Source organism: Methanobrevibacter sp. V14, assembly GCF_963082475.1.
Taxonomy (GTDB): domain Archaea; phylum Methanobacteriota; class Methanobacteria; order Methanobacteriales; family Methanobacteriaceae; genus Methanocatella.
Window position 1 is genome coordinate 114,424 of the sequence record NZ_CAUJAM010000008.1, and the last position, 57,671, is coordinate 172,094.

At 31.6% G+C, this 57,671-nt stretch carries 50 protein-coding genes, 7 tRNA genes and 1 other RNA gene (2 of these 58 only partly in view); 36 read left to right on the top strand and 22 right to left on the bottom strand.

All coding sequences use genetic code 11. The annotated features are described in order from the left end of the window. A protein-coding gene (map, locus tag Q9968_RS06420) for a type II methionyl aminopeptidase (RefSeq protein WP_305514625.1) crosses the window boundary here: on the bottom strand, nt 1–208 show its 5' portion. The gene continues 710 nt to the left of window position 1, outside the view; the window shows 208 of its 918 coding nt (coding positions 1–208); it begins with the start codon at nt 206–208; the stop codon falls past the left edge of the window. Between the two features lie 97 nt (nt 209–305). Here map and Q9968_RS06425 point away from each other — a divergent pair, with 97 nt between their 5' ends. The 9 genes from Q9968_RS06425 (at nt 306) to Q9968_RS06465 (ending at nt 3,908) form a co-directional block, all read left to right on the top strand. Continuing rightward, complete coding sequence (locus Q9968_RS06425; RefSeq protein ID WP_305514627.1) at nt 306–713, top strand: hypothetical protein; 408 nt, start codon at nt 306–308, stop codon at nt 711–713. Between the two features lie 8 nt (nt 714–721). After that, complete coding sequence (locus tag Q9968_RS06430) at nt 722–1,201, top strand: hypothetical protein (RefSeq protein WP_305514628.1); 480 nt, start codon at nt 722–724, stop codon at nt 1,199–1,201. Between the two features lie 122 nt (nt 1,202–1,323). Further along, a tRNA-Met gene (locus Q9968_RS06435) sits at nt 1,324–1,398 on the top strand. Nucleotides 1,399–1,421: 23 nt separating this feature from the next. After that, nucleotides 1,422–1,704, top strand: an RNA gene (rnpB, locus tag Q9968_RS06440) — RNase P RNA component. Between the two features lie 54 nt (nt 1,705–1,758). After that, the gene (locus Q9968_RS06445; protein ID WP_305514630.1) at nt 1,759–1,977 is read left to right on the top strand and encodes a hypothetical protein; all 219 of its coding nucleotides are present in this window, start codon (nt 1,759–1,761) and stop codon (nt 1,975–1,977) included. Next, nucleotides 1,968–2,171 (top strand): hypothetical protein, encoded by a 204-nt coding sequence (locus Q9968_RS06450; protein WP_305514636.1) that lies wholly within the window; start codon nt 1,968–1,970, stop codon nt 2,169–2,171. Before Q9968_RS06445 ends, Q9968_RS06450 begins: the two co-directional genes overlap by 10 nt. A gap of 231 nt (nt 2,172–2,402) precedes the next feature. Next, the gene (locus tag Q9968_RS06455) at nt 2,403–2,708 is read left to right on the top strand and encodes a nucleotidyltransferase domain-containing protein (protein ID WP_305514638.1); all 306 of its coding nucleotides are present in this window, start codon (nt 2,403–2,405) and stop codon (nt 2,706–2,708) included. Next, on the top strand, nt 2,701–3,075 hold the full coding sequence (locus Q9968_RS06460) for a HEPN domain-containing protein (RefSeq protein WP_305514640.1): 375 nt from the start codon (nt 2,701–2,703) through the stop codon (nt 3,073–3,075). Before Q9968_RS06455 ends, Q9968_RS06460 begins: the two co-directional genes overlap by 8 nt. Before the next feature lie 494 nt (nt 3,076–3,569). Next, complete coding sequence (locus tag Q9968_RS06465; RefSeq protein ID WP_305514642.1) at nt 3,570–3,908, top strand: hypothetical protein; 339 nt, start codon at nt 3,570–3,572, stop codon at nt 3,906–3,908. On the opposite strand, the gene Q9968_RS06470 is transcribed toward Q9968_RS06465, so the two are convergent. Next, complete coding sequence (locus tag Q9968_RS06470) at nt 3,905–4,738, bottom strand: DUF1002 domain-containing protein (protein WP_305514645.1); 834 nt, start codon at nt 4,736–4,738, stop codon at nt 3,905–3,907. The two genes, Q9968_RS06465 and Q9968_RS06470, sit on opposite strands and share 4 nt — an antisense overlap. Before the next feature lie 190 nt (nt 4,739–4,928). Between Q9968_RS06470 and Q9968_RS06475 the strand changes: the two genes are divergently transcribed. The 3 genes from Q9968_RS06475 to Q9968_RS06485 all read left to right on the top strand — a co-directional run bounded on the left by Q9968_RS06475 (nt 4,929) and on the right by Q9968_RS06485 (nt 17,762). Next, the gene (locus tag Q9968_RS06475; protein WP_305514647.1) at nt 4,929–9,794 is read left to right on the top strand and encodes a cobaltochelatase subunit CobN; all 4,866 of its coding nucleotides are present in this window, start codon (nt 4,929–4,931) and stop codon (nt 9,792–9,794) included. Between the two features lie 121 nt (nt 9,795–9,915). Continuing rightward, nucleotides 9,916–14,052 carry a right-handed parallel beta-helix repeat-containing protein gene (locus Q9968_RS06480; protein ID WP_305514648.1) on the top strand — a complete coding sequence of 1,379 codons (4,137 nt, stop codon included), beginning with the start codon at nt 9,916–9,918 and terminating at the stop codon, nt 14,050–14,052. A 344-nt stretch (nt 14,053–14,396) separates the two neighbouring features. After that, nucleotides 14,397–17,762, top strand: coding sequence for a hypothetical protein (locus Q9968_RS06485; protein WP_305514650.1), 3,366 nt, complete (start codon nt 14,397–14,399; stop codon nt 17,760–17,762). Nucleotides 17,763–18,109: 347 nt separating this feature from the next. Here Q9968_RS06485 and dnaJ read toward each other — a convergent pair whose 3' ends face one another. The 3 genes from dnaJ to Q9968_RS06500 form a co-directional block, all read right to left on the bottom strand. After that, complete coding sequence (dnaJ, locus tag Q9968_RS06490) at nt 18,110–19,252, bottom strand: molecular chaperone DnaJ (protein ID WP_305514652.1); 1,143 nt, start codon at nt 19,250–19,252, stop codon at nt 18,110–18,112. 137 nt (nt 19,253–19,389) lie between these two features. After that, on the bottom strand, nt 19,390–21,264 hold the full coding sequence (gene dnaK, locus Q9968_RS06495; RefSeq protein WP_305514653.1) for a molecular chaperone DnaK: 1,875 nt from the start codon (nt 21,262–21,264) through the stop codon (nt 19,390–19,392). 42 nt (nt 21,265–21,306) lie between these two features. Then, nucleotides 21,307–21,858 (bottom strand): nucleotide exchange factor GrpE, encoded by a 552-nt coding sequence (locus Q9968_RS06500; RefSeq protein ID WP_305514655.1) that lies wholly within the window; start codon nt 21,856–21,858, stop codon nt 21,307–21,309. A 245-nt stretch (nt 21,859–22,103) separates the two neighbouring features. Between Q9968_RS06500 and Q9968_RS06505 the strand changes: the two genes are divergently transcribed. Continuing rightward, nucleotides 22,104–22,679: an ArsR family transcriptional regulator gene (locus tag Q9968_RS06505; RefSeq protein ID WP_305514657.1), complete on the top strand. Its 576-nt coding sequence runs from the start codon at nt 22,104–22,106 to the stop codon at nt 22,677–22,679. Nucleotides 22,680–22,707: 28 nt separating this feature from the next. On the opposite strand, the gene hypF is transcribed toward Q9968_RS06505, so the two are convergent. Then, nucleotides 22,708–24,948, bottom strand: coding sequence for a carbamoyltransferase HypF (gene hypF / locus Q9968_RS06510; RefSeq protein ID WP_305514659.1), 2,241 nt, complete (start codon nt 24,946–24,948; stop codon nt 22,708–22,710). Nucleotides 24,949–25,003: 55 nt separating this feature from the next. On the opposite strand from hypF, the gene larB reads away from it, so the two are divergent. Together larB and Q9968_RS06520 are read left to right on the top strand one after the other, a co-directional pair. After that, the gene (gene larB, locus Q9968_RS06515) at nt 25,004–25,765 is read left to right on the top strand and encodes a nickel pincer cofactor biosynthesis protein LarB (RefSeq protein ID WP_305514661.1); all 762 of its coding nucleotides are present in this window, start codon (nt 25,004–25,006) and stop codon (nt 25,763–25,765) included. Further along, nucleotides 25,766–26,323, top strand: coding sequence for a GNAT family N-acetyltransferase (locus tag Q9968_RS06520; RefSeq protein ID WP_305514663.1), 558 nt, complete (start codon nt 25,766–25,768; stop codon nt 26,321–26,323). It begins immediately after the preceding gene. On the opposite strand, the gene Q9968_RS06525 is transcribed toward Q9968_RS06520, so the two are convergent. The 9 genes from Q9968_RS06525 to Q9968_RS06565 form a co-directional block, all read right to left on the bottom strand. Beyond that, on the bottom strand, nt 26,324–26,830 hold the full coding sequence (locus Q9968_RS06525; RefSeq protein WP_305514665.1) for a hypothetical protein: 507 nt from the start codon (nt 26,828–26,830) through the stop codon (nt 26,324–26,326). 14 nt (nt 26,831–26,844) lie between these two features. Next, a complete protein-coding gene (locus tag Q9968_RS06530) occupies nt 26,845–27,699 on the bottom strand; it encodes an ABC transporter ATP-binding protein (protein ID WP_305514667.1) in 855 nt (284 codons plus the stop codon). A gap of 9 nt (nt 27,700–27,708) precedes the next feature. After that, nucleotides 27,709–28,473 carry an ABC transporter permease gene (locus tag Q9968_RS06535; RefSeq protein WP_305514669.1) on the bottom strand — a complete coding sequence of 255 codons (765 nt, stop codon included), beginning with the start codon at nt 28,471–28,473 and terminating at the stop codon, nt 27,709–27,711. Nucleotides 28,474–28,536: 63 nt separating this feature from the next. Further along, on the bottom strand, nt 28,537–28,827 hold the full coding sequence (gene hisE / locus Q9968_RS06540; RefSeq protein WP_305514671.1) for a phosphoribosyl-ATP diphosphatase: 291 nt from the start codon (nt 28,825–28,827) through the stop codon (nt 28,537–28,539). Continuing rightward, on the bottom strand, nt 28,820–29,632 hold the full coding sequence (locus tag Q9968_RS06545) for a CBS domain-containing protein (protein WP_305514673.1): 813 nt from the start codon (nt 29,630–29,632) through the stop codon (nt 28,820–28,822). The genes hisE and Q9968_RS06545 overlap by 8 nt, the downstream gene beginning before the upstream one ends. A gap of 15 nt (nt 29,633–29,647) precedes the next feature. Then, nucleotides 29,648–31,000 (bottom strand): Asp-tRNA(Asn)/Glu-tRNA(Gln) amidotransferase subunit GatB, encoded by a 1,353-nt coding sequence (gatB, locus tag Q9968_RS06550; protein WP_305514675.1) that lies wholly within the window; start codon nt 30,998–31,000, stop codon nt 29,648–29,650. 150 nt (nt 31,001–31,150) lie between these two features. After that, nucleotides 31,151–31,918 (bottom strand): phosphocholine cytidylyltransferase family protein, encoded by a 768-nt coding sequence (locus Q9968_RS06555; RefSeq protein WP_305514677.1) that lies wholly within the window; start codon nt 31,916–31,918, stop codon nt 31,151–31,153. An 11-nt stretch (nt 31,919–31,929) separates the two neighbouring features. Continuing rightward, complete coding sequence (locus tag Q9968_RS06560; RefSeq protein ID WP_305514679.1) at nt 31,930–32,901, bottom strand: NAD(P)H-dependent glycerol-3-phosphate dehydrogenase; 972 nt, start codon at nt 32,899–32,901, stop codon at nt 31,930–31,932. Between the two features lie 36 nt (nt 32,902–32,937). Further along, nucleotides 32,938–33,918 carry a radical SAM protein gene (locus Q9968_RS06565; RefSeq protein ID WP_305514681.1) on the bottom strand — a complete coding sequence of 327 codons (981 nt, stop codon included), beginning with the start codon at nt 33,916–33,918 and terminating at the stop codon, nt 32,938–32,940. 190 nt (nt 33,919–34,108) lie between these two features. On the opposite strand from Q9968_RS06565, the gene Q9968_RS06570 reads away from it, so the two are divergent. From Q9968_RS06570 to Q9968_RS06605, 8 genes are all read left to right on the top strand, one after another. Further along, nucleotides 34,109–34,181: transfer RNA gene (locus Q9968_RS06570), tRNA-Asn, on the top strand. Nucleotides 34,182–34,186: 5 nt separating this feature from the next. Next, nucleotides 34,187–34,260, top strand: a tRNA-Ile gene (locus tag Q9968_RS06575). Nucleotides 34,261–34,290: 30 nt separating this feature from the next. Next, nucleotides 34,291–34,365, top strand: a tRNA-Glu gene (locus tag Q9968_RS06580). A gap of 55 nt (nt 34,366–34,420) precedes the next feature. Continuing rightward, nucleotides 34,421–34,503 (top strand) — tRNA-Leu (locus Q9968_RS06585). Nucleotides 34,504–34,536: 33 nt separating this feature from the next. Continuing rightward, nucleotides 34,537–34,612: transfer RNA gene (locus Q9968_RS06590), tRNA-His, on the top strand. Between the two features lie 100 nt (nt 34,613–34,712). Then, the gene (gene hjc, locus Q9968_RS06595) at nt 34,713–35,123 is read left to right on the top strand and encodes a Holliday junction resolvase Hjc (RefSeq protein WP_305514683.1); all 411 of its coding nucleotides are present in this window, start codon (nt 34,713–34,715) and stop codon (nt 35,121–35,123) included. Between the two features lie 51 nt (nt 35,124–35,174). After that, nucleotides 35,175–35,323: transfer RNA gene (locus Q9968_RS06600), tRNA-Trp, on the top strand. Nucleotides 35,324–35,380: 57 nt separating this feature from the next. Continuing rightward, the gene (locus tag Q9968_RS06605; protein ID WP_305514685.1) at nt 35,381–35,989 is read left to right on the top strand and encodes an MBL fold metallo-hydrolase; all 609 of its coding nucleotides are present in this window, start codon (nt 35,381–35,383) and stop codon (nt 35,987–35,989) included. Here the strand turns inward: Q9968_RS06605 and Q9968_RS06610 are convergent. Both Q9968_RS06610 and Q9968_RS06615 read right to left on the bottom strand, forming a co-directional pair. Further along, the gene (locus tag Q9968_RS06610; protein WP_305514687.1) at nt 35,978–36,628 is read right to left on the bottom strand and encodes a TrkA family potassium uptake protein; all 651 of its coding nucleotides are present in this window, start codon (nt 36,626–36,628) and stop codon (nt 35,978–35,980) included. The genes Q9968_RS06605 and Q9968_RS06610 overlap by 12 nt on opposite strands. 56 nt (nt 36,629–36,684) lie before the next feature. Then, nucleotides 36,685–38,118 (bottom strand): TrkH family potassium uptake protein, encoded by a 1,434-nt coding sequence (locus tag Q9968_RS06615; protein ID WP_305514689.1) that lies wholly within the window; start codon nt 38,116–38,118, stop codon nt 36,685–36,687. A 79-nt stretch (nt 38,119–38,197) separates the two neighbouring features. Here Q9968_RS06615 and Q9968_RS06620 point away from each other — a divergent pair, with 79 nt between their 5' ends. Together Q9968_RS06620 and fhcD are read left to right on the top strand one after the other, a co-directional pair. After that, nucleotides 38,198–39,262, top strand: a complete 1,065-nt coding sequence (locus tag Q9968_RS06620; protein WP_305514691.1) for a UPF0104 family protein — start codon at nt 38,198–38,200, stop codon at nt 39,260–39,262. A 342-nt stretch (nt 39,263–39,604) separates the two neighbouring features. Then, nucleotides 39,605–40,495, top strand: coding sequence for a formylmethanofuran--tetrahydromethanopterin N-formyltransferase (gene fhcD / locus Q9968_RS06625; RefSeq protein ID WP_305514693.1), 891 nt, complete (start codon nt 39,605–39,607; stop codon nt 40,493–40,495). Nucleotides 40,496–40,520: 25 nt separating this feature from the next. Here fhcD and Q9968_RS06630 read toward each other — a convergent pair whose 3' ends face one another. Continuing rightward, complete coding sequence (locus Q9968_RS06630; RefSeq protein WP_342765948.1) at nt 40,521–41,657, bottom strand: NAD-binding protein; 1,137 nt, start codon at nt 41,655–41,657, stop codon at nt 40,521–40,523. A 273-nt stretch (nt 41,658–41,930) separates the two neighbouring features. Between Q9968_RS06630 and Q9968_RS06635 the strand changes: the two genes are divergently transcribed. From Q9968_RS06635 to sfsA, 3 genes are all read left to right on the top strand, one after another. Then, the gene (locus tag Q9968_RS06635; RefSeq protein WP_305514695.1) at nt 41,931–43,094 is read left to right on the top strand and encodes an ATP-binding protein; all 1,164 of its coding nucleotides are present in this window, start codon (nt 41,931–41,933) and stop codon (nt 43,092–43,094) included. Between the two features lie 312 nt (nt 43,095–43,406). Continuing rightward, nucleotides 43,407–44,948 carry an NAD(P)H-hydrate dehydratase gene (locus Q9968_RS06640; protein WP_305514697.1) on the top strand — a complete coding sequence of 514 codons (1,542 nt, stop codon included), beginning with the start codon at nt 43,407–43,409 and terminating at the stop codon, nt 44,946–44,948. Continuing rightward, complete coding sequence (sfsA, locus tag Q9968_RS06645) at nt 44,935–45,648, top strand: DNA/RNA nuclease SfsA (RefSeq protein ID WP_305514699.1); 714 nt, start codon at nt 44,935–44,937, stop codon at nt 45,646–45,648. Before Q9968_RS06640 ends, sfsA begins: the two co-directional genes overlap by 14 nt. Here the strand turns inward: sfsA and Q9968_RS06650 are convergent. Continuing rightward, nucleotides 45,598–46,269 (bottom strand): NAD-dependent deacylase, encoded by a 672-nt coding sequence (locus Q9968_RS06650; RefSeq protein ID WP_305514701.1) that lies wholly within the window; start codon nt 46,267–46,269, stop codon nt 45,598–45,600. The two genes, sfsA and Q9968_RS06650, sit on opposite strands and share 51 nt — an antisense overlap. A 117-nt stretch (nt 46,270–46,386) precedes the next feature. On the opposite strand from Q9968_RS06650, the gene Q9968_RS06655 reads away from it, so the two are divergent. Continuing rightward, nucleotides 46,387–48,036 carry a helicase C-terminal domain-containing protein gene (locus tag Q9968_RS06655; protein WP_305514703.1) on the top strand — a complete coding sequence of 550 codons (1,650 nt, stop codon included), beginning with the start codon at nt 46,387–46,389 and terminating at the stop codon, nt 48,034–48,036. Between the two features lie 8 nt (nt 48,037–48,044). Here Q9968_RS06655 and Q9968_RS06660 read toward each other — a convergent pair whose 3' ends face one another. Next, nucleotides 48,045–49,223: an argininosuccinate synthase gene (locus Q9968_RS06660; RefSeq protein ID WP_305514705.1), complete on the bottom strand. Its 1,179-nt coding sequence runs from the start codon at nt 49,221–49,223 to the stop codon at nt 48,045–48,047. A gap of 242 nt (nt 49,224–49,465) precedes the next feature. Further along, nucleotides 49,466–51,388: an IGHMBP2 family helicase gene (locus Q9968_RS06665; RefSeq protein ID WP_305514707.1), complete on the bottom strand. Its 1,923-nt coding sequence runs from the start codon at nt 51,386–51,388 to the stop codon at nt 49,466–49,468. An 85-nt stretch (nt 51,389–51,473) separates the two neighbouring features. Here Q9968_RS06665 and Q9968_RS06670 point away from each other — a divergent pair, with 85 nt between their 5' ends. Further along, complete coding sequence (locus Q9968_RS06670; RefSeq protein ID WP_305514709.1) at nt 51,474–52,175, top strand: succinylglutamate desuccinylase/aspartoacylase family protein; 702 nt, start codon at nt 51,474–51,476, stop codon at nt 52,173–52,175. Between the two features lie 120 nt (nt 52,176–52,295). Continuing rightward, on the top strand, nt 52,296–52,997 hold the full coding sequence (locus tag Q9968_RS06675; RefSeq protein ID WP_305514711.1) for a metal-dependent hydrolase: 702 nt from the start codon (nt 52,296–52,298) through the stop codon (nt 52,995–52,997). Here Q9968_RS06675 and Q9968_RS06680 read toward each other — a convergent pair. Beyond that, entirely contained in the window at nt 52,994–53,956 is a 963-nt protein-coding gene (locus Q9968_RS06680) for an arsenic resistance protein (RefSeq protein ID WP_305514713.1), read from the bottom strand. The genes Q9968_RS06675 and Q9968_RS06680 overlap by 4 nt on opposite strands. A gap of 224 nt (nt 53,957–54,180) precedes the next feature. Here Q9968_RS06680 and Q9968_RS06685 point away from each other — a divergent pair, with 224 nt between their 5' ends. The 5 genes in view from Q9968_RS06685 to Q9968_RS06705 are tightly spaced (at most 29 nt apart) and all read left to right on the top strand, a layout consistent with a single transcriptional unit that may run on beyond the window. Next, the gene (locus Q9968_RS06685) at nt 54,181–54,450 is read left to right on the top strand and encodes a thioredoxin family protein (protein ID WP_305514714.1); all 270 of its coding nucleotides are present in this window, start codon (nt 54,181–54,183) and stop codon (nt 54,448–54,450) included. Between the two features lie 25 nt (nt 54,451–54,475). Continuing rightward, nucleotides 54,476–55,552: a cobalt-precorrin-5B (C(1))-methyltransferase CbiD gene (gene cbiD, locus Q9968_RS06690; protein WP_305514716.1), complete on the top strand. Its 1,077-nt coding sequence runs from the start codon at nt 54,476–54,478 to the stop codon at nt 55,550–55,552. Between the two features lie 29 nt (nt 55,553–55,581). Further along, nucleotides 55,582–56,664, top strand: a complete 1,083-nt coding sequence (locus tag Q9968_RS06695; protein ID WP_305514718.1) for a glycosyltransferase family 4 protein — start codon at nt 55,582–55,584, stop codon at nt 56,662–56,664. Next, entirely contained in the window at nt 56,664–57,530 is an 867-nt protein-coding gene (locus Q9968_RS06700) for a shikimate kinase (protein WP_305514720.1), read from the top strand. Before Q9968_RS06695 ends, Q9968_RS06700 begins: the two co-directional genes overlap by 1 nt. Beyond that, nucleotides 57,527–57,671, top strand: partial view of a succinylglutamate desuccinylase/aspartoacylase family protein gene (locus Q9968_RS06705; RefSeq protein WP_305514722.1) — the beginning only. It continues 1,043 nt past the right edge of the window; only the first 145 of its 1,188 coding nucleotides appear in the window; its start codon is at nt 57,527–57,529; the stop codon falls past the right edge of the window. Before Q9968_RS06700 ends, Q9968_RS06705 begins: the two co-directional genes overlap by 4 nt.

The following is a 57,671-nucleotide window of genomic DNA, read 5'->3' on the forward strand; positions in this document are numbered from 1 at the left end:
TTTTATCTCCTGCAGGAGATGTATAATGTGCAGCAACTTCATTTAGAGATACATTACATGGAAAAGCAATTTTCGCACCTGCTTTTAAAATTTCACTTTCTACATATTCAACCAAATCAATAACTAGAGTGCCATCTTTAATCATTTTAGAGGCTTCGCCACGAATTTTAGAAGCTAGTTTTCCAGATTCAATATAGGATTCTATCATAAATTTTTACCTTCTGTTTAATCAATTAAATATTTAATTGATAAAGTTTATATAATATTTTGTATTACAATTTATATATAAATTGGAGGTTTAAAAAATGGATATTCCTACAATTCCAGACCAAATTTTTTTATTAATAATTTTGGTTATTGTTGCTATTGTATTAATTATCATCGTTTTCCAATGGAAAAGTATTTCACAATCTAAAAATTCAATTTTAATGCTTGAAAAAGAAATTGAACTTAAAAAAATGTCCATGGTGGAAAAAGATATTGAATCTAAAAGATTAATGGATAATCCTATTCCATTACCGCAAGAGCAACAGGACAGTCTTTCAGCTATTAGACAATCAACCACTGAAGCTAGAAGTCGTGTTGGTTATCTTCATTCTGAAATTAATGAAAGATTAGCTAGACTCGAAGCTGAAACTGAACAAAGAAAATTGGAAAAAATGCTTAAAGAAATCGAGCAAAAAGAAGCTAAACTTAAAAAAATGAATAAATAGGTGTAAATATGGATGTTACTGAAGCGATTGCGGTTATAATTTTAATACTTGCTATTGCAATTTTAGTTTACTATTATTTATTAAATAATCCTTCTGCCTTGAATAAATTGAGGGATTATGTGCCATCAAGTGCAGATGCACATATGGAGGAAGTTTTAGGAGGCAATCCTGCTGATTTATCTGAAAATGCAGTTTCTCCAGATAAAGAAGAATCCATGACTAAAAGAATCAAAGTCAAATTAAGTGACATTGACATGTCCGGATTAAACACTGATGGATTTTCTAATAAACTTGATGCATTTCTTGATGCTAAAAGTGATGAATTAATTAAAGATTGGTCTTTAGCAACTACTGATGATTTAGTGGATTTGGAGAAGAAATTCAATGAAACTGCTGATAGTGTAGATGATTTGGATAAGGATTATAAGGAATTTAAAAAATCATCTGAGGAATTCAAAAAATCACTGAAGAAAAGTTGGATGATTTAGATAAAAGAATTGAATCATTAGAAAATAATTAATATATTTTCTTTGATTTTTCCATTTTTACGAAAGCTTTATATAATACCTATTACATAATTAATTATAGTTATTAGACTATTTCTGTATATAGCAGGGTGGGGTAGTCTGGTGAACCCGCGGGGCTCATAACCCCGAGATCCCTAGTTCAAATCTAGGCCCTGCTACTTTTTAATCAAAATTTTTTCTGGCAAGTTAAAGACAGCTACTGGTTTTTCGTAAACTAAGGAAACTCCGCACATCAAACAAAATCTATGGCGTTGAAAAACGTATACTGAGAAGTATGACTCTGGAGCAGAAACGACACGACTTTTAATGGTTGACTATGATATTGCTTGAGGACATTAAAAGAAGCGGTGAAACGGCCATTCCATAGGATGCAAGAACAAAGTTGCCGATAATCGTTTGTGTAGGCAAGGTAGTTCGCTAAGATGAATGCTGTAAAAACAGAATGTGGGTTACTATTAACATGCCATGTAATTATGTGGGTTACCAAACATTTATGATGGTAATCTGCATATTATTAAATGACAACCAAAACCAAATTTTCTGAAGAAGATATTAGATTAAATAGGATGGTTAAACGAAGAGGTTTAACTAAAAATGCTATAAAGAATTATGACACTGTTTTTAATGAAATATTTAATTTATTTGAAGTAAATCCATCTGATATTGTTCGTATTGGTAAAAGGGAACAGAAACCATTTTTAGTAAGGAAACTGGGTAATATAAAATATTGGAGCTAGAAGATAGGTCTGTTACTGAATATCAATTCAAATACCATGATTATTTAGAAAGTAAAAATTTATCCAACACTACATTAAAACTTAAATTGGATACTTTTAGAGCTTTATTGGGAGAGTATGATATAGAAAAACCAAAACCTATTGATATTGTTATTCAAAGAGATAGAATTCGTGATGAATATATAATTTCATAGAGAGAAGTAGATGGCAATGTCATTTTGTAAAAGTATTAGGGATAAAGATATCATTTCCTTTTTCGTGACAACTGGTTTAAGAAGTAGTGATGAGTATTGATAAAATTATTCATGTTTGTATTAATTATCTTGTGGTAGTTGTAATAATTGTAGATAATATCATTATTTTGCAAATATTTATTATGGGAAGTTTGATATTAAATATTATATTACTTATCTTAGGTGATTATTATGAATGATAGAATTGAAATAGCTAAAGAATTTGCAAATACTATCAAATCAGATTATGTTAAATCAATTATGTTGTTTGGTTCTGTTGCTCGTGGTGATGATACTGAGGAGTCAGATATAGATATTTTAATCATATCCAATCATCATATGGAGATTGATGATAAAATAGCAGATGCTGTTGCATGGATTATGTATGATAAAGGAGAACTTATTTCAGCTCATGTAATGAGCGAAGAACACTTTAATAAAACTAAATCTTATTCATTTTTAACTAATGTTTTAAGAGAAGGTGTTGTAATTGGATGAAGAAATTATTGCGTTTATTACTAAAGCTGAAACTAAATTAAAACATAGCAAAGCTTTATTTGAAATTGAAGGTTATGCTGATTCTGTTTCATTATCTTATTACTGTATGTTTTTATGTGCTAAGGCATTGTTACTTAAAAAGAATTGTAAAATTCCAAAATCTCATCAGGGTTTAATTCAATTATTTAGTTTAAAATATGTTAAAGAAGATGATTTTAAGTATAATGTTTACAAATATCTGGCTAATGCCCAATCAGATAGGGAAAATGCTGATTATGATGCTATTGATGATATTGGTCAAAAGTTAGCTAAAAAAAGAATAGTTGAAGCTGAAGAATTTTTAAAAGAAACAAATAGATTTATATGAGTATGTTTTTTGTTGAAATTCGTGGTAGTTTTGCTCTATTTTTAGTTAGTAACCCACATAATTTTATGTAGCTTATTCTTAACATGCCATGTAATTATGTGGGTTACCAAATGGTGGTAATTTGCATATTATTAATCATGACGACTAAAACCAAATTTTCAAAAGATGATGTTCGGTTAAGAAAGTTAGTTAAACTAAGAGGTTTATCTTCAAATGCTATAAAAAATTATACTCGGTTTTAGAAATATGTGAATATGAGATATTGCTTCGATAGATGTTGTTTGTATTGCTAAAAGAAAGCAGCATCCTTATATTGATAAATAATCTGGCGTGTTTAAGTAATTTACTATTTAAACCAATATTTTTTAAATTAAATGAATTTTCACTGAAATGTAATTTCAACTTTAAAAATAATCATGTAGGAGTCCTATAAAATCTTACATACTCATAAAATTTAATAATGTTAGAAATATATTATAAGTAATGGCGATATTATGGCTGAGGAACTTTCATATGAAGATATAAAAGAATACGGACATTTATTCACAATTGCACCTTCATTTGTATTGGAAATGATGGCACGTAAAAATTCAAACATTGTATTAAAATTTAAATCAACTATCCGATCATTTTTAGAGTCATTAAGTGATGAAGAAATGATAAAATTAGATCTTATATTAACTTCTGATGTTGATGTCCTACAAGATTTAATGAATGAAGCATATGCTAAATCTGGGAAAAAGCAATATAAGATATTGGCCAATCCAAAATATAAAAATTTCATTATCTTGAATCTTGGAGAAATAGAAAAATTAAAAAGAGATTCGGATTAATTGAATAATCCAAATAATCCGCCTGCTGTACTATCAGTAGTGTTGTTTAAGACATTTGATACTTCAGTTTGATAGGTGTTTACATCCCCTTGAACGTTTTGTATTTGTTCAATACTTTCTGCAAGGTTTTCAATATCACTGTTTGTAATGTTGATGTTGTTTATAACAGTGTAATTATTGATAATGTTTACAATAGTTTGGTGGTCGGTAATATTGTTTTCCACCACTTCTTCTTTTACATCATCAACCAATTTGGATAACTCATCAGCATTAACATCCGAGTTTTCAACGATTTCTGCCTGGGTATAAATCTCATTATTGGCTGCTTCTTTTATATTGTCAGGAATTTTAGTATCAGTTGCCGCTTCATAGGAATTCATAATTCCTGCAAGAGCAGATTCTCCAGTTGCAGTTACTGGACTGGTTACATATACGTGTCCTGCTCTAATTCCTGCTGATTTAAGTGCAGAAAGATACATATTGCCTGTTATTGTAGTAATTTTTGATTTGTCTACACTAACTTCTAAATCATCATTTTCGTTTAAATCCACCAGTGCTGAAGAATATATTTGGTTAGATGAATAAGTTTTACCTGTAATGTCACGTGAAATCTTATTTACATTATTTGCAGTGATTATTTTGGAATCAACACCGTGTAAATCCACACCGGACTGTTTTACAAAGAAAGTATCAACAATATTTTTATAGCCGGCATTGTGGTGGGTTGTTTCCCCATAGGTTATTACTGCTTGCGTATCGCTTGTTGAAAATCCTGCTGGAATGAGCATTCCAACAATGATTATAGCTAGTAAAATCATTATTTTGCGCATTAATGTCACCTCATATAATGTTAGTGTTTCTTATTAGGTCAATGTAATATTTAAATGTATCTTATTTGTGTACAATTCGTTTTATTTTTCCATATATTGTTTTGATTTTAGTTAGTTTTATATATTTTCAAATTAAACTTAAGATTATAGTAAATTTTTTTTGCTATGTTTCTAATTGGGCATAAAGGGGGTGAAAACGATTATAGATAATAGATTGTTATTCGCATTAATTATTTCAATATTGCTTGTATTTTCTGTAGGCAGTGTTTTTGCAGGAGATAATGAAACAATATCTGATGTGGTGAGTACTCCATGTGAGTTAGAAGAAACAACATTGTATTCGAATGTTGGCGATGTCCAGGCTTCTCAATCAGGTGCGGAAATATTGGGGGCAAGTAATACAATTAATGTTCACGTTTATGATTCTTATAATGAAACTGGCAAAACATGGACGGAGGATGGTATTAAGTTAGGTGGAGCAACGGTTAAATTATTTGATTCTTCAAATAACTTGATTTCTACTAAAACTACAAATAAAGATGGTATTGTATCATTTACTGGATTAGGTTCATTAAAGTATAATTTAGAATTTTCTTATTCAACTTATAAATCTTTTAAGATATTTAATGTTGATTTTACTAAGTATAGTGGAACTCTTGATATGGATGATGTAATGTTTGTTCCCGACATATTGTTATTGGTAGATTATTCCTCTCATAATGAGAAAGTGGACCTGTTGATGAATATGTCCAGGCGTATTGCATATATTAGTACTACTAATTTTGATGAATCAAGGGCATGGTTAGCTGGATATGCTAATTATATTCATATTGATATGTTTGCTGAAAATTCCGCATATAATAAATTTACAGCATCCTATCTTAAACAGTTATTAGCTAATTCTCCTGCGAATAAAAATTATAGGGTTGCTTATACATTTGGTGTTTATTCACAAGAAATCCTAAATGCAACTGGTTTGCATATAATTGGAGCAAGTGAATCTAATAATACTTATGATACTATTGAAAATACATATATTGGGTCATATTTCCAATCAGAGGATATAAAGGATTCTGAAGTTTTAATAAGTAATATGGATAATTATTTCAAGTATGTTCGTCATTTAATCGAACCATCAAAATATTCTAATCCTACTTTAAATGATAATGGACTTCCTTTAATGAGTCCGGAATGCGGTTTTTATCATCCTGATTTAGGAAGGTATACACTTGTACCGGAACCAAGCTTAATTAATAAGTGGATTACAACAAATCCTGGTTATACTAAAACTTCAGATGGTAGTTTGAATTGGATGAAAGAAAACTATGAAAACTGGGTTGAAACTACTTTGGATCCAAAAGAGTTATTCAGTAAATTCGAAAAAGATTTTAAGAATAATATATCTTATAATCAAAAATTTATAGCTATTGTCACTTACTATTGTGGTGGAGATGTTGTTGATGCTCTAATTAGAGGTTATCAGGAAAGCGGTAGGCCTGCTTTTAATTTATTTAAAACAAGTACAAATCCTTCTGCTTCTTCAATTCTAAATAGAATTGTAAAGTGTTCTAAAATTGGCATCTCATCAGTAACTTCATTATATAGTTGGTCTTTAAGTTATGCAAATGGTTCAGCGGAATCAGATTTATCCGAAATCGATTTATCAGTTTTAAAAGGTGTTAATGAAATATCTGAATACAGTTATAACTCTGAATTGGGTCCTCAAGTTGAATGGACTTATGCCGTTACCTATCCAAGTTTTGAAGGGGTTTTTGGTCCTGTAATCTTATCATATGTAGATGGCGCTGGAAAAACTCATGTTATTCAATCCGGTGTAGATAAAATGGTAAAATTAAGCTGTGGTTGGGCGGATTTAAAAGATTTAAATAACTCTGATAAAACTATAGCTATTGTATTGTATAATTATCCTCCAGGTAAAGCAGAAATTGGTGCATCCTACTTGAATGTAACTCAGTCCACATATGATTTAATTGTCAAATTATATGAGGCAGGCTATGATACTGGAGGGGACATTAGGAAAAAACTAAATGCCAGTCAACTTGAAGAAATTATCTTTTCAATGGGTAATAAAGGTTCATGGGCATACGGTCTTCTTAAAGATTATGTTGAAAACAATTATGGGTCACTAGTTGAACATAATCAGTTAATTTCAACAAAAGTTTTCCGTAATTTGATTAAAGATATTCCAACTAACTTAATTAAAAACATGACAGACTACTGGGGTTCAGGTTTAGGTCCGTCAATGGTTTATAATGGTGCTAATGAACAATATATGGTTGTTCCAGGAATATGGTTCGGTAAGGTATTTATCACATTCCAACCAAGTAGAGGCTGGGAAGAATTGAAAACAATAGAGAATTACCATGATTTAACTTTGCCGCCAACACAATACTATGTATCTTTCTATAAATGGTTAGATAAGATAGCTAAAGTAAATGCAATTGTCAATATGGGGACTCATGGAACTCTGGAATGGTTGCCGGGTACTAATTTAGGTGCTGTTGCAGGGGATTGGACTTTTGAGTTAACTTTAAACCCTACATTGTATCCTTATATTGTATCTAACCCTGGAGAAGCTATGGTTGCACGTGATAGGATTGCAGCATTGTTGATTACTCACATGACTCCTGCTATGGTTTCATCAGGTTTATATGGCAATTATACAGTATTAAATAATTATATTACATACTATAAAGATCAAGTAAATCTTAATGTAAGTTCTAATGCAGAAGAGTATAAACAAAAAATCATTAAACTGGCTCCTTCTCTAGGTTTTAGAAAATTTATAGAGTCTAATGAAACATTCCAAAAATGGATGGATGATTTGCATTTATATCTTGAAGATATGGAAGATGATTTCATCACTTACGGTTTACATTCTTTAGGTAAAATATTAACCGGCAATGAACTCATTGAAGAGGTTATTACAATTACAACTTCTCAAACTAAGATTTATAATCAAATCATGGAATTCCTATATCCTGAATTTAAAGGATTGAATTTCAATGAGGACATTTCAGGTAGTTTAAATTATTTAGTTCAAGCTAATGTGATAAAACAATTCTTGAGAAATTTCATAACCGATTTAGTTAACGGTTCTTCAATTGAGGATTTAACTGTTAAATATAATATTGTAAAAAATTCTGCATTATACAACTCAACATTATATGCTGAGCAAGTTATTATTAAAATCCAAAACAACAATGAATGGAACGCTATTTTAACCGCTCTTCGAGGAGGATATGTTTCATCAGGGTTATTTGCAGACCCATCTTATGGTGATTCAATTCCAACAGGTCATGATGGATATGCATCTGATCCAACAAGAATGCCTTCAGAGTCAGCATATCAATCAGCTGTCAAAATCGTTGATTTGTTACTTTCCCAATACTATGAAAAACATGGCCGCTGGCCGGAATTAACTTCATTAATCTTATGGGGTACAGAAATTTCAAGAACAGAAGGTATTGGAATTGCGGAATTCTTATATTTCCTTGGTTGTAAACCAGTATGGGAAAGTAATGGTAAAGTTACAGGTGTTGAAAAACTTCCGTTAAGTTCACTTACTGTTAAATTATCTAATGGGACAGTTGTAAACAGACCTAGAATTGACGTATTTGCAAGTATAGTTACAAGCAATAAAGATTGGCTTTCATGGATGTTACAAGCGGTAAAACTCGCTGCTTTTGCAGAAGGTGAAAACGAAGCAAACAATTTTGTTAAAAAACACTATGCAGAAAATCCTTCACTTGATAGATTATTTGGTCTTCCGGGTAATGTATTGGAAGGAACTGGTATGTCTACTCTTATTCCAAACACTGCTGACTGGAATAAAAGTACTCTTAATCAATTTGCAATGGATGTTTATCTTTCAAGAGTTTCTTATTCATGGACTCTTGATGAAAAGGGTAATATTGTAATTACCAATCAAAAAGCAAACTTCATTTATTTGCTTAATAAGACTGAGTTAATTACACAGAATTTTGACAGTACTTGGAGATTATTAGATTCAGATGATTACTATGATTGGTTTGGAGGATTATACAATGCAGCTACTATATTGAGACTACAATCAGGTCAGTCAAGACCGGATACTGCATTTGTCGATATAAGAAATAAAAATAAGTATGTTGCAAGAACCTATGAAGATGAAGTTGAGTTCGAAATTCGATCAATGCTTTTAAACCCTAAATATTACGCCCCTCTTATTAATGGTGGGGGTACTGGAATGAACTCTTATGCATCAAGAATCCAGAATATGTTTGGAGGTTTAACAATAAGCAATGGTAAACTTGAAAAAGAATTGGGTAATCAATTAGCCGGCACTTTGTTAGGTATGAAGGGAAGTATTAATGGAGCAACAACTTCTGCAGGTTATCAAACTTCTCTTGCATGGATGGTTTATCTTGCAAATCAAGGAACTTGGGCTGCTGACAAAAGCACTGTTCAAAAATTAGCTGATGAATATATGCGACAAGTAATCAAGTATGGTGTAGCATGTTGTCACCACACATGTAAAAACCTTGCATTTAATTCTAAGATTATTCAACAAAGTTCATTAACTTCAGCTCAAAAACAAAAATTTGCAGAAATATTGGCTCATGCAACAAATACCGATCCATTATATCAAATGGTTGATGAAAAGAGCAATGGTGCAAATTCAGATCATAAAGGTTCAAATAATGGTAAAACTGGTAAAGATGATTCTAATGCAAAAAAATTAGTTAACAAAACTTCTGATGATGCATCAAGTAACAGGAATGGTGGAAAGACCGCTTTTGGTATAGATGCTTCACAATCTGGTGATGCAAAAACCACTGCCGAATCTCAAAGTTCACAGTCTTCCTCCTCTGATGCTAGTTCTGGAGACTCTGGTGCTAATGCATATGAGGTATCTGAAAAATCTGCAGCTAAATCAGCTAGTGCAGTTGAATCTAGTATGCCAATATTTGTCATTGTTGCTGTAATCATTTTAATTGCAATATTCTTAGTTGGATATTGGAGAAATGATGAAGATGAAGATGATGATTACTAATCATCAACTTTTTTTTATTTTTTTAAATTTTAGAAATTTTTAAATATATTTTATTTCCAAACATAATAATATGCTAGATTATTTTTAAAATAATCTTGAATTCAATGTAGCGAGGCAGAATATGTTTAAAAAAATTAATATGATATTGATTTTATTACTATTATTGGTATCTATCACTGCTGTTAGTGCTAGCGATGATTTAAATGATACTGTAAGTAGTGATGAATCTATTGAATTGTCTACATCAGATAATAGTGATGTAGTTAGTGAAGAAGTTTTAACTTCAAATTCTCACACGGTTACTCCTACTACGTATAAGAATTATTTTGAGAATGGGGTATTAATTTCAACTTCTGTTAATGAAGGTGATACTCTCAATATTGACGGTGTTTTTTCAAATAAGACATTTTCCTTTAAAAAACAAGTAAATGTTGTAGGATCAAGCACAAATGTTCTTAAAAATTGTATTTTCATGTTCTATAACGGAGCATCTGGAAGTACAATTTCTAATTTAAATATTAATAATTCTGAGGATTACAAGTGTGGTGTGTTTTTAAATGGTGCAAGTAATTGTGTTATAAGTGGATGTACAATTAAAAATAATGGTATGTCTTCTTATGCTATTGGTATTGGAAATAATGCAAATCATAATAATGTTACGGATAATAAATTAACAACCTTCGGAATTACTTATGGTCATGGAACAAGGTCTGCACCTCCACTGGTCATAAGTGGATCTCATTATAATTATATAGCAAATAATAAGATAATTTGTGATGATGCAAATGGAATTTATCTATCTAGTTATCCTGGAGGATATTTTAATGGAGGTCATTCTAATTTTAATATAATTTATAATAATTCTATAAAATACAACGTATTGCCTACTTCTTGGAGTTACGGTATTCAAATTATGGGTTCTAATAATACAATAAACTCTAATAGGGTTATTGGAGCATATAGGGGAATTTCAACTTCAGGAACTGGAAATATAATTATAAATAATAAAATTATTAACCTCACAGGGGCTGATTTCAATAATCCTTCAGTTGAAATTGGGGGAGAATATGGTATTGTAGCTGCTCTTTATTCCACTGTTATTAACAATACAATTAAAAATGCAAAGATCATCCCAACAGGTTCAGGTATTTCAGCTTTAGATTATTCTATTATTAAAAATAATACCGTAGAGGTAATATCTCAAGGAACTGGTATTTATCCTTGCGGATCTTATATTAACATTGAAGATAATTTCATTTCAACTATTTCTGGTGCAGGAGTATTATTCAATACTCATTCTTTTAATTTAACAGTAGATAATAATACTATATATAGTCACTATGGTGTATGTGTTTTAATTCAAAAAATGAGTGTTCATAAAATGCCTGGAAATATTACAATTATAAATAATTATGTTTCAACTAATAATACTTATTCAATTGATGCAAGAGATGCAGATGCATCTGAATATTATAGGATTGAAGATAATAGCGGTCCTAAAGGCACAGGTATTGTTGCAACACCAGAAGGATCATATGATCCATCAAAACCCCAATACAAATTTAATGGGACTCACTATATAATTAATAATTCTAATTATGATGAATACATTAGTGCTAATGGTTATTTGTCTGCTACTATTAAAGATGGGGATACTTTACACTTTGAGGGTACTTTTTCAAATAAAACTATTTTCATTAATTCCGCAGTTAAAATAACCGGTAAAAACCCAATTTTTCACAATGTCAAATTTAAAATTTACTCGAATGGTGTTTGGATGGAAAATTTAACTATCCGAAACGATAAAGTTTCAAATGGTTGGGGAGTTTTAGTTTACCGGGCCGTTGGTGCTACAATCACTAACTGTAGCATTGATGTTTATGATAAAAATGCAGCTTATGCTATTTATGTAATTGAATCTATTTATGTTGATATAATTGGAAATAAACTTTCATCTTCAGGTAATTATTTAACTTATACTCTACTTGCTTATACTGCGGAAGATTGTAGATTTATAAATAATACTATCTTTACCAATGGAACTTCCGAAGTCTACATTAGTGGTGGGGGAGTATGTACTTCCGGAAATGAAACCTGCACTTCTGGTGGTGAGATTCCAGGTTCTGGTAATGGTTCTTGTACTTCTGGTAATGAAGTCTGCACCAGTGGAAACACTTTAAATGGAACTTATGTTTTAGCTGAAGTTTACAGGACTTATGGTATCTTAACGGCTTTTTCATCAAATAATATCATTTCTGGAAATAATGTAACTGTTACTTCAAAATTAAACCAAACATATAACAAAACTAATTCTACAAATTCACTTGTAGGTATTGATTTATATTACAACACTCACAATAATACTGTTTCAAATAATAATATCTATATCTATGGATATGATAATTACATTTATGGTGTTGGGGTTTTAGGTTCTCAAACTGGAGCTGAGGCTCCAATTGGCCAAGATGCATCAAATAACCAATTCATTAATAACAATATTCGTTTAAATGGTACTTATTGTGTTGAAGGAATAATAATTGGTGATAAATCTAAAAACACTACTATAATAGGCAATATTGTAAATGCCCGAGCAGATTGTGTTATATATGGTATTAATTTAGAAATGTCTCAAGGATCCACTATCAAAAAAAACATTTTAACATTAAATTCACAAATGGTTTATGGGATAGATGTTTATTCTTCTAATTATAACATAATTAATAATAATACCTTTGAAATTAACGCCAAACAATCATATGGTTCAAGAATTGTTAAAGCACAAAATAATAAATTAACCTCAAATATTATTTTTGTTAATGCAACTGGTGATGAAATCAATTTTATAAACTTTGATCCAACAGGGACTGGAACTGCAGGAGTCTATCTTAAATTAAATTCATCTTATAATAATATTTCTGAAAATAATATCACTTCCAAATTTGGTTATGCAGTTATTATTGATGATATTGCCATTGATAATGTAATTTATTCTAATTATCTTGACAGTGAAAATGGTATTGGAAATTATGCAGTAAATACTACAGTTAATAATACTGTTGATAAAAATTATAAGTATTTAGTAACTGGAACCCTCTCTGATATAGTTATAAAATATTTGGAGAAGGGAACATTTGTATTTACAACTACTGATGTTGGTTTAGAGGGAGCTAATGTTACATTTAGTTCTATGAATGGTGAAATTCAACAAGTTGTAATCAAAAATGGCACTGCAACACTTAATTATACCTTCATCGATTATACTCCGGCTACATATTTGATTCATGCTAATGTATTTAAAGAAAATTATAAATACACTGAATTCGAATCAACCTTAGAAATAAGAAAAGGTGATTTAACTGTACATGTTGATAATGTTACCGGAGCTATTGCAAGAAATGCAATATTTGTAGCAACTCTTGTAGATATTTTGGGAAATCCTGTTAGCGGAATAACAGTTGAATTTAATGTTGTGGATGATGGGTTTTATAGTTATTTAGGAAAAGTTGTTAGTGATGTTAACGGTAAAGCTATTTTAACTGCTGAAATTCCTCAAATTTACAGTGATAATCCTAAAATACTTGTAGAAATTAAAAATCCCGATTATTTTGAAACAGTTACTGCTAATGCTAATTTAACTGCATATAGGCTTATTTCAACAAGCATTACAATTAATTCAAAGGTTTATCCAGGGGGTATTTTAGCCACATTAAAAGATCAAAACGGTAGTGTCATGTCTAATAAAAAAGTCATTGTCATGGTGGCTGGTACTACTTACCCTTTAACTACTAATTCTGCCGGTCAAATTAGTTTACCTCCAATTTCAAGAGGAAATTATAGAGTTCACGTGTCTTATGCTGGGGATGATGCTTATTATGGATCTAAAAGCACAGCAGATGTTACTGTAATGCCTGCAATTACTGGAAATAAAAATTATGCTGTTTACTATGGCAATACTATTACTTATAAGCTTCGCATTATGGATTCTAAAGGCAAATATGTTGGAGCAGGTCATATTGTAAAAGTTAAAGTTAATGGTATAACATACAATCTTAAAACTGATAAAAGGGGATATGTTTCCAAATCTTTAAAACTGAACGCAGGATCTTATAAAATAACTGCCGAGTATCATGGTGATAAAGTTTCCAATGAATTAAAAATCAAACCAACATTAATCACTAAAAACATAGTTACGAAAAAAGCTAAAAAAATTAAATTTTCAGTTAAATTGGTCAATAAGAATGGCAAGGCATTAAAATAAAAAAATCACCATCAAATTTAAAGGAAAAACATACAAAGTGAAAACCAATAAAAAGGGTATTGTTATGTTGTCCCTTAAAAAATTAAAAGTGGGTAAATATAAAATTATTTCAAAATATGGTAAATGTAAAATATCTAATACGATTACTATTAAAAGATAAAGGTATTTAACATTTATTTTACTTTTTTTTCAATTTTTATTTAATAAAATTTAAATATGTTATTAAACTTAATCTTAAGTGTAGTCGTTAATTTATTAAATTTAGTTGACTATTGAACATTTGAATTAATTAATTTATAAGAGGTGTAATTATTAAAGGAAAAAACATATTTATTTCATTAATTTTGCTTTCTATCGTATTATTCTCTGCTAGTGTGGCTTTTGCTGCCGATGATGGGAATATTACTGCTAGCCAAGTAAATGATGAAATATCTACAGATAATGAAGTTCTAACTATTGATGAAGGTAGTTGTGAACTTGAAAGTGATAATGGTGGCATTCTTCAAGATAATGGTAGTATCTCTGATAGTAATGTGGTAACTAATGATACATTTTATAATTACTTTGATGAAGATGGGGTATTAACTTCTAATGCTACTGAATTAATTTTTGAAGGTGATTTTAGTAATATTGGTGTATATTGCATCACTATTGCAAAATCTGTTACCTTCACTGGACGTAATGCCACATTTAATAACATAGCATTCATCATTAAAGAAAACAATGTTGTAATTGATGGCTTTAATTTGAATATGAATAGTAATATGTATTTAGTTAATGTAAAAAATGTAGATGATGTTACAATTTCTAATAATGTAATTAATTTTCTATCATTAAAATCTATGGATAGTTTTGCAATATTAGCAAAGAATATAACTACATTAAATCTTTTAAAAAATACTATCACTTATGTTGGAACTACTGAAGGAGCTAATATAAACAATGCTGTCCGTGTTGAAGGCGGAAGAAATGTCACTATGTCGGATAATGTTTATAATATTATCATGCCTTCAGTTGATGTAAAATATGATTTGAATTATAATCTTGAAGCTTTTAGTGAGGGTATTGTATTTCTTACATGTGAAAATGTAACTTTGACCAGAAATAATATAAAACTCAATTATAGTGGAATTTCTGGATCTTCGGATACTATTTATGTGGTAACTATTGGCAATGCTAATATGAATTATACTGATTTTACTTTTCCGAATGTTTGTAAAAATGTTGTAGTTAGTGATAATAACATCACTGCTAACGGTCATGGGTATATTTATAGTATGTCAATAGTTGCAGATGAATTTGAATTAACTAATAATAATTTCGATATTACTGCTGAAGCAAATTATGCAAATGCTATTGCTGTCGGAGGACCTTCTTCTAATGGGAAAGTTTCTGGAAATGTAATTGAAATAACTGCACCTAACGTAGTGTATGGTATTTATGCCTATCAACTGATGGGACCTATTGAAAATGTTACTTATTCAGATAATATAATCACCGGTAATGCTTATGCTGCTTGTGGGTTTGAAATTGTCATGAAGAATCCTGTAATATCTGACAATAAAATTACTTTAAATGGTAATCACACTGTTGCTATTGTTGCAAATTCTTTAGATGAAGGAACTATCTCTGGAAACCAAATCAATAGCTTAGGTTCCAATATTGGTAATCAAAGTACTGGAGATTCCATGATACATATGGAAAGTGCAGGGATTAGTGTTAAAGGAGATTGGGATATTTCTGATAACTCTATAAATTCTACTTCTATTGGTGTTAATTTAATTCTAGGTGGCGACATTGATTTGGAAGACAATGTAATTAATGTTATTGCTAAAGGCGAAACTGATAATTATGCAGTATATGCTAAAGGCATGGATGAATTGACCATGAGCGGCAATATTGTGAATTTTGTAGGGAATGTAAATGAAAACATCACCAGCAATGGAATATATGTCTTTAGTAGTAATGGGGTTCACATTTTTGACAACGAATTAAATTTAAATTTAGTTTCTGCTTTCGTTCCTTGGATTGAAGAGCCTCCAGGCTCTTGGAATTATGTACGTCATGCTAAGTCTAGTGGAATTGTTGTCGTAAATTCTGAAGATGTTATTTTTGCTTCTAATAATGTTACTACAACTTTTGTTGATGTTGTTGGTAATTCAGATACTATTTATGTTTTAGATTTCACTGATACGGGTAATGCGATAATTAAGAATAATAATATTAATTCTTTGGGAAATACTTACATTTATGGCATTATTATTGAGGCAGATAATTTTACTATTAGCTTTAATAATATAACCTCTTCTGCTAATTATTATGCTGATGGTATTGATATTGAAGGCGGTTATGGTAATGTTGAATCCAACGTAATCACTGTCAATGCTAATAATTCTACTTATGGTATTTACTCTGGTATGGGTGGTAAAAGCGTTTCTGTTAACATTACCCATAATAAAATTCATGGCAATGCTTATTATGTTGTAGGTATTGAAGTAGGTGGAGATGAAGCACTTATTGATAACAATATTATTTATGTAACTGGAAATCACACTATTGGTATTGGATCTAAGGTTGATGAGATAAATATAACTAACAATAACATTACTTCCGAAGCTTCAAATGAAGGTAATTTATCAATTTTGGATTCCATGGGAACTGATACTGTAGGTGTTAAAATTGCTGCTGGAAATGCTACAATTGCAAACAACACCATTCAAACTTCAGGGGATTATGCAGTTAACTTAAACGGCAATAATGCAACCATTTCAAATAATTACTTAACTGGTAAAAAAGGTGTAGGTTCTAATTCTGTTGCTAATGCGGGACCTTCAACTGTCATTACTGATTCAAGTCCTAAATATAAAGTAATTATTTCAGTTATGGATTACAATACTGTTTATAATAGTGGTCTTATCTATTATGCGATTTTATCAGATGAAAATGGAGATCCTATTAAAAATGCAACTGTTTTCTTATCTGCTGGGTTAAACAAGATAAATACAACAACCGATAATTCAGGTGTTGCAGCATTTGAAGTATCTGCTTGGGATGTTGGCAAATACAATGTATATGTCACCTATTTTGGTAATGAAACCTACGGCCCTAAATCTGTTAAAGGTCACATTAATATTGAAAAAAGATTATCTGAAATTGCAGGAGTTAGTTCCAAAACTGTTTTATTGACTGCAATTAAATCTGGATCTTATTACGACATAACATTAAAAGATGATATGGGCAATCCTTTAGCTAATAAAGAAGTGACTATCACATTCAATGGTAAAACTCAAACTGGAATTACCAATTCTGCAGGAGTCGTTAAATTTAGACTGGCTGCAACTAAAACAGGAACTCAAAAGTTAGTTGTTAAATTTAACAGTGATAGTAATTATGTAGCTTCTACACTTACTGCTACAGTTAAAATCACCAAAGAAGCAACTAAATTAACTGCTAATAAGAAAGCTTTCAAGGCTAAGAAAACCAAAAAATACAATATTGTTCTAAAAGACAGTAAGAAAAAAGGCATTAACAAAGTTAAAGTTACCTTAAAAATCAAAGACAAAATCTACAATGCAAAAACTAATTCCAAAGGTAATGCAGTCTTTAAGATTAAATTAACTAAAAAAGGCACATACACAGCTAAAGTTAAATTTGCAGGTAACTCTTATTACAAAGCAGCAAGTAAAAAAGTTAAAATTACTATCAAATAGAGATTTTTCAATCTCTATTGTTTTTTTTATTTTTTCAAGTATCACTTGATTCATTGTTGTCAAGGTTCATTAAGAAATCATATTTCTTTTCATTGGTTGTATTGATTTAACCAGTCGTTTTCTTGATTATTTTAAGACTAACATTGTCTAAAAACTCCTTAATTCTACACATCCTCTAAAATTAATTAGGTTATGTATATCACAGGAAATGCAATGCATATTTTAAAAAGCATCCTATCAAATTATTAAATTATCAATAAATAATTTCAATGTAAAAATAAGTTAGGTATAGTTTAATTAACTATAGTTTCAATAAAAATAGGTGGAGTAAATTAGTAAAAACTAACTTACTTCATAGCATCTTTAACTCTATCAAAGAGTCCTTTTTCAATATGTTTAATCTCTTCTCCGCTGACTTCAGCGAATTCTTCAAGTAATTCTTTTTGTTTTGAGTTCAGTTTTTTAGGAACAACGACCTTAACAGTTACATACATATTTCCTCTACTGGAATGTCTAACAGAGTTCATACCTTGTCCTCTTAATTTGTAAACCGTTTCGCTTTGTGTTCCAGGTGTAATTTTGAATTCAACTTCTTTTCCCTCAATAGTCGGAATGCTTATAACATCACCTAATGCTGCTTGTGGGAAACTTACTTGTTGTTCTAGGTATAAGTGATCTCCTTCACGGATGAATTTTTCATGTTTTTTAACATGTATAGTTACTATTAAATCACCTTCAAGACCAGCGGCTTCACCACAGTTACCCTCACCGGATACTCTTAAGTGGTTTCCTTCATCAACACCATTTGGAATTTCGATTTTAATAGTTTTTGTTTTTCTTTTACTTCCTTTACCTTGACAGTCTTCACATGGATCGGTAATTATCTTACCGGTTCCGCCACATTTTCTACATGGTTTAACATTAACCATTTGACCTAAGAATGTGTTGCTAACTTCTTTAATTTGACCTGTTCCTCCGCATACGCTACAAGTTACGGGATCAGATCCGGGTTTTGATTTAGAACCATGACATGTTGGACATAATTCACTTCTTGTAATTTTAATTTCTTTTTCGCATCCATTAAATGCTTCTTCAAGAGTGATTGGAACTTCAGTGTAAATGTCTGAACCTCTTTGAGGGCCTGTTCTTCCTCTTGAGCGGGATCCTCCACCAAATCCAAACATATCAAATATGTTTCCAATATCAAATCCTTGGAATATGTCTTCGAAGTTCACGTTTTGATAGAAGTCTTCAGCGGTAAATCCGTCCATTCCAGCATGACCAAATTGATCATATCTTTGACGTTTTTCATCATCGGACAAGACAGCATAAGCTTCACTTACCTCTTTAAATTTATCTTCAGCTCCTTCCTCGTCACAAACGTCTGGATGGTATTTTCTGGCTAAGTTACGATAAGCTTTTTTTATTGTTTTTTCATCAGCATTTTTATCTACTCCGAGAACTTCATAATAGTCACGCTTGTCTGCCATTTATTCACCTTAAAAAATAATTATAAAAAATAATAAGTTAGAAGAAATAATAGTTTTATCTAAAATGTTAGTTTATTACTGATTGATTCTGATTTTGTTTATAACCTAACAATCTCAATAAAACCGTATTATTTATTCTAATCGTCTTTTACTTCATAGTCTGCATCAATTGTGTCATCATCACCATTGTTAGCACCAGCATTAGGGTCAGCTCCTGCTTGTTGTTGAGCTTGTGCTTCTGCTTGTGCTTGTTGGTAAATTTTAGCACCAATCTCTTGAATTAGATTAGATAATTCATCAGACTTTGCTTTAATGGCATCAACATCATCGCCAGCTATAAATTCTCTTAATTCAGCTACAAGTCCTTCGACTTTAGTTTTTTCATCTTCAGATACTTGATCTTTGAGTTCATCTAAAGTTTTTTCTGAAGTGTAAATTAATGAGTCTGCATTATTTCTGATTTCTATTTCTTCTTGTCTTTTCTTGTCTGCTTCAGCATTCATTTCTGCTTCTTTGATTTTCTGTTCGATTTCTTCATCGGACAATTTGGTGGAGGAGGTAATGGTAATAGCTTGCTCTTTACCGGTTCCTTTATCTTTAGCAGTTACATTAATAATACCATTTGCGTCAATATCAAAGGTTACTTCAATTTGCGGAATGCCTCTTGGTGCAGGTGGGATGCCTATAAGTTGGAAACGTCCGAGAGAGGTATTGTCAGCCGCCATTTTTCTTTCCCCTTGCAATACATTAATATCTACTGAAGGCTGGTTATCTGCAGCAGTGGAGAATACTTGGCTTTTTTTGGTAGGAATAGTGGTGTTTCTTTCAATTAAAGTAGTGGATACTCCACCTAAGGTTTCAATACCTAAGGATAATGGAGTCACGTCCAATAATACGATATCTTTAATTTCACCAGCTAATACTCCTCCTTGAATAGCTGCACCCATAGATACACATTCCATTGGATCAATACCACGTTCGACTGTTTTTCCTATGAATTTTTCGACGAATTTTTGTACAATTGGCATTCTGGTAGGTCCACCAACTAAGATGATTTTATCAATTTCGGATTTGGTCATTTTTGCATCATCTAATGCTTGTTGCATTGGTTTACCTGATTTTTCGACAATTGAATCAACGAGCTCTTCTAATTTTGCTCTTGTAAGTGAGATAATTAAGTTTTTAGGAGCTCCATCACTTCCCATTGCAATGAATGGCAAGTTTATTTCAGTGGTTGTGGTAGTGGATAATTCTATTTTCGCTTTTTCAGCAGCTTCTCTTAATCTTTGCACGGATTGATCATTATCCATTAAGTCAATACCTTCTTTTGTTTTAAATTCATCAGCTAAGTATTTGATTAATACGTTATCCATATCGGTACCACCGAGTTGGGTGTCTCCACTAGTGGATTTTACTTCAAATACTCCTCCACCGAACTCCATAATAGTCACGTCTAAGGTACCTCCGCCTAAGTCGTATACCATAATATTCATGTCATCGTCTTCGGATTTATCAAGACCATATGCAAGGCTTGCTGCGGTTGGTTCGTTTACGAGTCTTACAACATCAAGTCCAGCAATAGTTCCTGCGTCTTTTGTTGCGGTTCTTTGGTTGTCGTCAAAGTAAGCAGGTACTGTAATTACAGCTTTTTCTATAGGTTCTCCGAGGAAGGTTTCTGCATCTTTTTTAATTTTTTGTAAGATAAATGCGGAAATTTCTTGTGGGGAATATTGTTTTCCGTTTACAGTAACTTTGTAATCAGTACCCATACTTCTTTTAATTGCACTGATTGTATTTTCAGGGTTTGTTACTGCTTGTCTTCTTGCTGGTTCACCAACTAACATTTGACCTTCTTCGGTAAATGCAACATAACTTGGGAATGATTTACCATATTGACTTGCACCTTCTGCAGATGGGATTGTAGTAGGTTTACCACCTACGAGCACAGATGCTGCAGAGTTACTTGTACCGAGATCAATTCCAATAATTTTTTCTTTTTTAGTATCAGACATAATTATCACCTTATTTTTTTTCAATATATTATTTAATAAACATTATTTTTTACAAACTATAACTTTTGAATATTTAAGAACCTTGTCTTTATACATATATCCTTTCATCAACTCTTCAATAATGTATTCATTTTCAACATCGTCGGATTCTTGCACCATCAATGCTTCATGTTTGTTTAAGTCGAATTTTTCACCATTTGTGGGAATTTCACTAACTCCTTCTTTTTTCAAAACATCACTGAATTTATTATATATGAGTTCTACACCATTTCTTAAATCTTCATCTTTTTCAGTTTCTAAAGCTCTTCCAAAGTCTTCATAGCAATCAAGAAATGATTTTATAACATTTTCATTTGCGAATTTTATTAAATCTTGATTTCTTTTGTCAGTAATTTTTTTGAAATTTTCAAAATCCGCTTGAAGTCTTTGTGATAGCGAGATATATTCTTGAGTTTCATTTTCGGATTTTTCAAGATTTTTTTCGAGCTTTTCAATTTCTTCATCTTTTGAAGTTAACTTTTCAAGAAGTTCTTCATATTTTTCCTGAATATCTTCGTCTTTAACTTCAGTTTTGCCTTTATTTTCGTCAGTCATCTTGACACCTTATTTAGGTTTTTAGAAAAACCAATGTAATAACTCTTAACCGAGAAGTTATTCTTATGATTCTTTAATATTGGTTTTTGGGAATTTATGGACATATAGGAAAATGGTTCATCAAATAAGAGTTATTACCTTAAGTTTTTCTGAACCAAATATTAAAGTAACCAAAAGTTATCTTTCTCTTACATTATTATAGTAACAAAAAGTTATATAAAGGTTTCGATACAGAAAGTATAATCATGAATAATACAAACGACATTGAGAAAAATGAAAGAACTCGCAGAAATGTCGAAATGCCTAAAGGTCACATAGAATTAAGAACTAACTACAATGGCCCTGCTGAAGACATGGATGTGGAAGATATCCTTGATGTAATGGGTTGTAAAACTAGAAGAGATATTATAAATCTTTTAAGAGAAGAACCTATGTTTGTAAGTGAAATTTCCAATGAACTGGACATTGGTCAAAAAGCTATTATTGCGCACCTTCGTGCAATGGAAGATATAGGTATCTTAAATTCTTCTTATAGAAAGATTTTAAGAGGTCGTCCACGTAAATACTACGATTTACAAAATGAAGTTAACATACATATTACGATTAATAGAAACAACTTCGATGTACAACTTACAGATGACATGCTCAATACATTACAACTACCATCTGGGGACGAATGGTCTAAATTATTAGACATTGAAAAAAGAATCGATGACGGTCAACTCGAAGCAATTGACGAGTTGAAAAATCAAATCAGATTATATGGCAATCTTTTAGAAAGAGCGGAATATATTCTTGAGAGAACCATGAAAACTAAATAATATTGTTTGAATTAATTTTCAAACTTTTTTACATTTTTTTAGCCACAATACTTTGACCTAAAGATACAGATCCATCTCCGGCACAGGTATTCGTGTGTTGAATGAAATTAAAACCATTTTTTTCAATGCAATTTTTAACTTGATCGGTAATGGCTTCATTATAAAATACTCCTCCGGTGGCTCCAATATCGGCGATATTCTTTTTATCGGATGCTTGAATTGCAAGTTCGCTTAAGCCATTTGCCACAGCAATTTGACCTGCAGATGCAACATCAGCCTTTTTTTCTCCACTTTGGTATAATCTTACAACTTCACGTAAAATTTCAGTTGTGTTCAATTGATTATTTTCGATTATCACAGGGATTTCTAGCTTTTTGGTTGAGTAATATGCAGCCGATTCAAGTTTCATTGAGCATTCTCCTTCATAGGTACGCTCATGACAAATTTCCAAGGCCACAGCCATTGAATCAAGCACTCTGCCTGTACTTGTGCTTACTCCTACATTGATTCCAGCTTCAATTTGTTTTTTAATGTTTTTAATCTCAATTTCGCCATATCTGAAATAATCAGCATACTTTTTTATTAGCTCATCATCTTTTAAGATACCTGCAAGCATTCTTACAGGATATTTTGTTGCAGCATCTCCACCGGGCATTAGCTGAGGCTCTAAATTGCCCATTCTTTCAAACGAGTTAATATCTGTGTAAAGTATTTCTCCTCCCCAGCTAGTTGAATCGCTTCCATATCCCACTCCATCAGCAGCAATGCTAATCAGCTCATCAATTCCATGGTCATTGGCAAGTGCTGCTGAATGTGCATGATGGTGTTGCACTGGCAGGACTTCTGCACCATACTTTTGAGATAATTCATGTGCTAAACGTGTAGTAAAAAAATGAGGATGCATATCACAGGCAATCACATCAAATTCATTGATTTTTAGAATTCTTTCCATATTGCTAATTGCGGTTTTTAAAAATTCTAATGTTTTTGGTTTGTTTGCATTTCCAATGTGTTGTGAAGGATATGCTTTATTTCCTTTAGCTATTGAAAATGTCACATCAAGTTCAGGGCCCAGTGCAAGCACATCCAAATCATTAGTTTCATAACTGATTGTATAGGGTTCTGGAGTGTATCCGCGTGATCGTCTAATAAAGGATAACTCGTCATTTCTAAATCTGATTACAGAGTCATCACATCTGTTTAGGATTTTACGATTATGGATGAGGGAATATTCATTAACGCCTGTAATTATCTCAGCGTTGTCAATCACCATTGGTTCACCTGGAATATTGGCTGATGTCATAACTAATGTGTCAATATTGCTTTCATCAAATAATAAGTAATGCATTGGTGAGTAGGGAAGCATCACTCCAATATTGTGCAGACCGGGTGATAAGCTTTCAGGGAAGTTATAATTTTCATTTTTCTTTAAAATAACAATAGGTCTTTTATTGGAGGTTAATGTTTCGATTTCTCGTTTGGATAGTTGGGCATATTCTTTCAAGCTTTCTAAATCTTTACACATTACTGCAAACGCTTGACTTGGCCGGTTCAGACGTTTTCTCAATTCATTTATTGCTTCATCGTTATAAGCATCAACTGCTAGATGTGTTCCTCCAATACCTTTAATTGCAAGTATTTCTCCATCACTTAAGATTTCTGCACCTTTTTTAATAGGATTTTCAACATTTAGTTTTTCATTTCCTTTATAGATGACCATTTGAGGTCCGCAATCACCACAACAAATAGCTTCACCATGATACCGTCTATCTAAGGGTTGCCCGTATTCACTTAGGCAATTTTCACATAATGGAAATTCCTCCATGGAGGTTCTAATTCTATCATAAGGCACACTTTCAATAACTGTAAATCTGGGTCCGCAATCTGTACATGCATTAAATGGATATTTATAGCGCCTATCATTAGGATCTCTAATTTCTTCCAGACATCTGTCACATATTGCAATGTCTGGAGGTATTACACTAGCTCCTGAATAGGAATCTTCACTTTCAATTATTTCAAAATCAGAATAATTTTCCACTTCAACTTCACTAACTTTCATTGAATCAATTTTTGCAATTGGGGGTAATTCAAGTGGAAGTCTCTTTGCAAAATTAAGGGCATTTTCACCCTCAACTGTGATTTCAACCACATTTCCAAGGTTTCTAACATATCCTTTTAGATTTAAGTCAGCCGCTAGCCTATATACATATGGTCTAAATCCCACTCCTTGGACAATACCTTCAGTTAAAATCTTTAATGCCTTCATTAAATTATAATATTGTAAGTTAAATTTTATATAATTTTATCTTATATATTATATTATGAAAGATATTCTTGAAAAATTAGCTAATGGCCAACTTGACATTGACCAAGCAGAACAACTTCTAAAAGCGGATAATATTTTAGAATTTGATGATATTGCTAAGTTTGATATTAAACGCAGTGAGAGAACAGGTTTTCCAGAAGCAATATTTTCTCCAAGTAAAGATTATGACGATTTAATTACAATAATCAAAAATTTCCTTAAAAAAAGTGATGATGACTTGATAATTACAAAATTGTCATCTGAGAGGTATGAAAAGATAGAAAGGGATTTAGGCGAAAATTCATATATTTTTGACTATAACGGACGAGCTCACATTTTAATAATTAGAAAAGAAATAACAAAAAAAGATCCTATTGCAAAAATTGGCATTATAACTGCCGGAACATCTGACATTAATATTGCAGAAGAAGCCCGTGTAATAGTTGAAGAAGGAGGATGTGAATCAATTACCTCTTATGATATTGGTGTTGCAGGAATCCATAGGCTTTTCCCTCAAATTGCATATATGGTTGGTCAGGGCGTTAGGGCATTTATAGTTTGTGCTGGAATGGAAGGGGCGTTGCCTTCTGTTGTTGCGGGCCTTGTAGATGTGCCTGTAATTGCCGTTCCAACTTCTGTAGGTTATGGTGTTGGAGAAGGTGGAAGGGTAGCTCTAGATGCAATGCTTCAATCATGTGCTCCTGGAATTGCAGTTGTAAATATCGATAATGGATTTGGCGCTGGAGTATTCGCATTAACAATTGTAAATAGTGATTAAATGAAATATGAAATTTTTAATCCTGAAATACATGATGTATCTAAAGTAGCTAAGCTAGTTTATGATGTTGACTTTAGAACATTTGACATGCTTTTTAAAAGTTCTGATGGCGCTATCAACTCCATTTCTAAAAGCTTACAAGATGAAGATCTAGAAACATTCCTTGTAATATTAAATGATGATGAGATTATAGGTATTTTGATTTACTATGTAAATAAATTTCCAAAGCATTTCAATTTCAAATCTCTAAGGTTATTAATTGTAGATATCCTAGATTACTTTGTTTTATGTGACGTCAAACCTGGAGATTTATATGTAGCTGAGCTGGCAATCGACAATAGTTTAAGGGGCCAAGGTTTAGGTAGAAAAGTTTTAGTTGATGTAATCAATTGGGCTCGTGATGAAGATTTAAATAGAGTGCTTTTGGATGCTGACTTTAGAAATAATGGAGCTTACAGGCTTTATGAAAAAATGGGGTTTAAAGAATTCAATAAAAAAAGAGTTAAATTCCTCAATTTTGAAAGAGGAATGCGCAATATGGAATATAATTTAAAATGATTATCCTTTATTTTGTTTGAAATCGAATTTAATTTGTTCGATAATAAAGTTCATCGCATTTTCTTTACTGGTTTCATTAGTAAAATGTTCAAGCTTCATCGAGAATGTATGATTGCACTTATCAAAGTATGCTATTGCATTGTCCTTTTCGTCTTTAGACGATTGGTTTTCATATTCAATCATACTTAAATTTTTGTTTGTAAAATTCTTCTTAATAATTATGTCATCTTGCTGAGTTAATGATTTCAGTTTCTTATTATATTCTTCATTGTTATTGGTCACTTCTTCTAAACATTTAATGCGAATAACTTCATTTGTTTTTTTATTATGGAATACACAATATCTGCTGCCGTCATCAGTTGTGATATATCCTGGAGGCAATGTTACTGCAACATCACTAATCACAGAAACTGCATTGCCTACACTGGTAGAGTTACTGACAACAAGGTACATACATCCTAATCCTGCAAGTAATACAATAATAATTCCAATCCAACGTTTATCCATAATTCTGCCTCAGGTTATTTTTTATTTTTCTTTTTTTTCTTATTTTTTTGTCTGCCTTCAGCATTTTCGACATATGCATCACAAACTTCATCAGCAGGACCTTCCATGACAAGTTTTCCATTATCAATCCAAATACACTTGTCACAGATTTTTCTAATTTGACTGATAGAATGTGAAACGAGCAATACTGTCACTCCTTCAGCCATAAGTTCATTAATTTTCTCAGAACTTTTCTTTCTAAATTTAATATCTCCAACAGATAAAATTTCATCTACAATCAATATGTCTGGTTGTATGAGAGTGGCTATTGAAAAACCTAATTTAGCTCTCATACCTGAGGAGTAATTCTTAACTGGGTAATTGATAAATTCACCAAGTTCTGAAAACTCTACAATCTCATCATATTTTTCATCAAGTAGCTTTTTGTCCATGCTTAAAAAAGCACCATTTAAGTAAATATTGTTTTTTCCAGTGTAGTTCTTATCAAAGCCAGCACTCAACTCCAATAATGGGGCAACTTTACCGTTGATTCGTATTTTTCCATATGTAGGTTCATATATTCCGGATAATATTTTTAAAAGTGTACTTTTTCCAGCTCCATTAAATCCCAGAATTCCAAGCTTATCCCCTTTATAAATTTCAAAACTGATATCATCTAAGACTCTAATTTTCTCTTTTTCTTCTTTATTGCGTTTAATAGTTCGGATAACATACTCTTTCAAGGTATCAATTTTATCTTTAGTGATTTTAAACTCCATTGATATATGTTCAACTTTAACCGCAACATTATCATCAAGTTTTTCAGTGGTATTATCAGAGTCATTGGAGAGTATATTAATTTTATTTTTTATTTTTCCTATAATGCCCATAATAACACCTTATAATTCTAAAACTAATTTTTTATCATAGATATTAAATAATAATATTCCTATTCCTAATGTAGTAAATGCAAATGCCCCTAAATAAAGTATCATTGTGAAATCAGGTATTGCTCCGTATACGCATTGTCTAAAACAGGACATTGCACAATAAACGGGATTCAGAGTAAATATGAACTGTACTTGTGAAGGAACAATCTCGATTGGATAAAACATTGCAGATGCATATAATAATACTAAAGTAAATACGTTGTACAGGTATCCGATATCTGTGAAATAAGTATTGCAAACTGCTAATATAAGCCCAACTCCAAATACCAATACCACTAAAAAAGAAAGAGGAATTATAGTGTATATTAATGTTATATGGAAAGGTGCTCCGGTAATTAGCATAACTCCAAACAATATCACGAAAGATATTAAAAAGTTAACAAATTCATAACAAACAGAACTAATAGGGAACATCAGTTTTGGAACATAAATCTTTTTTAATAAATTAGCATCCTTTCTAATTGAGTTCATAGCTCCTTTAGTCCCATGGTTGTAAAAATCAAATGCCAATCTTCCTGCTAAATAGTAAACAGGATAGTTTTGAATATTTCTTCCAAACAGCATGGAAAAGATTAATGTAAATACTAACATAGTTAAGAGAGGATTGAAAAAACTCCATAAAATTCCTAAAACGGAATCTTTATATTTTGAAGTTAAATTCTTTTTAACTAGCTCTGTTAGCAAAAATTTTTTTTCCGAATTTGTGTCAAACATAGTAATAACCAATATGTTTTCAATTATCTAAAATTATGTTAAAAATTATTTATAAATTTTTACTCACTTCCGCCTTCTAGCAAACTCTTCATAGATTTCATCAAGTTCTATTCCTTTATGAACTAAAAGCAATAAAGTGTGGAAGATTAAATCAACGGATTCATAAACTAAATTTTCATCGTTTTTAGAAGCTATTATTACTTCTCCAGCTTCTTCAGCGATTTTTTCTAATATCTTATCTTCAGCTTTTTTATCACTATCTTTCATGATATTAGATGTATAAGAATCAATAGGATTGTCTCTTCTTGATTGTAAAACTTCATAAACTTCTCTTATGATTTCATCATTATTCATCATCATCACCGTTTGATTCTTGATCTTGCATACTTTCAGTAATTGCAATTAATGGATGTTTATCATCGTCAATAATTTCAATATCATCAAATGTTTTAATACCTGCTTTATCAGCAGTTTTTTCCATACCTAATTTGATATCTTTGCCTAAATCAACAACATAAGAGTCAACAGTTTCATAACCTCTTTGGACTGAAGCTACTGCTCTGTGATGCCCATCAACTAAAATCCATCTATCATCAGTTTTAACAACAATTGCAGGTTCGGCCAATCCTTTTTCCAACTCATAAGCTCTTCCTTCAAGTTCATCTGCATAAACTCTGTCTTGTGTAGGCCTTAATTTTTTAGTTTCAACAGGCATATGTTTCAAGGTAGTTTTAATGCCATATAATTGTTCCATAGTCTTTTTAAAGTATTCCACTTTATTTGGTGTGGATCTTTCAATATGTGACCTGACCATATCAGTATTTGTAATAATGCCAACTAATGCTCCATCAGCATCTACAACAGGCATTCTTGAAATGCCCTTTCTAAACATTACTCTAGAAGCATCGTTTATTGATAAATCTTGATTAGCGACAACTAGGTTAGTACTCATTATTCCTGAAACTGTGTCTGCCCATTCCTTTGCCACAACATCAAATGCAGTTACCATTCCCACCAGTTTATTGTTTTTAACAACAGGGTAACTGTTGTGGTGACTTTCTTTCATTAAATCTATTATTTTGTCAGTTTCAGTGTCTGGAGAAACAGAAATTACATCTCGGGTCATATAATCTTTTACAAAAGACTTTTTCTCTGCCATATAGTGTCCCCTTTTCTATTCTATATTTTCTCTTAAAAGTTTAACAGTTTCTCCAGGGTCTGCTTTTCCACGGGTTAATCTCATTACTTGACCCACTAAGAAGTTAAGTGAAGCTTTTTGACCAGCTAAGTAATCATCAACTGCTTTTGGATTTTCCTCAATAGCTTGTCTAACAGCGGATAATGTCTCATCTTCATTTACAACACCAAGCAAACCTAATTCTTCAGCAATTTCTTTAGGTGTTTTATCACTGTTTGGCATTTGTTCAATGATTTTATGAGCTGCTTTAGCGGTAATTTCTTTTGTTTCAATCATTTTTAAGTATTCAACTAAATCATCGACACTAATTCCACTATCTGCAAAGTCTAATTTATTATAGGATAATACTCTTTTAAGTTCATCCCTCATCCATTTAGCTGCAAATCTAGAATCAACTTCTTTTACAACTTCTTCATAACTAATAGCTAAATCGAGTTCGGAAGTCAATACTTTAGCAGATTCTTCATCAATGCCGTAATCTGCAACGAATCTTTTCACTTTATTGTGAGGTGCTTCAGGCATGGTGTCTAAGATTCTTTTGATAGTTTCATCAGAAATTTTCATTGGTGGAAGGTCTGGGTCTGTAATAAAACGATAATCATCAGCATCTTCTTTTAATCTCATTCCGACAGTAATCATTTGAGATTCAAGATATGCACGAGTTTCTTGCTTAACTTCAACTCCTCTTTTCATAAGATTTTTCTGCCTTACAAGTTCGAATTTCAATGCTTTGTATGCACCTTTAATGGAGTTAACGTTTTTCATTTCTACCCTGTTTCCTCCATTGATGGAGATGTTAACATCTGCTCTCATGGTTCCCTCTCCACGGGCTCCTCCACTATATTGCAAAACACGAATTAATTCTTTTAAGAAGTTTCTTGCTTCTTCAGGAGATTTTATATCTGGTTCAGTTACAATTTCAACTAACGGAATTCCTGAACGGTTGAAGTTAACAGTACCTCTGTCTGGTTTAAATTGACCTGGATCTTCTTCAGCGTGAATTTCTCTAATTCTAATTCCATTTAGTTCACCTTTAATTCCAATAGGAACTGAAGTTCTTTGATATCCTGAAGGCAAATCAGGATAGTCATAATGTTTTCTCATGAAATAAATGACATCCTGATCAATTTCACAGTTAAGCATTAAAGCAATCATCAGTGCATTTTCCAATGCTTTTTCATTTGTAGGATGTGGTTTTGCACCTGGTTGATTAAGACAAACTGGACAGATGTTTGAATTAATTGGTGCATCCTGGTAATTTGTAGGACAATCACAGAATAATTTTGATTCAGTTTCTAATTGCACGTGGATTTCAAGTCCACACATCATATCGACATCGTCACTAATAGTAATTCCTCCCTTTTAGGATAATTTTTTATACTATCATCATATTTGTTCATTTCAATTTATAAACATTGTTAAAAAATAGGATATTGGTAGGGATTTTAAAATAATAAAAAATAAATAAAAATTGATGAACTAGTTTTCAAACTCATCAATTAATTTTTGAGCTTGATTCCAATCGTTATGGTCATCAATCTCGGTCCATTTAAGTCCATTTGTTAAAACATAATCAATTGTACTGATATTGCTCAATGTTTTATATGCAAAATCATAATAATTCTGTTTATCTTCATCCATTAAGTCTTCAAGAATTTCATTAAATTTAACTATGTCATTTTTAGATACTTTTGAAACACCAATAAATTCCCCTGTAGAACTAGGAATATCAATCCCTTTTCCGATTTCTTTTATAGTTCCATTGGCTATTGATTTATCTTCATCAAATATTTCATTTTCAATAATTAATTTAAATGACTCCTCGTTTAAATCTTTAAAATTATCTACAATTAAACTGGTATTTTCTCTTTCAGCTATTCTTGCGATAATTTCAGGATCAACAACATTGTCTCCATTAATTAATATAAAATCGTCCATCTGATTTTCTTCAATGTATTTGCTTGCGATATATGTTGAAACGGAAGTGTTGGTAACGTCATATTTTTCATTTTCTAAAATTCTAATGTTAATGGAATATTTTTCTTTTAATTTAGGAACTACATCTTCTACTTTGTCTTTATTGTATCCAACAATCACAATAAATTCTTTAATATCTTCTGCCATTAAATTTCTCATCATTCTTTCAAGTAAGGTCATGCCATTCACTTCAAGTAATGGTTTTGGTATGTCCTTTGTAAGCGGCATTAATCTAGTGCCCATTCCTGCTGATAAAATTACTCCAATCATTTTTTCACCTTTTATTCAAATTTGTCCCATAACATGTTAAATGCTTTAATAGGATTTGTCCTTTTAATAATTACATCATAAACAAAATCTACAGTATCACTATTGATGTCATATTTAGTGCAAATATCCTTTATTGCTTTAATAGAATTTTTTCCTTCAAATACAATGCCACTTGCAGCTTCATCAATAATTAATCTTTGGCCGTATAAAATTCCAAGAGTGTGGTTTCTACTTTCAGAAGAAGTTGAGGTTAAAATTAAATCTCCAAATCCACAATATTCGTGAACTGTATCGCAATTGCCTCCAATTGCCTCAATGATTTTAATGGTGTCCTTAAAACTTTTAGTTAAGATACTGTATCTGGCATTCTCATTGATGTTCATTCCTTCACAAATTCCGTTAGCTATTGCATTTATATTTTTCAAAACACCACAAAGTTCAATTCCTTTAATGTCATCAATTATTTTAACTTTAAATTGTTTAGTTGACAATACCTCTTTAACTTTTAGGGAGTTTTCACGTTTTCTTGATGAAATATTTGTCACTGTTGGCTGCTTTATCATTATTTCTGATGCAAAATTGGGTCCGGATAATGCAACATAATTTTCATCAAAATATTCAGATATTAAATCGCCCATTGTTTTAAGAGAAGGATATTCAATCCCTTTTGCTGTGGTAACAAGAATTACATCATTAGAAATTACTTCTTTTAAGTTTTTTAAAGTTTCCCTAAAAGCAGAAGAGGGGATTGCTAAAAATATAATTTCGCATTGTTTTAAATCATTCAAATCAGTTGTTGCTGTAATATTTTCATTTAATTTTTGATTAGGATAATACTGTGTATTGTATCCAGTAGTATTAATATCATCACACAAATCTTGATTTCTCGCATGTAATAATATTTGATCTACATTTTCACTTATTGTTTGTGAAATTGCTGTACCTAGTGAACCGGCTCCAATAATGCCTATATTTAATCTCATTTTACACCTTGTTTTTTAATTATTTTAATGTTGTAATTAATATTTATTTTTTAAAGATTCTTTAACATATTGTTTAATGAATTTATCCAATTCGGGGGAAACTTCACTTTCTTTAGATCCCAATTGGGTTTTATCAGTGAATGTTCCTTTTAATTGTCTTCCAGCGCATTTAACTTCTTCTTCAACTCTTTTACCATATTTTGTTCCAAACATTTTAAACAAGGGGAATTTTGTTATTCCATTTGCTCCACTCAGAATCAATATTCCGATATTTGCTAGATTATCAATCCATGTTCCGCAGATTATTTCAATATCTGGGAAGGCTAACCTTACTTGTGCTACAACTTGAGCATAATAAAGTGAAGGGGGTTGTGAGGAATTTGAATAAATGGTGTCTTTGTGAGGATTAAGCGAATAAAAGATTACTCTATCAATTTTATGATATCTAATATAATCTATTATATATGAAACATCATCAAGAGTTTCTCCAAGACCTAAAATTATTGTAATTGCCTTTTTAAATCCTAAATCTCCTGCAATATCTAACATATTACTAATATCATCTAATTTTTTAGAGGGACAAACTTTTTCGTGTATTTTGGGATTAGCTACCTCAACTGCACCGGTTATGCCTTTAATTTCTGAACTGTACTGATTTAATTCATCAGTAATTCCAGTATTTAACCAAACTCCATCTCCAGTGATATTCTTTATATTTGTGGCGATTTCTTTAATTTCTTGAGTTGTAAAGGATTCATATCCTCCAGATAGGAATTCTATATTCCAATCAAGGCGTCTGCACATTTCAGCTTCAGCATATATATTATTAATATTTCTTCTAGCTTTCTTTGGATCTTTTATTTTTTCTTTTTGTGTGGACATATAACAAAAGGCACAATCTCCTTTATCACACCACCAAGATAAGAATACTGCTCTTTCCAGAGTTATTAAATCGCCATGTTTCTTTAAAGTAATTTCATTGGCTTTTTTAATTAGGTCAAATATGTTAAAATCCATGTTATTATATATGCTCCTTAAAGTTTATATACTGCGATGACTAATTTATGTATGTTGACGATTTTTTCCATAAAAGTTTTAGAAAAATCAAAACATTTATATACAATGTAATGTATAACTATTATTACTGTTTAAAGTCTTTGATTTTTAATCATGGGTTTTATTTGGTTAAGTTAGTTGGGTGTTTCATGCCATCGTAGCTCAGTAGGTAGAGCGTTCGGCTGTTAACCGATTGGTCACAGGTTCGAGCCCTGTCGATGGCGTTTTTGGGCCCATAGCTTAGCCAGGTAGAGCGTCCGGCTCATAACCGGAAGGTCATGGGTTCGAACCCCATTGGGCCCATGGTATCTTAAAACTTTATTTATTATATGTGCTCCGGTGGTGTAGTCCGGCCAATCATTTCGGCCTTTCGAGCCGAAGACTCGGGTTCGAATCCCGGCCGGAGCATTCTAAAAAATTTTGTTAAGATTTTTAATGGTTTCTATGTATCCTTTCTTTTAAAGCGGGGGTGCCCGAGAGGCCAAAGGGGACAGGCTTAGGACCTGTTGACGCAGGTCTACCAGGGTTCAAATCCCTGCTCCCGCACTTTAACAATTTTTTTTATTTAATTTAATAAATGCCGGGGTAGGGTAGGTGGTCATCCTCCAGGACTGTGGATCCTGGGACTCGGGTTCGAATCTCGGCTCCGGCCCCATTTATAAAAACTATTTTTTCAAATTTTAGAATACTTAGCAAATGCTCTCTCATTTTATTTATATAATGTTAAAATCAAATTATTTAATCGAGTGTTATTTATGGCAAAAAAAGGATCTGCTGAAGAAAGGGATTTGGTACATAAGTTGTGGAATAGGAAGTTTGCTGCTATGCGTGCTCCCGCTTCTGGAGGTGCTACTAAAAGACCTTTACCTGATGTTTTAGCGGGAAATGGTAAAATTTATTTAGCAATTGAAGTTAAAACAACTACTAAAGAAAGAATTTATATTGAAGAAGAACAAATTACTTCCCTTTGTGAGTTTTCAAAAATATTCGGTGCCAAACCTTATATTGGGGTGAGGTTTAAATACACTAAATGGATATTTTTAGAACCTGAAAATACTCCTAGAACTAGAAATGGAAACTATCGTGTTGAAAAGGATTATGCACTTGAAAAAGGTTTTGAAATTGATGAAATAACCGGTATTGATAAGCAAATGAAATTTGAATAATTGCAAATATTTATATATTATTAAAATCAGATTTACTACTGTATGTTATGTGGGGTTATGGTGTAACCTGGCAGCATCGGGGACTCCAGTTGTCTTTGAAGAAAATATACGCGTAACTGAACAGTACCTGTTGTGATGAACAATTGGAGTACTGAGGCAAGAGACATCCCCGGATTGGGGTTCAAATCCCTATGACCCCATTTTTATACAAAGTTTTTTCAAAACTTTTAATTACTTTTTAAATTATACTATCTTTCATGTCAAATATTGTTTTTATAATGGGATTTAATTATGATTCAAATTGTTATTTAATTAATGATAGCATTCTTGTTGATACTGGTGCTGGACATAACAAGGATTATTTATTCTCAAAACTCAAAGAAAATGGCGTCAAACCGGAAAATGTCGAATTAATTGTAAACACTCACTGTCATTTTGATCACATTGGTGGAAACTATTTATTTCCTAATGCAAAGATTGCGGTTCATGAATTAGATGCAATTTCCATGAAAAATAAAGATTCATTAGGCACTTCACTTTCTGCTTTTGATTTTGAAGGGGATAACTCTAGAGTGGATATTGAGCTTGTTGATGGCGATAAAATAGAAGATTTTGAAGTTATTCACACACCGGGACATACTAGTGGTGGAATTTGCCTTTGGGATGGCGAAAACTTAATTAGTGGAGACACTATATTTGCCGGTGGGGGTGTTGGTCGAATGGATATTGGTGGAAGCTATTCTGATATGAAAAACAGTATTGAAAGATTATTGGAATTAGATGTTAAAAACATCTACCCAGGTCATGGACCAATTGTTGAGCAAAATGGAAAAGAACATATTAAAATGTCTTATTCATTGCTCTAATTTTTTAGAAACCTTTTTTAAGGTTCCTCTTTTAACAAGGATAGAAACTTTTTCTCCGCGAGCTATTGTATTGTCTGGTTGAGGTATTACAAGTTCACCGTTTTGATATGTAGCAATAATGATGTAGTCTTTTGTAGGGGATACTTCTTTAAAACGTTTTCCAATAACTTTATCATTAGTTATTGTCATTTCAATAATTTCTGCATCACCTTCACCGATTGTGGTTAATGTAGATACTCTTGGATTAGTAACATATTGTGCTAAGTCTTTTGCAGCACTCATTTCCGGACTTATTACTCTATCAATTCCAACTTCTTTAAACGCTTCTTCGTGTTCGGGGTTACTTACACGGGCGATAATTGTTTCAACATTATATTTTCTAACCAGAATGCATGAAAGTAAGTTTGCTTCATCGTTTCCAGTTGTTGCAATAAAAAAGTCAGCATCTTCAATATTTGTTTCTTCAAGCAATTTGGAACTAGTTCCATTCCCACATATAACTAATGCATCGAGTTCTGATGCAACATCATTACATAATGATTCATCACTTTCAATTAATGTGATGTCTGCACCATTATCAATTAGTAAATTTGCAAGGCCAAGTCCTACACGACCTCCTCCCATTATAATAGCATACATTATATTACCTCATCAAAATAATTAATAATCAATATTTATTTTAAGATAATATAAACCTATCTTTTAAATACTTCGAAAAATGCTCTTAGTGTAATTAATACGGGATATATTTCCAATCTTCCACTCCACATGTTAAATATGCACGCGAGTTTTAAAGGGTCTTCAAGAGAGAAATTTATCTCTCCAAGGATCACACCATTGTTTCCTTGAATTGAAATGGTGTCAAATAAACTATTAAATGGATCGTGACCATATAAACAGAATAATGCCCAGCTAACCAGAATAAAAATCATATAAAGGGTAATGAAGTTTCCGCTGTCACTTACGGTTTTTTCATTTACTTTTGTTTTTGAAATTTTTATTGGAACAACCCTACCTTCGGGTGATAAAATTTCACGAATATGTTTATAAATCCCTTTAAAGAATACAATGACTCTTGAAAGTTTAATTGCACCAACTGTGGAACCACTTGATCCTCCAATTAACATCAATGCCATTATACAGATTAATACGAATGGTGGCCATCCTATCATCACGTCAAAACTATTGACGCTGGCTCCGGTTGTTGTTGCAGCAGATACTATTGTAAAAAGTAAGTCTATTGGAACAATATCTGAGACAAAATAAAGTATAACGGCAACAATAGCTATTAAAGAAATCATCACTTTAAATTGCAAATCCTGAATCAAGGATTTTCCTCTTGTTTTAATAACTTTATAATGGACTAAAAAGCTTGTAGCTCCTAAAATCATTAAAACAATAGAAATTAAGTAAATCACATCATTGTGGTAAAACCCCATATTCGCATTTTTAATACTCATGCCTCCGGTGGAAATAATTGTAAATGTATTGCAAATTGAATCAAAAACAGACATTCCTGCAAGTAAATATAAGCAAATTCCCAGCACGGTATAAATTAAATAAATTTTAATAGTTTGCATAAGAGTAGCTTTAATACTAGGTTTCAGACGTTCTTCACGAGCTTCGGATTGGTACAATTTTGATGATGCGGTTCCAGGTCTTGTTAAGATTGCTACAGTCATAACAATAATTCCTAATCCTCCAACCCATTGTTCAATTGATCTGAAAAATAAGATACTATGGGGCAGGACTTCAACATTTTGATACATGGTAACTCCACTTCCAGTTAAAGCGGACATGCTTTCAAAAACTCCGTTGATGAAGCTCAAATCACTTACAAGTAGCATGATTGCTCCACCGATTACACTGGCCCATAGCCATGCAAGTGCTGAAATTATCATCCCATGTTTTAGGCGCATTTTATTTGATGAGTATTCTTCAAAGTATTTTGTAAAAAATAGTCCTAAACCTATTGAAATTAAACTGGGGATTATAAATCCTAAAAAATTAAATTCGAAATATATTAAGTCTACAATTATTGGAACTAAACACATTAATCCAATTCCAACCATTATCATACCTGAATTTCTTATAACTATATATAAGTCAGTTTTGTTAATATATCTCATTGTGTAAATATTGATTAAAATTCTATATAAATTTATAAGTATCAAAAGTTCAATATTAAAATATTAAGTTGGTATTATCATGGACCGTAAAACAATATTATTATTTGGATTCAGTATTCTTATTTTAGTCATAATGTTATGGTTTGTAGGAATCGATAAGGTTATTATGGCATTGAAAACAGCTAATTTATATATTATACTTTTAGCAGTTGGTGTTCAAGTTGTTACTTATTTTTTATACACCTTGCGTTGGCAGATACTCAACAATCTTGCTGATATGTATGTAAGTATAAGAAAACTGCTTCCAATGGTAATGGTAGGTCTTGCGGTCAATAACATTACTCCTTCAGGACGTGGAGGTGGAGAGCCTGTAAGAGCTTATCTATTGTATAAGGAGAAAAATTGTTTAATGGAAGAAGCTTTTGCAACTGTTGTTGCTGATAGGGCATTAGATACATTTCCATTCGTTGTTCTTGCAGCCATTACAATTTCTGCAATGACATTATACTTTAATTTTGACACATGGATGCTTGTTGTAATGGTTCTTGCAGTCATCGCGATTATTGCAGTTTTAATTGGTATTATTTACATGTGCATTAATCCTAATTTTGGAAAAAGGGTGGATGGATGGATTATTGGTCTTGTCAGACGTTTTTACAAGAAGAACTCAGAGGAATTTGAAGAAAAAATACATGGAATTATTTCCGGTTTCCAAGACACTATGAAATTATTGATTTCAAATAAAAGGGGTTTGTTGTACACTATTCCATTATCTTTTTTAATTTGGATTTTTGAAATTTTAAGAGTTTATCTGGTATTTTTAGCATTTGGCGCAAATGTTAATTTTGTCATTATTGGTGAAGTATTTATTGTAGCTTCACTTGTCGGTATGATTCCGTTGCTTCCTGGAGGTGTTGGGGCTATTGATGGGGTCATGATTCTATTTTACTCCGCAACAGGAATTCCATCTTCAGTTAGTGCAGCCGCAACTGTAATTGAAAGGTTAATCTCATTCTGGATGACCACCATAATCGGTTTGATAATATTGCCATATTATGGATCAGCTATTTTAAATAAGATATCCTTTTCATCATCTTCTGGTGAAATCGAAGAATCCGATGGCGACGAATCATCTGAGGAATAGGCGATTATTGTCTAAATATTGTTTGATTATGATCATGTTTAATTGCCTGATTTTACAACTTCTGTAATTTAGAAGTATCAGGTTTTTATTTATACGCGGAAACATTTAAAATTTTTATATGGAATATATTTTATTGTTCTTAGTTGGAGGCATTATTCTTGGATTGTAATTTACATTTTAAGTAAAATTCCATATTTAAATGAGTTCATTGGTGTTAAATGCTTTTTTAATCATATAATGTTTTTCCATGATGATTATTAAATAGAAAACTTTATTTTTATATATATTCATAAACTTTATTATCACAAAATATTTAATTTTTTAAAAAAATTTGGTGAAAATATGGAAATAAATGGCGTAGAAATTAAAGATACTTATGCAGAAGGTTTCGGAATCAAAGTAACTAGAATTTTAGTTACTGCAGAAACTGAAGAATTAGCAAAAATTGCAGCAACTGAAGCTACCGGTTACGGAACTTCTGTTATTGGATGTCCTGCTGAAGCAGGTATTGACTGCTTTGTACCGGCAGAAAACACTCCCGATGGAAGACCTGGTTATGTTATAATGATTTGTCAAGGTGGTAAAAAAGCACTAGATCATGAATTAATGGAAAGAATAGGAATGTGTATTTTAACCGCTCCAACCGCAGCAGCATTCAACTGTTTAGAATCTGAAGATACTTTAAACACCGGTGCAAAATTAAAATTCTTCGGGGACGGTTTTGAAGAAGAATTAGAAATTGATGGAAGAAAAGTGTTCTCCATTCCAATCATGTCCGGCGACTTCTTAGTAGAATCTGACTTCGGATACAAAAATGGTGTGGCTGGAGGAAACTTCTTTATCTTAGCGACCGAACAAATGATTGGTGTAGCCGCAGCTCAAGCAGCAGTTGAAGCTATTTCTAAAGTTGAAGGCGTAATTACTCCATTCCCTGGAGGTATGGTCGCTTCTGGTTCTAAAGTAGGATCCAACAAATACTCAAAATTCTTAAATGCATCCACTAACGAAAAAATGTGTGTAACTTTAAAAGACAAAGTTGATTCAGACATTAGAGAAGATGCTAACGGAGTATTTGAAATAGTTATCGATGGTGTTGATGAGGAATCTGTAAAAGCAGCTATGAAAGCAGGAATTGAAGCTGCTTGTGCTGTTGAAGGTGTACTTGAAATTTCAGCAGGTAACTTCGATGGTAAATTAGGTTCTGCTATTATGCATTTACACGAATTGTTCTAAAGAATTTAATTCTCTTCATTTTTTTTTATTTATTGAGTATTTCTTTTTGAGTTAGCTTAGCTATCTCTTCATTAGATAAATTAACACCAATAATCTCTTCTTGTTTTCTTAAATCTTCAAGCAATTTATCAAAAGTAGTATTATTAGGTCCTGAAATTAAATGGGAGTGGATATTATTTGCACTTCGGTATAGGTTATCTAATGCTTGTTTTTGATCATCATGAATGCTTAGGCGATTTACAAATCTCTGACCATCTGCTATGTTCATTGTTTTAATTTGGCGGGTAAGTGTTGTTTCAATCCCCGGTAAGTGATACTCAATATTTTCTAATGTACATCCATGTTTAGTTATTATTTTAAATTCCTCATAAATTTCATCGGAGTTATGTCTTACAGTCACTCTTAAAAGATGAGGACTTGCAGATTCATAATAAAGGCCTTCCCCTCCAATCACTTCAGGGGATACAATTTTATTTGCTCCAGCTTTTTTAAGTCTTTTAATATTTTCAAGTTTACTGGCTCTTGATACAATCCATGCATCAGGATTTGTTTCTCTAATGGTCAATACTATAAATAAATTAGTTACATCATCTCCAGTACAGACTATAACGCTTCTACATTTAGTTCCTGCCAGCTTTGCAATTAAATCATTTTCTATGGCATCGCCATTTAGGATTACAATGTTTTTCTTTTCTTCAATGTTTTCACATTTTTCCTTGTCTTTTTCAATAACAATTACATTCTGATTTCTATCGGTTAACTCATCAAAAACCACTTTTCCAACTCTTCCTAAACCACAAATAATATAATAATCTTCCATATTTTCAATAGCTTTCAATTTTCTCGCTCCCTTTGAATACTTGGTCATTTTTTCCTGGAAATTTGTTAACATCATATTAAATACATATGCAAGTAAAGCAACTCCTGCAAGGGCTAGGGATGTTGCAAATAATTTTTCGATTCCTGTTTGAGGAAGATAATCCCCATATCCAACAGTTGCCATTGTAATGGTCGCATAATAAATTGAATCAATAAGGTTTAAGTCCATTATAAAATAAGAACCTAGGATACCATAAATAAAAATGGCCATAATTATTATTAATCCATTACTAATGTATTTTGTTGGAAGTTTTGTTAAAATTTTAAATGTTATTTTTCGCATATGATTTTTCCTAAAACTTAAGATAATTATACTTATATACTCTACTATATTTTAAACTATAATGTGTTTTGGCAATGGATAGTTCAAATCAACAAAGTTTTTGAAAGAGTCTGAAAACATAAGAAACATAAGTATCATAAATTTCTTTTATGTTAGTTATGAAATTCATGTTTTCTAATGAAAATTTTTAAATATTCTAAAAAACATAAGAAACATAAGTATCATAAATTTTTTTTATGTTTATCATGAAAATTATTAATAGAGGTTATAACCATGAAACATAATCCTTTTAGAAAACGAACAGGAATTCTTCCATCTTATTTCACTGGTCGTGAAGAAGAACTAAATGAACTTAAAAAAATATATCAATCAACCAAACAGGGGGTTCCTGGTCATTTAATATTATATGGCTCAAAAGGGATTGGAAAAACATCATTATTATTAAAGTTTCAAGAAGAATTAACTAATTTTGATGATGTATACTCAGTTAGAATTCCATTAATAGAAGGAAATTTTGAAGATATCTATACATTAATAATAGAAAAATGTTCCGACACTTTAGATATCAATATCAGTCATTTCTGGGAGAAAATAAATTTATTAGGTATCAATATACCCTTAATTGGAGGCATATCTCTATCACGTGAAATACCTAAAACCAGCCCAGCCATTGCATTTGAAAAAATATTAAATGTAATTTATGATGAGTTAGACTCTGACAATCCGGTTTTAATCTTATTGTTCGATGATCTTCAAAGGATAATGAGCAATGAAGAAACAATGAAGATACTAAGCATTTTACAAAATGCTCTTGTAGAATTAAATTTAAAAGGAAAAAATATAATGTTTGTAGCTACAGGTTCAGAGGATATTTTCTACAGAATACAAGATAAACTCGACTCTGCAGTACGAATATTCGAACCTTATCTAATAGGACCATTATCATACGACGAAGTATGTGAAGCAATCAATATTCCAATTAAAAAACAAAATGTAAGCTTTGAAGAAGATGTTTTAAAAGAAATATACGAATTATCTAATGGAATTCCATATTATATGCAAATTTTAGCTTACAACTGTTTTGACGAAATCAATGAGGGGAATAAAGTAACAATGGCTGAATTTAAAAAGGCATCTATACATTCCTTAAATATTTTAGCTCAACGAGAATTTAAAGTATTATTTAGCAAATCCACTATGGAAGAAAGAAAAATACTATGCTTGATGGCTGAAAGTGATGAAACAGTTTTATCCTATTCTTATATAAAATATAATGCTAATTTAAACTCAGAACCCTCAGCATTATTAAAAAATTTAATTAAGAAAAACATGATAATCAAACCAGCAAGAGGCAAATATAAATTAAAAAACAATCTTTTCAAATCATACCTACAAAATCTAGGGATAAATCAAGATACTGGTTTAATCAACTATTAATGCATTGTTCTTTTTATAATAATGAGACAATAGCAACCTTTATTTTTTTTCTGTACGTATTGTCTTGTGTAGTGAGCTAATGGGAGTATGTGAAAAATTATGTCATCTTATGGGAGTAACTAATAGGAATAAGTTTGTCCGTTTTGTGAACAATTTAAACAATGTTTGTTTATTATATTTTTCATATAAATTTAGTGATAAAGCTATTGCTAGGAATTTAATCAATTTTCGTAAAGTTTTGGATTTGAAAAAATTTAATTAATAGTAAATACAATACAAGTATTGTTGTAGATATTAAAAGTGTGGGATATTATGCGTCCTATTGATATGATGGTTACAGATTTTAATTGCGAATATTTGGGATTGTCTCGATTATGTTTGATGGAATCGGCTGGAAAGTCTTTAGCTGAAGAAATAGGCAAAATTGCAGTTTATACATTTTCAAAACCTGTTAAAATAGTAATTTTTACAGGCTCTGGTGGAAATGGTGGAGATGGTTTTGTAGCTGCAAGATATTTGTTGAACAGAGGTTATGATGTAGATATTTACATGCTAAAGGATAATATACGTTCAGCTGAAGCTAAAATAAACTTTGATATTTTGCAAAACATGCATCCTCGTCTATCACACTTAACAATTTATAATTTAAAAACTCTTGAAGATATTGATAATACTGAGGTTAATAAAAACTCTAAAGGGGAATATATTATTGTTGATGGACTTTTAGGAACTGGAATTAAAGGGAAACTTCAGACTAATATTAAAAGAGCCATTGAAGTTATTAATAAGTCAAATGGAATTAAAATTAGTGTTGACGTGCCTTCTGGAATGGATCCATTAAACGGTGAGGTAAGTGATTTGGCCGTGATTCCTGATTATACAATTAGTTTTCATAAAATCAAGGATGGTGTAAGGTATGCTGATGAAAAATGTGTTGGAGGTCTTGTAACTGCCGATATTGGAATGCCGTTTGAAGCCGAATACTTTGTAAGTTATGGGGATTTTTTAAGACTTAAAAATAGAGATTCATCATCTCATAAAGGAAACAATGGACGTTTGTTAATCATTGGTGGAAGTAATGATTACTCTGGTGCGCCTGCGATTGCAGGTATGGCAGCTATTGGCGCCGGTGCTGATTTGGTCTATGTTGCAACACCTGAAAAATCAGCTGAAGCTATCAAGGCAACCTCTCCTGATTTAATTGTAAAATCACTTGAGGGGGATAAACTATCATTAAGTCATGCTGATGAGATATTGTCAATTGTTGGTGATGTTGATGCTGTTTTAATGGGTCCTGGCGCTGGAATTGATGATGAAACTTCAAATTTATTCAATGTTTTAGCTACAAAAATTAAAAAACCAATTATATTGGATGCAGATAGCTTAAAACAAGTTAATTTATCATTACTCAAAAATCGTGAAGATATTATATTGACTCCTCATATCTTTGAGTTTAAATCATTTTTCAATGTTAGTGATGATTTAAAGTTGGACATTAACTCATATGACTTTAAAAAGGTCGATGAAAACATATCTGAATTTCAAAAAATCACTGGTCAAATTAAAGGGACTGTTCTAGTTAAAGGCAAATATGATTTAATATTGTCAGGCACTCGTTTTAGAATTAATAAATCTGGCAATGCCGGAATGACTGTTGGTGGAACTGGGGATGCATTAGCTGGAATATGTGCCAGTTTGCTTGCACAAGGCCTAAATTCATTTGACTCTGCTGCTTTAGGAGTTTTCATAAATGGTGTTTCAGGTGATAGGGCGTATGATGATAAAGGAAACGGCTTTTCAGCAACTGATTTGGTATCATACATTGGTAATGTGATTAAAGATGGATTATGTTAGGGGAATTTTTAAAGCAAGACCTAATCGCTTTATTGCTGAAGTAGAAGTTGATGGTAATAAAGAGATAGCTCACGTACCAAATACTGGAAGATGTAAAGAGTTATTGGTTGAGGATGCAGTCGTTTGGCTTAAACCATCAGACAATCCAAATCGAAAAACTAAATTTTCACTGCATTTTGTTGAAAACAAGGGAGTGTTAGTATCACTTTACTCTCAACAAGCTAACAGTATTGTATATGATGCAATCATAAATGGTAAAATAAAAGAGCTTGAGGGTTATGATTACCATGTAAGAGAAAAAACAGCCGATAACTCCAGAATAGATATATACTTGTCCCGTGAAGATGAGGAATGTTATGTTGAAGTAAAGGGAGTTACATTAATCGTTGATGGTGAAGCAAGATTTCCTGATGCACCAACCGAACGCGGTGCGAAACATCTAAAAGAATTGATAAAACTTAAAAAAGAGGGAAATAGATGTTGCGTGTTTTTCTTAATACAGCATCCGATTGGAAAGTTCTTCAGACCCAACTGGGAAAATGATCCTAAATTTTCACAAACTTTAAATGATGCATACGATGCCGGTGTTGAAATACTAGTCTACAGATGCAATAATCAACTAGAAGGAATAGAATTAGTTCCTGAATCTTTAGATTTTGATTTGGGAGAAAACATCACCAATGGCATCGTTAATGACTAAACTGGCAATGTTGTCATAAGGTGTTTTGCTTTTGTTAATTAAAACCAAATTTTCACCGTTGAAGTAATTTATTAATCCGGCGGCAGGATAAACAACAAGAGAAGTGCCGCCAATAATTAAAGTATCGGCTTGAGATATTAGGTCAACTGAAAAATTTAAAACAGCATTTTTTAAAGGTTCTCCATATAAAACAACATCAGGCTTAACAATACCTCCGCATTCACACCTTGGTATCCTTTCACTTTCTAAAACATGATCTAATCCATATTGTCTGTTGCAAATTTGACAGTAGTTCCTATGAACACTTCCATGAAGCTCTAAAACTTCCTCACTGCCTGCCTTTTCCATCTCTGCTAATTTTAAATGAGCCGGATTGGGATGGGCATTCTTAAAAACAAGTGTGTCTTTATAATATTCGAAAAATTCCTCGGTATGGTCTAGATAGTAGCTATGGGAGATTATATTTTCCGGAAGGTCTCCATATTTTTCTAAACTTTTATAAATTCCGCTTTCAGACCTAAAATCAGGTATTCCACTTTCTGTTGAAACACTGGCGCCTCCAAAAAACACAATATTGTCTGAATTATTGATAATTTCTTGTAATTGGTTAATTTTAGACATGTTTTTATTTATATTGTTAATAAATAATTAATTTTTCATCAGTTGATGAATAAACATTTAAGTATTATATTTTATAGAATGATTATTAACAACTTGTTGGTAATGATTGGGAATTTTATGGATAGTAATAATTCAACTCTAGAATGGATGCTTCATTGGTCACTGCCGAAGTACAGTCCCCGAAATAGTCAGGTCAGACTCATCAATGAAATTAACGTTGCAATAAAAAAAGGATTTAAAAATATCATTCTCGAAGCGGGAACAGGCATTGGTAAATCTGCAATAGCTACAACCTTAGCCAATATGTATGATGATTCATATATTTTAACAATGACTAAACAACTTCAAGAACAATATTTGGATGATTTTGAAGAGATATTGGTCGAAATTAAAGGTCGTGGAAATTATAAATGTAATTATAAAGGTAGCTGTGACTTTTGTATTAAGGCGGAATACAATTTAAGAAGATGCTGTGATTGTGAGTTTAGAATAGCATTTAAAGAGGCCCAGAAAGCTAAAAATGTCATTACTAATTATGATTTTTTATATTATGGGGGTGTTGTAAATCCTATTTTGGATTCTCGTGAATTGCTAATTTTAGACGAAGCACATAATTTGGAACGTAAAATGTTAATGCTGTCTTCATCTGAGCTAAACCGTGAATATATATCCACAAAATTTGGTATTGATATTTTTGAACCAGTAATGCATTTTACAAAATCAATCTATGATTTAAAAAGAAATCCAGAGTATTGGATTGGAATTTGCAATGATTTAATAAGGGAATGCAAAAAGAGAATTAAAAAAATTGAGGGAGATGCTAACAAGTCTGTTCAAGTTTCATTAGATGAGTTTGAAAGCAATCCTTCAAAGTATTCTGATTTTGATTATGTTGAAAAGCAAAATCTGGAACAAGACCTTAAAACATTTGTTGAAATTAGTTTGGGACTATCTAGTAAGGATCTAATTATTGATTTGCCTGATAAAGATATTATATTGGATAATAAAATGGATATTTCAGCTGAATTCAAACCATTTTCTGTTGTAGATGACACTCAAAACCTATTAAGCTTAGGCAACATCCGTATATTTTTAACAGGTACATTGGGAAGCAAAGACAAGTTCTGTAAGTGGAATAATATTGATCCTGATGAAACTCATTATATTTATGAAAAAAGTCCATTTGATGTGGCAAAAAGACCAATTTATATAGATTTCGTTGGAAGAATGAGTGGTAATGGACGTAGGGGTCCTAAATGGAAGAATAAACGAGCTATTGATAAAGTCAAGGAATTGCTTGATAAACATGAAAACGAAAAAGGTGTTATTCACACTTCAAGTAATGAACAGGCATATTGGATTATAAATCAATTAAAAGATTATCCGTTAGTTTTTGTTGGGGGTGAAAACAGAAACGCTGTATTAAAGAAATTTAGTTTATCTAAAGGCAATAGTGTTTTGATTGGAGCTTCCATTAAAGATGGTGTTGATTTTAAAGGTGATTTGTGCAGATTCCAGATAATATATAAAATTCCTTATCCTCAATTAAATGAACAAGTAAAGTATAGAAGAGAAATTGATCCTAAATGGTTTTACTATCAAACCGTAATGGCTTTAATGCAAGCTTATGGTCGTGGAATACGTGATGAGGATGATTGGTGTGTAATGTATATAATTGATTCTAGTTTTAAAGAGTTATTTGAATATAATCGTGGCTTTTTCAATGAATATTTCACAGAAGCCGTACAAAAAGAAGTAAAGGGATAGCTTGAAAGCTATCTGTTTAATTTTTGATGATTTGCAGCTTGAAGGCCGTGGTATTTAATCATGCCTTCGACTTCTCTTTGGTCAGTTTCTTTGTCTTCAAAGGTAATTTGTTCAATGCTGTGTAAGCTGAAAGGAGATTTTCTAACGATTGGTTGGATTGAACCTTTAAACAATTTCATTACAACTTCTCCACTTACTCTTTCTTGCATTTTATCAATTGCTTGGTCTAAATCTTCTCTTAAAGGTTCTTGCCAGAGAGCTCTGTATACTAAATCAGCATAAAGTGTTGACATGTATTCTGCAAATCTTAATTCGTCAGTAGTTAAAACTAATTCTTCTAATGCTTGGTGTGCTGCGATTAATAATTTTGCACCGGGGGTTTCGTATATTTCCCTGCTTTTAAGACCAATCATTCTGTTTTCAATTGTATCTACTCTACCGATACCGTTTTCACCGGCAATTTCATTTGCTTTTCTGATAATGTCTATTAATGGCATCATTTCACCATTTATAGCAACAGGTATGCCTTCTTCGAATTCAATAGATACTTTTTCGGGTTCTGCTTTGGCATCTTCCCAGGATGCAGTCCATTCATAAATATCTTCTGGAGGTTCGTTTGCAGGATCTTCTAATACATCTCCTTCAATAGCTCTTCCCCAGAGGTTTTCATCAATACTGTAAATTTTATCGTAACTTAGTTCAATACCTTTAGATTCAGCATATTCTTTTTCTTCCGTTCTGGTTAAATTCATTTCTCTGATTGGTGCAATAATATCTAAGTTAGACATTGCAAGAATAACTGCTTCAAATCTAAATTGATCGTTTCCTTTTCCAGTACATCCATGTGCAATTGCAGTTGCTCCTTCTTTTTCAGCTACTTCTATGATTTTTTGAGCAATCAGTGGTCTTGCAAGAGCAGTACTTAATGGATATCCTTCATATTCTGCATTTGCTTTAATTCCGCGTGAGATGTATTCGTTTGCAAATTCTTCTTTAGCATCGATATTGTAGTGTTTTAATCCACCAATTTTTGACGCCATAGTTTTTGCTTTTTCCATTTCTTCTTCACCTTGCCCTACATCTACACAAGCAGTAATAACTTCTACATCATATTCTTCTTCTAATAATTTAACACACACGGAGGTGTCTAACCCACCACTGAATGCTAAAACTACTTTATCAGTCATTTAATCACCATATAATAAAAATAAGTTTTATATAACATAATATATTTTTAATAGTATTTATAATTTTTAAAAAAAGTTGACAGAAGAGAACTCTTAATTGAGGGTTATAATTGAGGTTGAAAAGTTATATGGGCTTTGAAAAATCAAAACCTCAATTAAGAGTCTCGAGTTTAAAGTATCGAAATACTTTTCATCTCTTGTTTATACATTATTCTTCATTATATATAAAAGTTTAGGTTTACCTAAATTTTTAATAATAAGTCATTCTTTTCGCAAAAATTAATCAATCTCTCATAAGTTGGATCAACTTTTAAAGTATTCTTGTTGCCAATTATGATTAATTTTCTTTTTGCACGGGTAATTGCAACATTTAATCTTCTCAAATCTCTCAAAAAACCAATATTTCCATTTTCATTACTTCTAACTGTGGAGATGATAATGATTTCTTTTTCTCTTCCCTGAAAACCATCTACCGTTTTAACCTCAACGGGGGTCATATCCTGGATAATTTTTACTTGGTCGGCATAAGGGCTAATGATTCCAATGTCTTCCTGATTTACACCTATTGTCAAATAATCTTGAGCAATTTTTGAGCTAATTTCTGCTTCGAAGTTATTGATAATGGATTTCGAATCTTTTAGATGGGTTTCCCCTTCTAAATCAACATCAGAGGTATCAATAAAAAGCAATGCTTCTTCATTTTGATCAGATTCGACAATGTCATTAATATTTATCTCATCAACACTTGAATCGCTCTTGAGGCTCTTGTTGTAGAATTCCTCATTTGGAAACTTCATAAGCAAACTATTCATGCGGTATTGGATATTTAATAACTGGGATTTAAAAGGATACATCATTATTAACTCTTCAAATAAAGTTTTTGAGAGTGCTCCTGCTCTATCGCTAATGATTGTTGGAGGCAGCTGTTTGTGGTCTCCTGCAAGGATAAATCTATGGGCTTTAGCTATCGGGATTAAAACACTTGGAATCGTAGCTTGGGATGCTTCATCAATAATTGCAACGTCAAATTTAACTCTTTCAATTGACTCAAGAGCTGCTGATGAGTTAGTGGCAAGTATAACATCACTTGTTTCAATGATGTCTTTAATCATTTTATTTTCAATTCTCTTTATCTCGTCATGGGCTTCGTCGATTTCTTGGTTAATTTCAATCCATTTGGCCATGGATTTCATCTTTCCAGAGCTAATTCCACGACCGCATTTTCCTTTTGATGCCATATGGAGAATATCATAATCTCCATATCCTCTACGATACTGCGGTGTTGGTTTGGTGTGGACTTTACGTTTTTCAATCAAATTATTGATTTTTTTATTAATTTTTTTAATTTTTTTATTTAGCTCATGATTTTCAACTTTATATGCTAAAGTTTGTGTAATATTGTGTTTTGAAACTCTTTGAGGATGACCAAGCCTTGTAAGATTTAGTTTTTTATTTTCCATCAATCTCTCTAAAATGTTATCAACAGCAGCATTACTTTCAGCAGTTGCTAAAACCTTATGGTTTTGACGTGTTTCTTGGGATATTAGCTCAACTAATGTTCTGGTTTTGCCCGTTCCAAAAGGACCATGAATCAAAAAAAAATTTTCACAGGATAATGCATCTTCAATAGCCGACTTTTGAGAGGAGTTGAGATTTTCATCAATGTATGAAATGTATGGGGCAGGTCTGTTTTTCCTTGGATTTCTATCTTTTAAGATGTATTCAAGAGCATTTTTACCTTTCAGACTTAAATGTTTCAAATTATCTTCCATTCTTCTAAATGTAATGTCATTAGCATATAAATCAAGCCTAACTTTCTTTTTAATTGCCCATCTTGGAACACGTTTGTCAAAAGCAACTTTGACGAATCTGGTGCCTTTTTCAGTAACTGTGCCGGTTAAATCACTTCGCAATGGATCTTCACTGCTTACTAAGACCATATCTCCAACTGATATTTCAGTGTCAATAGCCTCTGGCCTTCCAAACTGGACAATCTCTAAGCCTAACTCATTACCTAAACTTTTTCCTTTAACTTTATTAATGGCTCTTCCAAGTTCTTCTCTTTTTTTACCTGACATGGTACTTATTTCATATGTCATTAAGTCAATTTCAGCATCTCTTTCATAATTTATGAGTCTTATTAAGTTTTTAATATATTTCTTCAATTTAATCCCTTAATATTAAATAAGAGTTTCACAGTATAATTAATATATGCATTTTAGAAAAATTGAGCAATTTGGTAATTTGGAAATGAAGTATATTTCTGATTTTTCAGGAGGATATATTTCAAGAAATAATCATCTTTTGAAAAATTTAGAATTAAACAAATTAACTCATTTTGTTCTTGAAAAATGTGTTTATGGAACTCCTATGTTTAAATTGGGAAACAAGGGAACCAAAGTATTGATTTTATCCGGAATTCATGGAAATGAACTGCCGTCACAAATAGCTAATATGCGATTATTAAATAAACTGGTTTATAAAGATTTAAATTGTACAATATATTTCATACCATTCGCATCACCAAAATCAAGCATGAATAATGAGAGAACATTTAATGGAATGGATTTAAATCGTTCTACTCACATTAAAAACTCATTAAGTAATTTGATTCTTCAAAATGTTGAAAATTTGGGGATTAACTTTGTTGGGGACTTTCATTCAACTGCCTATAATGCAAATCCGGGTATGGAATCAATCTTTTCATCAAAATCTCCATCTCCTGAAAGCTATTTGATAGCAAATTATATTTCACAAAATATCGGTTCTGAAATAATTTCATTTGATTATGCTGGTTCATCATATAATGGTGCAGTTGAAGATGTCTGTAATTTAAAAGAAATTCCAGCTATTACTGGTGAGGTATTATCTCCATTTGCCAGTGTTGGAGAGGGTTCTGTTGATAGGTCATTTGCTCAAATGGAATGTTTTTTAAGTTATTTTGGTGTTTGATCTTGTTTGGTTATTGATAAATTCATGATATTTTTCAATTTAAACTTAAGAGAACTCCTCAAATGCTCTCTCATTAATTGTTTATAATATATAAATCATATTTTTATATTGGTGATTTAATTGTCTTCATATAAGGGACACTCAGTATTTGCATTATTACTAGCTTTGATGTTTTTTCACAATCCTCTATCAATTGCTTTAGCTTTAATCGGTGCAATTGTTCCTGATTTTGACCATAAATTCAAAAAGGATAATGTGTATAAGATAATTATTTTGGGATTGGTCGTGTTTATTTCACTTTATATCCTTAAATTGCCTTATTATATTGGATTAATCATTGTATTTTTAGGTGCGGTTTTCTATTTTTCTGAACATAGAAGTTTTACACACTCTATTTTTGGGGTTTTAACTTTAACTTCAGCTGTTAGCTTAATTTTAATTTGGGCTTATGAATTAGTAAGTGCTGTAACTATTTTAAATAATCATTATCTTTTAATGGCTATTTTAATAGTTCTTTTAAGTTTTTTATTCCTAAATAAGAAGTTATTGATGATTTTCATTCCATTATTTTTTATTAGTTTGTTTATCCTGCCTACAATTGAAATTTCTTATATTGAAATAGTTTTAAGCATATTTTTAGGAGTATTTTCACATATGGTTCTTGATTCATTCACTCCTGCTGGAATTAAGATATTTGCACCTTTATCTTCAAAAAAAGCTTATAGAAATTTTGGATTGAGCATGGTATTCTTATTGGCTGTAATTTCCATAATTTACCATATTCCTGTTTTATTTGTACTGTTCAGAAGTTATATTGGTTAATATCTGCAACTAAAGAATAGTCCTGAATTTTTAACCCATAAACAGAATTTTGAAACAATATAAAGTATCGGTAGTTCTATTAATGGTCCAATTACAAGGGCTATTGAGATTAACTCATGGCCGGGAAAGGAATTAATGGCTATTGCAAGAGCTAGTGGTGAATTGCGGGCCAATGTTGTCATTGTCAGGCTGGCATACTCGGAATATGTAAAATTAATCTTTTCAGATACTAATAAATCTATTATGGCATTTGCTGTGAAAAATAGGATTAATGGAATAAATATGCTAACGACAGAGTCTAAATTGCTAAACAACAAATCTCCCTGACTTGCAAATATGCAAAACACCGCAAGTGATAAGAAGCAAATCTGTAAAGATGAAAACGAATCAACCGCCTTTTCTTTTAAATCGGCATTTAAGATAAATTTAACAAGTTGGGCTGCAACTAATGGAATTACAATAACAATTAAAAGTGAGTATGCGAGTTGGGCATAACCCATTGTATTTCCACTTGAGAAGAAAATAACTAAATAGATTGGCAGCAATATAATTTGCAAGACCAAATTCATAGGCAGTATTGATAAACTTAGTGTTAAGTTTCCTTTCGCCATTTTTGTAAATACTAGATACCAATCAGTACATGGAGTTAATATTAGCATGAAAAACCCAATCAAGATATCAACATTTCCTTTTAAAAATAGGGAACCTAGAAAGTATCCAAAAAGGGGTGTCCATATGAAATTAATTATTAAGCTTGTTGATGTGAACTTAAAATTTTTAAAGCTGTCTTTTAGCTCAACTATTGGCACTTCGAGAAATACTCCGAAAAGCATTAAGCATAAGAATATATTTATCAGTTGTTCTGTGTTTTGGGATGTAATTTCTATGTTTGAAAATATCAATCCAGCTATTACTGCTGAAAATATGATTATTGGTTCAAGTTTTTCTACTAAATCCATATTCTTCACCTATTTTGGCATAACTAAATTTGTATATTGGCATATTTAATGTTTTATAATTTATTAAAAAATAGTTATTTTTCAATTAATCTGTTAATTTATGAGTATTTGATTATTTTTTGGGATGCTTTTCTTTAGAAATATTTTTCCTATAATATTGGGTAACAGTTATATATGCTAAACTATAAACTAATTTACAAATTAACTTAACGGAGATATAATATATGACAATTAAAGTAGAAGTTTTTTCAACCAGTACCTGTCCGCACTGTCCTGCAGCTATTGACGCAGCTCAGCAAGCAAAAAATAAATTAGGTGATGTAATGGATTTTGAATCAGTTAAAATCGATGATCCTAATAATCCAGAAAACAGACAAAGAGCAATTGATTATCAAATTATGGCCGTTCCTACAATTGTGATTAATGGGGAAGTATCATTTGTTGGGGCACCTAGTGCTGAAGAATTAACTACTCATATTGAATCTTTATTATAGATTCTCTCTTTTTTTTATTTTTAAAATGAATAATGAAAATTATACTGGTGTTACAACAGGTACTGTAGCAACGGCTTGTTCTCTTGCAGCTTTGGATGCAATTTTGGATTCGCAAGATATTGCATGTGTTAAAGTTGAAACTCCAAAAAAAACTTTGGACATCCTAATCGATGAATGCAAAAAATTTTCATCCACTAAAGCTCAGGCAATAGCTCATAAAAATCCTTATAATGACCCTGATGTTACTGTTGACCTTGCAATAATTTCAACTGTTGAATTGTTAGATAAAACAGGTGGGGAAGTTAATGTTGTCATAACTGGTGGTGAAGGTGTTGGTAAAATCACAAAACCGGGTCTTCAAATTCCTGTAGGGGAGTATGCTATAAATCCTGTTCCTCGCCGTATGATTTTAGAAAATTTAACAGACAAAATACCTGAAGGAAAAATTGCAAAAGTTACTATTTCTATTCCTGAAGGTAAAAAGATAGCTAAAAAAACAATGAATCCAAAATTGGGCATCGTTGGTGGAATATCAGTTTTAGGCACTACCGGCATTGCAAGATCAATGTCAAGTGATGCATATAAAAATTCCATTGTAACACAATTGGATGTTGCCATAGCATTGAATTTAGATAATTTAATATTTGTTCCAGGTAATATTGGTGAAAAATTAGCTTTAAAACAATTAGGGGTTTCTAAAGAACAAATTATTCAAACGGGTAATTATGTGGGGTTCATGTTTGAAGAAGCTGAAAAACGTGGAATAACCAAATTCACTTTCTTTGGACATATGGGTAAATTAATTAAGGTTGCAGGAGGAATATTCAACACCAAACATGCTATTGCTGATGGAAGACGTGAAATAATGGTTGCACATGCTGCATTATGTGGTGCAAATCAAAAAGACCTTCAAAGATTATTTGATTCAAAAACAACTGATGATATGATGGATATTTTAAATGAACTGAATATTTCCGTTGAAGTTTCAAATAGTATTGCTGATGCTATCTCTGAGAGATGCCATCAACGTTTTGATTTAGATTTAAATGTTATCTTGGTGGATATGGAAGGCAATTATTTAAACAATAATTTCATTAAATAATATACATTGAAACTTGGAGTATTATTTTCATGAAAATAGTTATGGTTGGCCAGTTTCCACCCCATTTTGGTGGAGTGGGAGTGCATATACATACTTTATCTAAAAAATTAGTAGAATGCGGAAATGAAGTTTATGTAATAACTTATCCTCACAAAGACATTAAGGATATTGATGGAATACATGTTATTGGAACAAAAGGCATTAATATTCCCGGTGTTAGAGGATTGATGTTTAAAAAGAATGCTAAAAAAGCATTAGAACAACTTCTAGAAAAAGTTGATATTGATATTATTCATGGCCATTATATCTTCCCTGCAGGTGCAGCAGCAGTTGAAGTTGGAAAAAAACACAATATTAAAACTTATGTTACAGCACATGGTTCTGACATGTTTGAATTATATAAATCTCATCCATTGATGCGTTCTAGAATTAGAAATGTATTAAATGATGCTGATGGTATTTTTGCTGTAAGTAATGCTTTAAGAGATGAAATTATTGAAACTGGTATTGTCGGGATAGCTAATAAGACCAAACTTTCATGGAATTCTGTAGATATTACTAAGTTTTCAACTAATGAAAATGATTCCTTTAAGAAGGAATATAATCTTGAGGATAAACCTGTTGTTCTTTTTGTTGGAAATTTAATTAAAAGAAAAAATGTTGATTCGCTTCTTGAGGCTAAAAAAATTGCAGATAGTGATTATTATTTGATAATTGTTGGAGATGGCCCATTATTTAAAAAACTTAAGAAAAAAGTTGAAGACGAAAATATTCCCGATGTGATATTTGCCGGTTCAAGAAGGGATGTAGAAAACATCATTCCGGGATGTGACGTTTTAGTATTACCGTCTTTTTCAGAAAGTTTTGGTTTGGTGTTAATTGAAGCTTTGGCTTGTGGCAAACCAGTTATTGGAAGTAATGTTGGTGGAATTTCAGAGATTATTACAAAAGATGTTGGTTTACTGGTTAATCCAAATAATGTCAATTCAATATCTAAAGCAATTGATAATATTGTTAATGATGATAATTTAAGATTAAGTTTATCGAGGAATGCTAGAAATAGGGCATTGAATTTCTCTGAAGTTGATATTCCTTATGATGAGGTTAAATAATGAAAAAAACTGTAAGATCTCCCGGTTCTGCAACAATAATTAATGCTATTGCAACGGGTTTTGGTTCTGCTTTTGGAATTGGACTTGATATAAAATGCGAGGCAAAAACGACTTCCAGTGGGATTGCATGTGTAAATGACGTTGGTGCAGACAATACATTGATGGATTTATGTGTAAATAAAGTTTTCAATCATTATAATATTGATTTCAATGATTTTGGAATTAGCTTAAAAACAAAATCCAGTTTGCCTGTAGCATCAGGTCTTTCAAGCAGTAGCGCTTCATCAAATGCTGCTGTCAAAGTAGTATCTGATATTATTGCTTGTGAGTATAATTTAACTCCATTAACTGATTTGGAAGTGGTCAATATGGCTGTAAATGCATCAATCGATGCCGGTGTTACAATTACCGGATCATTTGATGATGCAACTGCATCTTACTTTGGAGGAGTTGTCATCACAGACAATAAAAACAGAAAATTCATTTTAAAAGAGAAAATGGAGGATTATTCTGTTTTAATTTATATGCCTGATTTTTATTCAAAGTCTGGCGATTCTAATGTGGAACGCATGAAAGTTTTAGCTCCATTAGTTGAAGTTGCATATGATTTTGCATGTAAAAGGGAATTTTTCAGTGCTTTGAATTTAAATGGATTGATTTATTCCGCGTCATTAGGTTTTAATTCTTCAATTGCTGTTGATGCTCTTGAATCTGGAGCTTTAGCATCAGGATTGTCTGGAACAGGTTCATCTTTTGTTGCTATTGTTGATGATAATTCTATTGATAATGTCCAGGAGTCCTGGATGAAGTATGAAGGACATATATTTAAAACTAAAGTGGATAATGAGGGGTGTTGTTTTTTATGAAAAAGATGTGTGTTGTATTGTTGCTTTTAGCTGTATTTATCAGTATTTCTGCAGTTTCAGCAACTGAAAATATCTCTGCTTCAGATAGCGCATGTGAAATATCAGAAGTAGAACAAGATAATATTGAAGTTTCAATTAGTG

Bases quoted from the DNA above. Each gene is read 5' to 3' on its own strand.
- Q9968_RS06630 (WP_342765948.1), bottom strand. From the start codon at position 41,657: ATGCGAAAAATAACATTTAAAATTTTAACAAAACTTCCAACAAAATAC.
- Q9968_RS06560 (WP_305514679.1), bottom strand. From the start codon at position 32,901: ATGAGATTAAATATAGGCATTATTGGAGCCGGTTCACTAGGTACAGCA.
- Q9968_RS06610 (WP_305514687.1), bottom strand. From the start codon at position 36,628: ATGTATGCTATTATAATGGGAGGAGGTCGTGTAGGACTTGGCCTTGCA.
- Q9968_RS06480 (WP_305514648.1), top strand. From the start codon at position 9,916: ATGTTTAAAAAAATTAATATGATATTGATTTTATTACTATTATTGGTA.
- dnaK (WP_305514653.1), bottom strand. From the start codon at position 21,264: ATGTCTGATACTAAAAAAGAAAAAATTATTGGAATTGATCTCGGTACA.
- Q9968_RS06670 (WP_305514709.1), top strand. From the start codon at position 51,474: ATGAAGTATATTTCTGATTTTTCAGGAGGATATATTTCAAGAAATAAT.
- larB (WP_305514661.1), top strand. From the start codon at position 25,004: ATGAAAGATATTCTTGAAAAATTAGCTAATGGCCAACTTGACATTGAC.
- Q9968_RS06455 (WP_305514638.1), top strand. From the start codon at position 2,403: ATGAATGATAGAATTGAAATAGCTAAAGAATTTGCAAATACTATCAAA.
- Q9968_RS06695 (WP_305514718.1), top strand. From the start codon at position 55,582: ATGAAAATAGTTATGGTTGGCCAGTTTCCACCCCATTTTGGTGGAGTG.
- Q9968_RS06545 (WP_305514673.1), bottom strand. From the start codon at position 29,632: ATGGCAGAGAAAAAGTCTTTTGTAAAAGATTATATGACCCGAGATGTA.
- Q9968_RS06635 (WP_305514695.1), top strand. From the start codon at position 41,931: ATGAAACATAATCCTTTTAGAAAACGAACAGGAATTCTTCCATCTTAT.
- Q9968_RS06615 (WP_305514689.1), bottom strand. From the start codon at position 38,118: ATGAGATATATTAACAAAACTGACTTATATATAGTTATAAGAAATTCA.
- Q9968_RS06520 (WP_305514663.1), top strand. From the start codon at position 25,766: ATGAAATATGAAATTTTTAATCCTGAAATACATGATGTATCTAAAGTA.
- Q9968_RS06470 (WP_305514645.1), bottom strand. From the start codon at position 4,738: ATGCGCAAAATAATGATTTTACTAGCTATAATCATTGTTGGAATGCTC.
- Q9968_RS06620 (WP_305514691.1), top strand. From the start codon at position 38,198: ATGGACCGTAAAACAATATTATTATTTGGATTCAGTATTCTTATTTTA.
- Q9968_RS06465 (WP_305514642.1), top strand. From the start codon at position 3,570: ATGGCTGAGGAACTTTCATATGAAGATATAAAAGAATACGGACATTTA.
- Q9968_RS06565 (WP_305514681.1), bottom strand. From the start codon at position 33,918: ATGGATTTTAACATATTTGACCTAATTAAAAAAGCCAATGAAATTACT.
- Q9968_RS06700 (WP_305514720.1), top strand. From the start codon at position 56,664: ATGAAAAAAACTGTAAGATCTCCCGGTTCTGCAACAATAATTAATGCT.
- hypF (WP_305514659.1), bottom strand. From the start codon at position 24,948: ATGAAGGCATTAAAGATTTTAACTGAAGGTATTGTCCAAGGAGTGGGA.
- Q9968_RS06505 (WP_305514657.1), top strand. From the start codon at position 22,104: ATGAATAATACAAACGACATTGAGAAAAATGAAAGAACTCGCAGAAAT.
- Q9968_RS06655 (WP_305514703.1), top strand. From the start codon at position 46,387: ATGGATAGTAATAATTCAACTCTAGAATGGATGCTTCATTGGTCACTG.
- dnaJ (WP_305514652.1), bottom strand. From the start codon at position 19,252: ATGGCAGACAAGCGTGACTATTATGAAGTTCTCGGAGTAGATAAAAAT.
- Q9968_RS06445 (WP_305514630.1), top strand. From the start codon at position 1,759: ATGACAACCAAAACCAAATTTTCTGAAGAAGATATTAGATTAAATAGG.
- cbiD (WP_305514716.1), top strand. From the start codon at position 54,476: ATGAATAATGAAAATTATACTGGTGTTACAACAGGTACTGTAGCAACG.
- hjc (WP_305514683.1), top strand. From the start codon at position 34,713: ATGGCAAAAAAAGGATCTGCTGAAGAAAGGGATTTGGTACATAAGTTG.
- Q9968_RS06555 (WP_305514677.1), bottom strand. From the start codon at position 31,918: ATGATTGGAGTAATTTTATCAGCAGGAATGGGCACTAGATTAATGCCG.
- Q9968_RS06680 (WP_305514713.1), bottom strand. From the start codon at position 53,956: ATGGATTTAGTAGAAAAACTTGAACCAATAATCATATTTTCAGCAGTA.
- Q9968_RS06525 (WP_305514665.1), bottom strand. From the start codon at position 26,830: ATGGATAAACGTTGGATTGGAATTATTATTGTATTACTTGCAGGATTA.
- Q9968_RS06530 (WP_305514667.1), bottom strand. From the start codon at position 27,699: ATGGGCATTATAGGAAAAATAAAAAATAAAATTAATATACTCTCCAAT.
- fhcD (WP_305514693.1), top strand. From the start codon at position 39,605: ATGGAAATAAATGGCGTAGAAATTAAAGATACTTATGCAGAAGGTTTC.
- Q9968_RS06605 (WP_305514685.1), top strand. From the start codon at position 35,381: ATGTCAAATATTGTTTTTATAATGGGATTTAATTATGATTCAAATTGT.
- Q9968_RS06685 (WP_305514714.1), top strand. From the start codon at position 54,181: ATGACAATTAAAGTAGAAGTTTTTTCAACCAGTACCTGTCCGCACTGT.
- Q9968_RS06430 (WP_305514628.1), top strand. From the start codon at position 722: ATGGATGTTACTGAAGCGATTGCGGTTATAATTTTAATACTTGCTATT.
- sfsA (WP_305514699.1), top strand. From the start codon at position 44,935: ATGGATTATGTTAGGGGAATTTTTAAAGCAAGACCTAATCGCTTTATT.
- Q9968_RS06650 (WP_305514701.1), bottom strand. From the start codon at position 46,269: ATGTCTAAAATTAACCAATTACAAGAAATTATCAATAATTCAGACAAT.
- Q9968_RS06535 (WP_305514669.1), bottom strand. From the start codon at position 28,473: ATGTTTGACACAAATTCGGAAAAAAAATTTTTGCTAACAGAGCTAGTT.
- Q9968_RS06660 (WP_305514705.1), bottom strand. From the start codon at position 49,223: ATGACTGATAAAGTAGTTTTAGCATTCAGTGGTGGGTTAGACACCTCC.
- Q9968_RS06500 (WP_305514655.1), bottom strand. From the start codon at position 21,858: ATGACTGACGAAAATAAAGGCAAAACTGAAGTTAAAGACGAAGATATT.
- gatB (WP_305514675.1), bottom strand. From the start codon at position 31,000: ATGATGTGTGGACTTGAAATCCACGTGCAATTAGAAACTGAATCAAAA.
- Q9968_RS06425 (WP_305514627.1), top strand. From the start codon at position 306: ATGGATATTCCTACAATTCCAGACCAAATTTTTTTATTAATAATTTTG.
- hisE (WP_305514671.1), bottom strand. From the start codon at position 28,827: ATGAATAATGATGAAATCATAAGAGAAGTTTATGAAGTTTTACAATCA.
- Q9968_RS06640 (WP_305514697.1), top strand. From the start codon at position 43,407: ATGCGTCCTATTGATATGATGGTTACAGATTTTAATTGCGAATATTTG.